Here is a 53,849-nt window from a genome sequence, read left to right as displayed (position 1 = left end):
ACAGCATACGGAAGCCGATAAAGGCGACGATCAGCCCGCCCGCAATTCGCAGACCGGGTATCGAAATACCAAAGGTGTTCATCACCAGCTGCCCGGCGTAGTACGCCACCATCATGATGATAAAGACATACAACGAGGCCATGCGCGCCTGTTCGTTGCGCTGGGCGTTGTTCATGTTCCCGGCAAGGCCGAGAAAGAGCGCAACCGTGGTTAAGGGATTCGCCAGCGGCAGTAAAACCACCAGTCCGAGGCCAATCGCCCGAATAAGATCCAGCATGAAAATTTCACTCCTGTGATGAGGTAAATACCCGTCAAGTATATCTGTAAAGGGGGGCGAGGAGCAGAAAAGTGACAGGACGTGAAACGTTTTAGCAATTCGTGGCATTCGGCGATTCATTCAGTTGACTTATACTTGCCCCGGCAATAATATCCGCCGTGATTACTTACTTGCCGGGGCAACCATCGTGAATAACACAAGTGACTTGTTTAACGAAATCATCCCACTTGGCCGTCTTATTCATATGGTTAACCAGAAAAAAGATCGCCTGCTTAACGATTACCTGTCGCCGCTGGATATTACCGCGACGCAGTTTAAAGTGCTTTGTTCAATTCGCTGCGCCGGCTGCATTACGCCGGTGGAACTGAAAAAAGTGCTTTCTGTCGATCTGGGCGCCCTGACCCGCATGCTGGATCGTCTGGTATGCAAAGACTGGATCGAACGTACGCCAAACCCGCACGATAAGCGCGGCGTACTGATTCGGTTGACCACCGATGGCGCGGCGCTGTGCGAGCGCGGCCATCAGTTATTAGGACAAGACCTGCATCAGGAACTAACAAAAAACTTAACGGCAGACGAAGTGGCAACTCTTGAGTATTTACTCAAAAAAGTACTGCCGTAAAACAACGAGGTATGACGATGTCCAGACGCAATAATGACGCGATCACTATTCATAGCATTTTGGACTGGATTGAAGATAACCTGGAATCCCCGCTGTCGCTGGAGAAGGTTTCCGAGCGTTCAGGTTACTCGAAGTGGCACCTGCAACGGATGTTCAAAAAAGAAACTGGCCATTCATTAGGTCAATACATCCGCAGCCGCAAACTTACTGAAATTGCGCAAAAGCTCAAGCAGAGCAACGAGCCAATCCTCTATCTGGCCGAGCGTTATGGCTTTGAGTCACAGCAGACGCTGACGCGCACTTTCAAGAACTACTTTGACGTGCCGCCGCACAAATACCGTACCACCGGTATGCACGGCGAAACCCGGTATCTGCTGCCTATTAATCACTGTAATTGAGAAACGCCTGTTTTAGACGTATCGAGGAAATCATGAAAATTATCGTCTCCGCCGCCCTCACCGCTCTGATGCTGGTAAGCGCCCAGAGCTATGCGGAGCAGTCCCGTCATCCTGCCGCGCCCAGTGACCGCGACGCGATGATCATGCCGTCGGCCCACGACCAGTCGCCTTTCGACTTTAATCATATGGGAACCGGCAGCGACAAATCCGACGAATTAGGCGTGCCTTATTACAACCGGCACGGCTAATTTCGCTTTGCCCCGCTCCGGCGGGGCTTTTTTTTATCTGACCGGCAGCGCTTTACGGAAACGCACGCCAAAGATATTGATATACAGCCCCGCCATAATCAGCGCCGCCCCGACCAGCTGTAACAGCGTCAGGGTTTCACCCAGCAATAACGCCGCGCTGCCCATACCGAACACCGGCACCAGCAAAGACAGCGGCGCAACACGCCAGGTTTCATAGCGCCCGAGCAGCGTACCCCAGATGCCGTAGCCGATAATGGTCGCCACAAAGGCCAGATAGAGCAGCGAAAAGACGGTGACGAGATCGATATTCACCAGGCTTTGTACCATCACAGCCGGACCGTCGAAAATCAGCGACGCCACCATAAAGGGCACGATGGGGATCAGCGCGCTCCACACCACCAGCGACATCACCGACGGGCGCACCGGCAGCTGCATGATCATCTTGTTGAAAATATTGCCGCAGGCCCAGCTCAGCGCCGCCGCCAGCGTCAGCAGAAAGCCAAGCAGCGCCACATGCTGACCGTTGAGGCTCGCCTGCGCCAGCACCAGCACGCCGAACACCGCCAGCGTAATGCCGATCACCTGCTTCGCCTGTAAGCGCTCGCCGAACACGCAGGCGCCGAGAATGATGGTAAAGAACGCCTGCGCCTGCAGCACCAGCGACGCCAGCCCGGCGGGCATCCCGAAGTTAATGGCGCAGAACAGAAAGGCAAACTGCCCGAAGCTGATGGTCAGCCCGTAGCCGAACAGCAGACGCATCGGGATTTTTGGCCGTGACACCACCAGCAACGCCGGAAAGGCCACCAGCACGAATCGTAATCCCGCCAGCATCAGCGGGGGCATATTGTGCAGTCCAAGTTTGATGACGACGAAATTCAGTCCCCACACCACCACGACCAGCAACGCCAGCAGACTATCTTTACGCGTCATCATTGCCCCGATGTTTTTAAATTTATGTAAAAAAGTAACGTTAACGTAAAAGAATGTACAGAGGCAGATCCCAAATTATGGCAGGTCAGTTTTCGCATTCCAGAACAAACCGGTAGCTATACAAGCCCGGATCTGCATGTTATTGCTGTAAGTCATAGCAAATAACGATAATTAATGTGATGTCAGGCAAGCATATGATCCCAACACAAACCCGTTCCACCCTCGCACTACTCGCCTCCTCGTTACTGCTGACCATTGGTCGCGGTGCCACGTTGCCCTTTATGACGATCTATCTCAGCCGTCAGTACGGCATGACGGTGGATGCAGTAGGTTATGCCCTGAGTATTGCCCTCACCATCGGCGTCTTTTTCAGCCTCGGTTTTGGTATTCTGGCGGATAAATTCGACAAAAAGCGCTATATGGTGATCGCCATCGCCTGCTTCATTATCGGCTTCTCGGCGATCCCGCTCAGTAATAACGTCATCGTGGTGGTGGCGCTGTTTGCGCTGATCAACTGCGCCTATTCGGTGTTCTCCACCGTGCTGAAGGCCTATTTCTCGGACACCCTGACGCCGTCGGCGAAAGCGAAGATATTCTCCCTCAACTATACGGTGCTGAATATCGGCTGGACCGTGGGGCCGCCCCTCGGCACGCTGCTGGTGATGCAGAGCGTCAACCTGCCGTTCTGGCTGGCGGCAGCCTGCGCCGCCTTCCCGCTGGTGTTTATTCAGCTGTTTGTGCAGCGCATTCCCATCACTATGCGCGGCGAGGAGAGCGTTGCCTGGTCGCCGTCGGTGCTGCTGCGGGATAAGGCGCTGCTGTGGTTCACCCTTTCCGGTTTTCTGGCCTCATTTGTCGCCGGTTCCTTCGCCACCTGTATTTCCCAGTACGTGATGAGCGTGGCGGATAACAATTTCGCCGAGAAAGTGGTGGCGGTGGTGCTGTCGGTGAATGCCGCGATGGTGGTCAGCCTGCAATATGCGCTGGGCCGCAGTATCAACGCCCGCAATATCCAGCCGTTAATGGCCGCCGGGACGCTGTTTTTTGTGGTGGGGCTGGCGGGCTTTATGCTCGCGGGCAGCAATTTGTGGTTCTGGGGCGTAGCCTCGGCGATTTTTACCGTCGGCGAGATTATCTATGCGCCGGGGGAATACCTGTTGATCGATAACATCGCGCCTGCGGGTATGAAATCCAGCTACTTCTCTGCCCAGGCGTTAGGCTGGCTGGGCGCGGCGTTAAACCCACTGGCCACCGGGGTGATCCTGACGAATCTGCCGGGCTGGTCGCTGTTTGTGATCCTGATGGTGGTGATTGTGCTGGCCTGGCTGATGATGCTGCTGGGGATGCGGGTCAGCCCATGGCAGGACGTGAAGGAAAAGGTGGCGGTGTAAAGCGTGATGCCGGGTGGGGTTAAATGCCGGGTGGCGGCTTCGCCTTACCCGGCCTACGGTGATAATGATTATCCCCCTGTAGGCCCGGCAAGCAACGCGCCGCCGGGCAACTAATACGTTACACTGTCACTTACCACACTTCATCGGCAATGGCGGTGACAAGACGGACTTTATCCCACTGCTGCGCTTCCGTGAGAGAGTTGCCCTCTTCGGTTGACGCAAAGCCGCACTGCGGGCTTAAGCAGATCTGATTGATATCCACATACTGCGCCGCTTCCTGCAAACGCGCCTTAATACCTTCCGGGTTTTCCAGCTCGCCATTCTTGGTGGTGATCAGCCCCAGCACCACCTGCTGTTTGCCAGGACGCACATGGCGCAGCGGGGCAAAATCGCCGGAGCGGTCGTTATCGTATTCGAGGAAGAACGCATCGACATTCACCGTGCCGAACAGCACTTCCGCCACCGGCTCGTAGCCGCCTTCCGAAATCCATGTCGAGCGGAAATTGCCGCGGCAGACATGCAGGCCGATGGTCAGATCGTCCGGCTTGCCTTCCAGCGCCTTATTCAGCACGCGGGCATAAATCTGCGCCAGTTCGTCCGGATCGTCGCCGCGCTCGCGGATCTGCTGACGCTGCTCGTCAGAGCACAGGTAGGCCCAGACGGTGTCATCCAGTTGCAGATAACGGCAGCCCGCGTCATAAAACGCGCGGATGGCATCGCGCCAGGTGGTCGCCAGATCGTCAAAGTAGCGGTCCAGCGTCGGGTATACCGTCGCGTCTATGGCTTTACGCCCGCCGCGGAAGTGCAGCACGCTCGGGCTGGGAATGGTCATTTTCGGCTGCGCATTGCCGCTGATGCTTTGCAGATAGCGGAAGTCTTCCAGCATGGGGTGATCGCCGAAGCTCAGCTTGCCGGTCACGCGCACGCTGTGGGCTTTGGTCTGCACGCCATTGAACTGAATGCCCTGCTCAGAATCGTAACGCTCCACGCCGTTCAGACCATCAAAGAAGTCGAAATGCCACCAGGCGCGACGGAACTCGCCGTCGGTCACCACATGCAGGCCACAGGCGCACTGCTGTTCCACCACCTGGCGGATAGCGTCGTCTTCCACGGCGCGCAGCTGCACGGCGTCGATTTCACCGCGCGCAAACTGGATTCGCGCCTGTTTAATGGCGTCCGGGCGTAAAAAACTGCCGACGACATCGGCGCGGTACGGGGCGTGTTGTTGCATGCTTATCTCCTTGCCGCCAGTGAAAAGTAATACCCTGGCGTGATAGTTCATTATTTGAATTTATAGCCTTCTGGACGGCTAAACATCCAAAAAAGATGTCATATCCTGTTCGGGATAGCAAATGAGAAAAGCTCACGCATGATGAAAAAAATTCATCTTTCTTCCGTTAACGCCGCCGTCGCCGTCCTGTCGGCCATGTTTTCCCGGTTACGGGTGCCCCACTCACACAGCGGCTGCAACGCCTGCGCCAGCGAACGGCCAAAATCGGTGATGCTGTACTCCACCCGCGGCGGTACCTCGCGGAAATCGTGACGCGTGATGATGCCGTCTTCCGTCATCGCTTTGAGCTGCTGGATCAGAACTTTCTCGCTGATGCCCTCCACCAGCCGTTTAAATTCCCCGAAACGACGCGGGCTGTACTGCACGTAAAACAGCAACAGCGGTTTCCACTTGCCGCCAATGTAATGCAGGGCCACATCAAGGCCGCAGACCGGCTCCATAATTTTCTCCATACATACCTTTTGGTAGGTACTAGTATACAGGAAAGTCTGTGCTTACACTGCTTTCTCACACAGAGTTGCGGAGAAACATCATGGGTAAGCTTGCAGATAAAGTCGTCGTTATTACGGGTGCGAACAGCGGGATCGGTCTGGCCTCGGCGAAACGCTTTGCACAGGAAGGCGCGCGTTTATTCCTGACCGGGCGTCGGGTCAGCGAACTGGAGAGTGCGGTTGCGGAGATTGGGCATGGCGCGGTGGGTATTCCGTGTGATATCTCAAAGATGGCGGATCTCGACAACCTGTTTGACCAGGTCCGTCAGCAGGCGGGGCAGATCGACGTGCTGTTCGCCAACGCAGGCGGCGGGGATTTCGCGCCGCTGGGGGAAATCACCGAAGAGCATTACGCCCGCATTTTTGACACCAACGTCAAAGGCACGCTGTTCACCGTGCAGAAAGCGCTGCCGCTGCTGAAAGACGGCGGGTCGATTATCCTCACCGGCTCCACCAGCGCCACCACCGGCATTCCGGCATTTAGCGTGTACAGCGCCAGCAAAGCCGCGCTGCGCACCTTTGCCCGCGGCTGGATCCTCGAACTGGCGCCGCGCAAAATCCGCGTCAATGTGCTGGTGCCCGGCTCCACCTCCACGCCAGGCTGGCATAACCTGTCGCCGGATGATGCCGCGAATCAGCAGATGATTAATGAGGTTGAGGCCACTACGCCGCTGGGTCGTCTGGCGGAACCATCCGAAGTGGCCGCCGCCGCCCTGTTCCTCGCCTCGGACGACAGCAGCTTCGTCAACGGCAGCGAGCTGTTCGTGGACGGCGGCGCGGCGCAGATTTAATCCTTCATCGCAGGGATTCAGTCATCCCCCTGCGCAAAGGCATAGCCCTCATCCTCCCAGCCGGTAATGCCGCCAATCATGATTTTTACCGGCAGGCCAAGGGTGGCGAGTTTTAACGCGGCGCGATCGGCTCCGTTGCAGTGTGGCCCGGCACAGTACACCACAAACAGGGTGCCGTCGGGCCACGCCTGCATCCGTTCGGCGGTCATTTGCGCATGAGGTAAATGGATCGCGCCGGGCAGATGACGGCGGGCGAACGTTGCCGCGCTCCCCACCACGTGCAGCAGCACAAAATCCTGATCGCCAGTGGTGATGGCGTGATGGACATCGGCGCAGTCGGTTTCCACGCTCAGGCGATGCAGAAAATGCAGGCGGGTTTCTTCCGGCGTGGCGGCAGGGAATTCGGTTACATAGCTCATCGTGTTTTCTCCGGGTTTGTGATAACACTACTGTATCCATTAATTCGCCGCGCCACTGCCTGCCGGTCTGCCAGAAAACGCCAGGATCATGACAAAATTACCTCCCGCATCGCCCCGTCCGTTCGTCGTCGCCCTCGCCTACGATGGTTTATGCACCTTTGAATTCGGCGTGGCGGTGGAAATTTTTGGTCTGCCGCGCCCGGAGCTGGGGGATAACTGGTACCGCTTTGCCGTGGCGGCGGTGGACGAGGGTGAACTGCGCGCCACCGGCGGCATTCGCATCATGGCCGATGGCGGGCTGGATCTGCTGGCGCAGGCGGATACCATCGTCATTCCCGGCTGGCGCGGCGCGGACACGCCGGTGCCGGAAGCGCTGTGCGATGCCCTGCGCGCGGCCAGTACGCGCGGCTGCCGCATTATGACCATCTGTTCCGGGGTGTTTGTGCTTGCCGCCACCGGCTTGCTGAACGGGCGCAGGGCCACCACCCACTGGCGCTACACCCCGCTGTTACGCAGCCGTTATCCCGCCATTCAGGTGCTGGATGACGCGCTCTATTATGATGAAGGCACGCTGCTGACCTCGGCGGGCAGCGCGGCGGGGATCGATTTATGTCTGCACGTGGTGCGCGAAGATTTTGGCGCGGAGATCGCCAACAACGTCGCCCGCAGGCTGGTGGTGCAGCCGCACCGCGACGGGGCGCAAACCCAGCAGGTGGTGCGTCCGGTAGCGCGGGCGCGGGAGAGTAAATCCCTGGGAATGATCTTTGATTTTCTGCATCAGTCGCTGGCGGAGAATCACAGCGTGGCTGCCCTTGCCCGTCAGGCAGGCATGAGTCCGCGCACCTTTTTACGGCGCTTCGCCGATGCCACCGGCACCACGCCCGCGCGCTGGATCCTCAACGAGCGGCTGCTGCGCGCCCGGGAGTCTCTGGCGAACTCCAGGTTACGCATTGACGAGATCGCGCAGCAGACCGGTTTTGGCAGCGCGGCCTCCCTGCGCCATCATTTCCGCGCGCAGTTTGCCATTTCCCCCGGCGATTACCGCAAAGCCATTCTGACCCGCAGCGCCGGGTGATTTACAGGCAAAAAAAATCCGCCAGTTACGCTGGCGGAAATGCTTGCATGGATAGGATCGTTATTTTATTTATGCGCACCCCCGCCATTTAGCTGTCGGGTCACGGATCGATAAGACCTTAACAGTACCTGATTCAACAAAGCGTAAACGAGGAAGATCTGTTTAAAAATTCACGCTTGTTTTTTATACAAAAATGAAGATATATCCTTCAGGATGAGGAATTTATGTTAGCGTTTGTCTTCCACCTGACTGGCGTGAGGGATTATTTACAATCTCAAATTTCTTTGCCCAATATGTCATGGAAATAGCTTTATTTTCACGACCTTCGACCCGGAAAAACTCCATCCACACGGCGCAATTTGTTCAACTTGTGGTACACGTTTAACCGCAAGCTCCTGCATACCACGAAAGCGCAAAGCGCGTAAGATGGCGAGCTGATGAAATACTGACAATGCCCTTGTTTTTCAACAAGGGCTTCTTATCACCGTCAGCCGCTACTGACTCAGTCCGCGATTTTTAAGCATCGGTTCCGGCAGCGGATCATGTCCGCGCCATTCACGATAGAGCGCCGCTAAATCACTGCTGTTCCCCCGCGACAGGATCGCCGCCCGGAAGCGTCGCCCGTTCTCCGGGCGTAATCCGCCCTGCTCCACAAACCACTGATAGCCATCATCGGCCAGCATCTGCGTCCACAGATAGGCGTAATAGCCAGCGGCATAGCCGCCGCCAAAAATATGCGCGAAATAGCTGCTGCGATAACGCGGCGGCACCGCCTCCAGATCGAGGTTTTCCTGTTTAATGGCCTCAGTTTCAAAGGTGTCGACGTCGCTGATGTCGGCATCCGCGCTGATGCGGTGCCAGTTCATATCCAGCAGCGCGGCGCTTAACAGCTCCGTCATGTCGTAGCCTTTATTAAACAGCGTGGCGCTGAACATTTTTTCGCGCAGCGCCTCCGGCATTGGCTCGCCGGTCTGATAATGACGGGCGTAACGGGCGAACACCTCCGGGTGGCTGGCCCAGTGCTCGTTGATCTGCGACGGGAATTCGACAAAATCCCGCGGCGTGTTGGTGCCCGATAGCGTGGCGTAGCGCTGGCTGGCAAACAGGCCGTGCAGCGTATGGCCGAACTCATGGAACAGGGTGATCACATCGTCCCAGGAGATGAGCGCGGGCTGCCCGGCAGCAGGCTTCTGGTAGTTACAGACGTTGTAGATCACCGGGCGGGTGCCGTTTAAGGTCGACTGCTCCACAAAGTTGCCCATCCACGCGCCGCCGCTTTTCGAATCGCGGGCGAAGAAATCGCCGTAAAACAGCGCCAGTCCGGTGCCGTCCTCATCGAAAATCTCCCAGACCCGTACGTCCGGATGATAGACCGGAATATCAGCGCGCTCGGTAAAGGTGAGACCAAACAGCTGGCTCGCCGTCCAGAACACGCCGTCCACCAGCACGTTATTCAGCGCAAAGTAGGGTTTGATCTGGCTTTCATCGATGGCGTATTTCGCCTGGCGCACCTGTTCGCCATAGAAGGCCCAGTCCCAGGCGCGGGCGGTAAAGCCGCCCTGCTGCCCGTCGATCGCCTGCTGAATATCCGCCAGTTCCTTTTCGGCACGGGCGCGCGCGGCGGGTGCAATATCCCGCATAAAGCGCAGCGCGGCAGCCGGGGTATGTGCCATCTGATCGGCGATCTTCCAGGAAGCGTAATCCTCAAAGCCCAGCAGCTGCGCCTGGCGGGCGCGGATCTGCGTTAAACGCAGCACAATCTGCCGGGTGTCGTTTTCATCGCCGCGCTGGGTACGCAGCCAGCCTGCGGTAAAGAGTTTTTCACGGGTCTGGCGGTTACGCAGCGCCGCAAGGGCGGGTTGCTGGGTGGTGTTCAGCAGCGGGATCAGCCAGCGGTCGTGCAGGCCTCTCTCCTCTGCTGCTGCCCGCGCCCGGGCGATTTCATCCTCTGTCAGACCGTCGAGCTCTCCGGCGCTCTCCACCACCAGCGCTGCGGCTTTTCCGGCGGCCAGCAGATGCTGATTAAAGCGGCTGGTGAGCTGCGCCGCTTCGGTGTTGAGCGCTTTCAGCGTCTGCTTATCGACAGCAGGCAGTTTTGCGCCCGCGAGAATAAAGCGCTGGTACGTGACCTCCAGCAGGCGGCGGGACTCGTCGTCCAGCCCGGCGGTGTCCCGCGCGTTATACACCGCTTCCACCCGCGCAAAGAGCGCGTCATCAAGGTAGATGTCATTCGCCAGCCCGGCGAGTTCCGCCGAGAAGGCTTCATCCAGCAGTTGCAGTTCGTCGTTGGTATGCGCCGAGGTCATGGCGAAAAAGATGCTGGTGACGCGCGACAGCAACTCCCCGCTCTGCTCCAGCGCCAGGACGGTATTGGCAAAGTCCGGCGCGTCGCTCTGACCGGCAATGGCGGCTATTTCCGCGCGTTTCTGGCGCATCCCCTCGTCAAAGGCGGGCCGGTAATGGCTGTCGTGCAGCGCATCGAAACGCGGGGCCTGATACGGCAGCGTGCTCTGTTCAAACAGTGGATTGGTGACGGACATGTTTACTCCCCTGAACCGTTGATCGGTTTCTACAGTACCAAATCCCCCCGTCACGGGACCAGATTATTTGCCACACTACTAACTCGCCCGGTATGCGTTGCCACCGGGCCGCTGCGCAACTATGCTAAGGCAACACAAAAAGCGTTAAGGAACAGAGAGATGATTATTTTAGTAACCGGGGCAACTGCGGGTTTTGGTGAAGGTATTACACGTCGCTTTGTGAAGAACGGCCATAAAGTGATCGCCACTGGCCGTCGCCAGGAGCGCTTACAGGCGCTGAAAGACGAACTGGGCGACAACGTGCTGACGCTGCAACTGGACGTGCGCAACCGCGCCGCCATCGAGCAGGCGATGGGGAATTTACCGGCTGAATGGCGCGACATCGACGTGCTGGTGAATAACGCCGGTCTGGCGCTGGGCATGGAGCCGGCGCACAAGGCGAGCGTCGAGGACTGGGAAACCATGATCGACACCAATAACAAAGGCCTGGTGTACATGACCCGCGCCGTGCTGCCGGGCATGGTGGCGCGCAATCGCGGTCATGTGATCAACATCGGTTCAACGGCGGGCAGCTGGCCGTACGCGGGCGGCAACGTCTATGGCGCGACCAAAGCCTTTGTACAGCAGTTCAGCCTGAACCTGCGTACCGATCTGCACGGCACCGGCGTGCGCGTCACCAATATCGAGCCGGGGCTGGTGGGCGGCACCGAATTCTCTAACGTGCGTTTCAAAGGCGACGACGACAAAGCCGGAAAAACCTACGAGAACACCACCGCCCTGACGCCGGAAGATGTTACCGAAGCGGTCTGGTGGGTGGCGACGCTGCCGAAGCACGTCAACATCAACACACTGGAAATGATGCCGGTAAGCCAGACCTTTGCAGGCCTGAGCGTGCACCGCGGCTGATATGAAGACCCCGGCGCCAGCCGGGGCTATTTTCTCTGTGCTAAGGAGCCAGACTGCGCAGGATGAGGGACGACAGCAGTACCGCCGCCGTCGGGGCATCCTCAAGGTTGTACTGTAACTGCACGGGACTGATATACGGCTTCATCACCAGATAGATCGCCTGCGCGGTTTCATCCAGCGGCGTTTTGCGCTCAAACTCCCCTGACTTACGCCCTTCCACCAGCACTTCCTGAATCAACTGTTTAAGCTGTTCTTCATAGGCGCGGGTGGATGCCCACTGATCGCGCGTGGCGACGGCGGCGATGTCGTAAAGTTTGCGGTCATGGAAAAAGAGATCGCTGCCCGCTTCCGCTAACGCCCGGAACAGACGGCGAAACTTTTCCGACGCCGTGGGCGCGTCGGCAATGGCGGCAGTGACGATCTCCATGATCATCGCCAGCCGGTTGCGGCAGATCACTTCCCCGATGGCCTGTTTGGAATCGAAGAATTTATAGATGTAGGCTTTGGAAAAGCCGATGGCGCGGGCGAGATCGGACACCGTGGTTTTCTCATAACCATAGTGGCTGAAATGTTCGGTGGCGGCATCCACCACCTGATCGCGGACGCTGTGGTCCGCCGTGCCGCGCGTGGCGTGGTCGTTTTCTTTTTTCGTCATCCGGTAAGCTTAACTCAGCAGTGCCGGGTTAACAACGAGTGACCAGATGGTAATAGCGTCACAGGCGGCTTTCCCATCAGGTATCTATACTGCGTTTAGTCCCCTGAAAAAGAAGAGATCCTCTATGAGAAAACCTGATTACCCATCACGTGATTTGGCCACCTACGTCAAATACGAAAAGAGGTGAATTATTTGATTGAGTTTTAGCTATAGAATTGAAATGGAAAATGTTTGGATGCAATATAACTGGCAATACACTGATGAAAGCCATTATACATTTAAAAAGAGGAATTTATGCGCTCACCTCACAGAATGCATGAACGCTCAACATTTTATAAGTACATGACGTTGAATACTGCAAAGATTGTACTTGATTCATGTAGCCTTAGATGGAGTTCTCCGGTCATATTTAATGATCCTTTTGATGTTCCAAGAGAAGTCATGCTAGGAGTTGATGAGATAAATATTGGTAAAGCTTTAGTTCGCAAGGTGATCGAGGAGTTGATTAATCCTAGGGAAGACATCCAAAATTTAAATCCAAGAATTAGAACGCTGTTAGATGTTTACCAAAAACTCTTTCCTTTAGGCATACCAGCAGAACTGATTAATAAGTTTCAAGAATTAGTAGATGCTCCACCAGTCGGACTTGGCGCCCCTGCGGCAATACAAGAAATGAAAGATGTGTGGAAAGGAATGCTCAATGAAAGAAGAATTTTGTGCTTATCTGAGAGTCCTATAATCACTCCGATGTGGAACCATTATGCTGATGGATATAAAGGCATAGTTATCGAATTTGATTGCCTAGACGTTCTTGGCAGCGCCTGGCTAATTGCAAAACCTATTAAGTATACTAATAAAATACCTCTAACTTACACGCCTGAAGGTATGGCTGAGTTGCTTTTCAAGCCAGACAACAAAGCACTTGAATATATTAATACTGAGATAACATTCATAAAAACAGAAGATTGGGCATACGAAAAGGAGTGGAGGATTTCTACTTATGCCAGACCGATGAGCATGGGGCACTATAGCGACCTGAAGTTTCATCCTTATGAAGTGAAATCAGTGATACTTGGCCCTTTATTTGAACCCGCTGAACTCGATGAAGTCATGTCACTAATTAAAAGATATCCACGAGCACAATTATTAAAAAGTTCATTTGGGGGCGATAGAAAGATATCCATAGAACCACTAGCTTAAAAATATTGATTAAAAAAACATAATCCATCGCCAGTTTTTACTGGCGACTTATTTTGATGCCGCAAGTGATGAACCGTCGGTCAAGGGTCAAGAACCTTTATTCAGATGATTGCAGCAGACGAGCGACTGGACGAGACCGGCATCCAGGCCGTTGGTGAAAAAGGATGGGATGGCTTTCTTTAGGGGATTGTTAAGGCCGTTTAAGCGCTCAACCTTTCAGACCACTTTCATATTGCTGCGAGCCGGTATGCATTTTATTCATTCGAACCGCCTCCATCACGCCGCCGTCTTGCCGTTTTCCGCTGAAAACGGTATCTTTCGCCCGCACCTGCAAAATCAGGTGCCGGGATTGGAACCCTGCGAAATGTTACAGGCGACATACGACGCGTTAGCGTCTTTCATATGTCGTGCGCTCAGTTACACCTCAATGGTGGGCTGGACGGGGGCACCGTAAGGTGCGCCGGTTGCCTGTAACGCCGGTAGTTCCAACCCCGTTCAGTCCATCACCATGAGATTGGAACCTCAGGTGGTGGGTTTTAAACCCGTTACAGGAGGCTGCCCTTATGGCTACGACCCTCAACCAGACTCACCCGTTACTTACCATCCCGTTTGATGCCGACACCGATTTCACTATTCTTGCCGACCACTGCCACCAGCTCGCCGAAGCCCAGGCGGAAAGCCTCGATCCGGCGCTGCGAATGGCGTTGTGCGGACGCTTTTCTGCCGTGTTTGCCCTGCTCAAACCCCAGCTGAACGAGCCGATCCCGCCGGAACAGCAGGCGCGTTTTACTGTGGACAGCCTGCCCACTCACGTACCTCAGTTTGCTCCCGATTCCGATACGCTCGGCGAATACTGCGCAGCGCTGGCTCAGGTATTACTTTGCCGCAGCGTGCCGCCACAACAGGAAGAACCGCTGCGCTGGCTGCTGGCGGATGTGATGGCGTATCTGGCGGAGGAAATTAATGCGCCGCGCTGGATCCGCACAGAGGATGGCGTGAAAGTTATTGAGGAAGTGACAGGGTAACGTTTTCGCGCCCTGCTAAGCTGAGATCATGTCCGCTTTATGCCAGAGGCGGACATTTCATTAATCGCATTGCCTGAAGTTTAGTAAGATGCCAAAAGAAAATTCATCATGATGTCAGGTACAGGTAAAAGTATGGAAGCTCTGATCAAAACGTATATAGAAATCCTTAAAAGTCTTAACGCTCAATCATTTGCACTCATGGAGGATAAATATTCAGGTGTATTTCTTCCTGTTCCCTCTGAAGAGTACTGGCGCTCCCCGGTAAAAATCATGCTGGTTGGGCGTGAAACGGCAGGATGGAATACTGGAAATCATAAAAATAAAATTGCTCGGGTTCTGGGTCTGATGCCCAATATTAATGTCGAACATGTAGTTGAAGAAGCGGTAACTCGCTACAAAGAGCATCAGGATAAGTGCACTCCTAATACGAAATCACGAAGCCGTTTTATGCAGTATTATTTCTTGCTGGCGCGAAAACTAGAATTACCCCCTAAGGCAATAGTGTATGCAAATTTATTTGCATGGGATTATGACCGAAAGAGCCCACTGCTCCGCTCTGAAAACGAACTTCAGGAAATAGCGTCTGTTTCATTAAGACTTCTGGCTACCCAGATAGGGTATTTAAAACCTGATTTTGTAATATTTGCATGTGGTTCACGAACCGACCATTTTATAAAATGTTTATCGAATAAATATTTGGGCGGCTCTAAGACCCTATCTGTCACTCCTAAAAAAATATGGAAGTTTGAGGCTGGGAATGCGACCTGCTTCAGGATTGCTCATCCCAGAGCAACCTATGTGCATCAGGAGTTCAGGGCAGAGGTGATCGAACAGATTAAACAAGCGGCTGTACGCTTATCCTGTCATCGAAAGCAACATTGCGAGTCTGAATGAGCGTAGAGAAATGGAAAGCTGTCAGCCGTCATTTCTAATCGCGATGACATGCTCCCTTTTCTTTAATACACAGCAAAACTTATTATCCATGTGCCGACTCGATTGCAAACTTCCGCTCCTCGCTCTAAGCAGACCTTTAGCCCAGCCATCCTGTCCGCTTTGTGCCAGAAGCGGACACTGCACAGACTTAGCTATGTCAGGACATACAGCGTGCTGACCTGATGTTCAGGCCAGCTATGTTTGCTGGCCGGACTTAAGATACTGCTCCAGCGTCAACCTGATGTGCAGCAGCATCCTTTATTTGTTTAAAAATGACTCAACCGCATTGGAAAATCGTTCTGGCTGATCCAGCATGACAAAGTGAAAACTGTCATCGATCCGCGTGAAATGGATGTCGGAAGCAGAAGCGTAGGCTTGACGGTACATCGCATCCACGCAGGCTGCCGGGATCCCGTATAAGACATCATACGCGTATACGATCTCAATCGGTGCTTTGATGCGAGCGAGCTCGGGACGCAGGTCGGTAATCATCAATTCATAAACGGCATCCGCAACAGTTTTGCGATCAGAATTGATCGCCGCAGTCACCAAAGCAGGTTTCACCGCCCCGTTCTTCACTAAACGGTTTATGGATGCTTTCTGAAACTCTGTGAGTTGCTCCGGCGACTGCCGCAGTAGCAAATCCCGCATAGCTGCGGCATGCCGGGCAGCCGTTTCGGTGGTCGCCGCAGGGTCAATCATCAACGTATAGAACGGCAAGGCATCGACGATCATCAAACGACCGACCTGGTCAGGATGACGGGCCCCCAGCATCAATGCCATCTCGCCGCCAAGAGAATGGCCAATGATCGCTGGTGCCTGGATGTTCTGGCTTTGAATGTAATCAGCGATGGCGTCAACTGCCGAAACGATGACTTTTCCCCGTGGACTGGATATGGCAGGCGTACCTGCAAAGCCCGCAAGTTCTACAAGATGAACACGGTGGTTTTTACGTAAAGTTGCGACTAAACCGGCCCAAATGTCGCGAGAGGACGCCAGCCCCGGGATCAATATGACATCCGGCCCTGAGCCTTGCGTCTGTACAGAAATACGCTGCGGGTTCGGATGCTCTGAAGGTATGGACATAGTCTGCGTTGCGGACGCGGAGGCTAAAACTGACAATAATAAAAGAGCCCCACCGAGGATGGCGCGGATTTTTGCGGTACGCATGAGTGTAGTCCTTTTTATTTTACCCCTGACAAACCGGGCCAGGCTGAAAGAAGGGTTTAGCAAAAAATCATTGAGGGATTATCAGATGTGTAATTGAGATCTTTACTTAACGTAAGCTGTAGGTGCGAGCGTTCCAGTAACCATTGCCCTGTCGATGGCCCTCTTTCCAGCCCAACGAGATGAGTTCCTTTGCAATCAGTCGATTCATCACCCCATGCCCCATAAGCAGTACGGGCCCGTTTGATTCTTCTGCTGATGTTACGAGGATATGCGCAGCCTGAACGGCGCGCTGTTTAGCCAGGCTCAGGGTCTCTACATTACGGGAGAAGCCACAAAGCCACATGACGCGGAAAAGAGACGCCCACAAGATGGGGGATAACCTGAATGCTGGCATGCGTAATACGGGCAAGTCTGCTTCCCTGAAGACCTCATCAATGAGGTCCGGTTCACGCCCTAATGCCCTCACAGATGAAAGCGCTCTGGGAAGAGGACTACTTATGATGTGCAATGCGCTGGATGCTAATGATTTACTGGATTGCGGGGCCATATCGCTGCCCGTATCGGAGAGATCATATTGTGAAATCCATTTGTCCATCTCGAGACTCGTCACCCTCGAAGAACCTGTAAAAGACGGCTTTCCATGACGCATCAAAATAATTTCCATAAAGAGCTTCATTTTTGTGATCCTTATAATGCGGACAATCTAACGCAATGAAGCCAGGGTGCACTACCACCATATTTAGGGTTGACCCGGTCGACTGGAGCATGGCAAAAGAAGATCAGTGCGCGCAGAAGCAGATAAATTATACAGCCGTACAGATCTGATGACCGCTTATACATCCAGCTAAAGTGAGACTGCTACTGAACGGGTAATACAGAAATAGATATCAAGCTCAGCAAGGAAAAGTACGTATGCCAATACCAATACTCTATACAGAACGCTTGCTGTTAAAACCATTAGCCTCCGAAGATGCCTCACAAATTCAGTTGCTTTACCCGCGTTGGGAGATAGTTCGCTACATGGTCTCTTCAGTACCATGGCCCTACCCTGATAACGGTGCCGAGAGTTACGTCAATAACGTTGCTTTGCCTGATATGGCAAATGGGATAGCCTGGTTCTGGACTATCAGACACCTTGAAACACCAGACAAACTGATGGGTGTAATCTGTCTGTATGATGTTGAGGATAATAACCGTGGATTTTGGTTAGCTCCGGAGCATCAGGGCCAGGGCTTTATGCGAGAGGCCAGTAATGCAGCTACGGATCATTGGTTTAATTCGTTAAATAAGACAGTGTTGCGTGCACCTAAAGCGGCTCTAAATAGCCGTTCAAAAATTATTTCAGAAAGCAGTGGCATGCGGCTCATCAGGACTGAAAAGAAAGAGTATGTCAGCGGTCTGCTTGATTCCGAACTCTGGGAAATCACCCGTGAGGAATGGAATGCTCGTCAGGGCTCTCGCGCTCTACTTTCTGCCGTATCTTAATATTTGTCATAAGTCATTCACTGGATTTGGCTTATGGCTGATAATCTTCATATTCCCAGAAACTGAAACGGCTCAGTTTGATGGCGGCTTTTGACCAGTCCTTGTCATTACAGACAATGATCTTTTTTTCTATATAAGAAAGGATCTCATCATAATCATATTCTTCGACAATGATCATTCCTCTGCCAGACAGGGACTTATATGATGCAAGCTCTTGTTTAAGCCAGACTGGCGTACATACCAACATATCAAAAGCTTCAGCACCGTCACGGTCTTTAGGCCCTATCATTGCTCTGATCCAACAACCGAAACTGGCAGGGTCAGTTGGCCAATAGTTTATCAACCTATCTTCAAGTTCTAGCGATCTAAGCCCTTTTAATTCAATATTCATTTGCTGTATCCAGTTATCAATTACTAATTGATGTTAGGTTAAGGTCTGTTTTGCTCATTGTGACATAAATCGTTTATAGTTCGCTTTGTGCCAGAAGCAGTCATGATAAAGTCCAGTCCTGTAACCACTACCCCATAAAATTTTCTCCATCGAGGCTTCCACCATGACCACCTTTTACCAACTCACCGCCACCAGCCTGCGCGGCGAGCCTTTCTCAATGGCCGACTATGCGGGAAAGCTGGTGCTGGTGGTGAATACGGCCAGTAAGTGTGGTTTCACGCCGCAGTACGCTGGCCTTGAAATGCTCTACAAAAAGTACGGTGCGCAGGGGCTGGTAGTGCTGGGTTTCCCCTGCAACCAGTTCGGTAAACAGGAGCCAGGCGGGGCCGACGACATCGCTCAGACCTGCCACATCAACTACGGCGTGAGCTTCCCGATGTTTGAGAAAGTGGAAGTCAACGGTGCCGCCGCGCACCCGGTGTTTCGTTACCTGAAAGACGCACTGCCCGGCCTGCCGGGCAAGCGCATTAAATGGAACTTTACTAAATTCCTGATCGGGCGCGACGGCAAACCGCTTAAGCGTTTCGCCCCCTTCACCACGCCGCAGAAAATGGAAGCCGCCATCGTCGCCGCACTTAAGTTGTGAGCATTTGAACGGGTCACGTTCAGCGCGCTTCAGGACGCATTAGCCACATGCTGGCGTCGGAATTCCCCCGGCGGCAGGCCGGTGTAGCGGGTGAAGGCGACGTGGAAGGCGCTGGCAGACTGGTATCCTGTACGCAGGGCGATCTGTTCTATTTTATCCTTGCCGCCCATCAGCGCTTTCCTGGCTAACGACATTCGCCAGAACAGCAGATATTGCCCCGGAGACATGCCGACGGTCTCGCTGAATACGGCGAAAAAAGAGGAGCGGGACATCGCGCACTCCCGGGCGAGCTGCGCGATTTGCCAGTCCGCACCGGGGTTGGTATGGATGAGATGCAGCGCGGTGGCGATCTTATCGTGCTGTAACCCTTTCAGGATCCCTGCCGTCGTCGACAGTGCTGGATCGCTACGCAACGCTTCCACCAGCAACAGTTGCAAAAGATGCATCAGTACCGCATCCCGCCCCGGTCGCCGGGTGCGGCTCTCATCCAGCAGGAGATCGAACAGGGTGACGAAACGACGTTGCCCTTTGATCAGGATCTCGTTGGGAAGTAACGCGACGATAAGCTGTTTGTCCGGCGTATCGAATTCACAGTGCCCGACATTCATGAGAAATTCAGCATCCCCGGTTGCTGAACCGATCCTCACGTGCCCGTCCCCGAGCAGGGTCGGCAGCGTAATGTCTTCAGGAGGAGACGTTCCCGCACTGGTGTTCTCAAAGGTATAAGTTGCAGGGATCAGCACGAAATCACCGGCAACAAGCAATGTCGGCGCTTTACCGTTAATACTCATCAGGCATTCCCCCTGCAACACGGCGCAGTAAAACGCCTCTCCGGCAGACTCCCGGACAATACGCCACTTCCCTGCCCCCTCGACGAGTTTGGTATGGGTGGGCCTGGGGTTGAGTAAAGCAACAATATCGGTTAACGGATCTGACACTGGACTCTCTCTCAAGAAAAGTGGATTTCTGATTATATATTGTCCGGATGGCTACGACTATCATGGCTTCTCTGACCAACAGCGAGGATTTACCATGTCGACTGCACTGATTACCGGATGCTCTTCAGGTTTTGGGCTGGCAACAGCACAGCTGTTTTTAGCCAAAGGCTGGCACGTGATTGCCACCATGAGAACGCTGGATACGACGCTTTTTCCTGCCAGCGACCGGCTGCGGATATTGCCACTGGACATCACCTCTGCGGAAAGTATTACCGGGGTGGTGAAACAGGCAGGCGCGATTGACGTGCTGGTCAATAATGCCGGTCTTGGCGCGGCGGTTCCCGTTGAACTGACGTCCCTCTCCACCGCGCAGCAATTAATGAACATCAATGTGCTGGGCACGCTGGCATTAACGCAGGCGTTTCTGCCGTTGATGAGAGAGAAAAAATTAGGGACGATCATCAACGTGTCTTCGTCCGTGACCACCAAAGCGATGCCGCTGATTGGGGTTTATCGCGCCAGTAAAGCGGCGCTGAATGCCTGGAGCGAGTCATTAGCCGTCGAAGTGAAGCCTTTTGGGATCCGCGTTCACGTTGTATTACCGGGGCGCTCGCCGGAAACGAAGTTTGGTGAAAATGCGCGGGCTTACTCTGGCGGGCGGGACGATGCGGTCTATGGAAGCCTGGTGAATGAATTTATCCAGCGGGCGGGCGATCCCCACGCGCCAGTGACGCACGCGGAAGATGTGGCGAACGCTATTTATGCCGTGGCTGAAAATCAAAACGCTCCGCTCTACACCGCGGCCGGTGAAGATGCGATGCAGCTTCTCTCCGCGGCGCAGCAGCGTTCCCCTTTTTGCGAGTGATTGCGGCGGGCAAAGGCGTGATACGGGAAAAGAGAGAGGGTCTTCCTCTCTCAGTTTCTGAGCCGCAGACAATAATAACGTTGTATTGAGGGAATCAATAACCCTCCGAACAGATACATCCCTTCATTTGTCAGTACAGGAAATGCGGTATCCATTACCCTCCCTGAGAACGTGTGCAAACCCTGCCTGACCTAAATGCATACCAGCAATGAGCAGTTTTTCGCTGACAGCCTTTTCAAGAATCATCTTCCTTGTTTGCTCTGCCTGGATGGGATCAGTGTCGAATAAAATAGAAACAGCCGGTTGTGCTGATTGAATATGCGGATAATGGACAATGTCTCCCCATATTAATAAGCATTTATCATCCGTATCGATGCGAAAACCTGTATGTCCCGGTGTATGGCCTGGTAGCCAAACGGGCAGAATACTTCCTGCAATTTTATCCCCGTTAAAAAAATGCACGTTATGGGCATAAGCGTCTAATGTCTGGCGGACCAGCCGGATATTACGTTGCCCGCGCTCATTCGCTATTTCGAGTTTCTTATCATCCAGCCAGTGCTGTGCTTCGAGAGGATGAAGCATAATTTCGGCATGTTTAAAAACCGGCTTTTTTTCAGGATCCAGCAGGCCGCCAATATGATCCGGATGGCAATGTGTCAGCAACACGGTATCAATGTCGTCAGGGCTGACACCTGCTGCGGCGAGGTTTGCTGTGAGTTGCATATTGCCAGGCATCCCGGCGCCAGCGTCAACCAAAATGATGCGTCCCCGACCACGGATTAGGTAACAGTTTATATGAATATCGCCGGGCTCATTGATACCCGCATTGCGTTGAATAAGGTCTGCCTCCGCTTTTTCTATGCCTGAGAGCAAATCCAGACTGGCTGACATAATGCCGTCGCTTAGCGCCGTAATTTGAAAATCTCCAGTCTCACGGCTCGGAAAGGGTTGGTTCATTTTTACCTCGGGATCAGTTGCGTGCAAATATCTGTTCTGCTGGGGAACCAAAACAACGAATACGGGGCGTCAGACCAGAGGCCTGTTGAATGGCAGCGTCCAGTTCCCTCATAAAGTTCTCCATCACGTCCTGGGTTCGTAATGTTGTCAGGCGATAAAAGAGCTGGGCATAGACCGGTTGTCCGCATCCAGGCTTTACGGCAATAAAAATGATATGCACGTTTTGAGGCTCTGCGCGCAGGATGTCACAGCAAAGGGCGCGGCATTTATGCGTAAAATCATCATCACGTTGCAACACGTCAGCCTGATTTTCAGCAATATAAAAAGTCAGATTGGGCATGATGTTTTAGCCTCCCTTATTCCGTATCCTGCAATTGCATGGTCAAAGGTTCATAGAGGTACATGCCTGGGATTTCAGTAAATAACGAGGCAATGCTAACCGGCAGAACATACGCAACGCGATGTTCAGGAGTTTTATCCAGCCCTACCGCATGCATTTCCAGCCCACGATATCCCAACTCTTTATCTAAAACGCCTGATGGCGTTGCGCTCAATAGCAGAATTTCACCGGCAGATACGGCCGGGATAATGCCCTTTCCTTCGTACAGGTTACGGTGCCAGTCAGTAATACAGACCTGCCATCGAGAGAAATTGCCGCCTCCTTTTAAACGGTAATCATCACTGTTGAGAATATCCGCATCTTTAATGGTATGAATGGCAAGGTAAACAGGGCAGCCGGAATTGATAGCACGAAAGCGTTGCGACGTCGTGAAGCCAGCAACAGATATCAACGCGGGTAATTTTTGCTGACTATAAAAGGCATTCCATTCTGCCTCGCTGTCAGGATCGTTATATGAACATTCCACGGTATAAAACATCTGTTTATCTCCATATGAGCCACAGGCGTAAGCAGATTCATTTGCTTAATGATTTTTCATCATGCTACAAGATGGTTCAGCCCCGTAAAATCGATAAAACGTCACGGATTAGTGACATTTAGTCAATGAAGGCAGAATACTGGGCCTGAAAAAGGAAACGATGTTATGCGCAGAAAAATACCCAGTAGTGCGTCCCTGCAGGCTTTTGATGCCGCTGCAAGGCACGGCAGTTTTGCCCGTGCTGCAGAAGAGTTGTCGTTGACGGAAGGGGCGATTAGCCGTCAGATTGCACGTCTTGAAGCGTTACTGAATGGTAAATTGTTTGACCGTATGGGCAGTCGTGTAAAGCTTAACCCCGTCGGTACGCGCTATGCGCATCACGTACGGGAAACGCTCGATCGGCTCGAACGGGATACGCAGTACATAATGGGAATGCCTGAAGGTAGTCAGAGTCTGGACATTGCCGTCCTGCCCACCTTTTCCTGTCGCTGGCTTATTCCGCGCCTGAACAGTTTCAACGCTGTATCTCCGGATATAACGTTAAATATTGCGGCCAGAACGGATCCGTTTATTTTGCCTGGAAGTGGATTTGACGCGGTTATTCATTTTGAACATTCCGCATGGGCAGGAATGCGTATGCAATTTCTGTTTCAGGAAAATCTGCTGCCGGTATGCCATCCTGCACTGATAACAAAAAATAATGTCAATCAACTGTTAAATGAACTGCCGAGGATCCATCGTCGACAGAATCCTGATGCATGGCATCACTATGCCGTCGAAAGCGGAATACGCCTCGATAATCCGGCTCACGGTGTGCGATATGATCTGCATGAAATGGCCATCGCTGCCGTGATGGCACGACAGGGCGTTGCTTTGCTCCCGCGGATGTATATCGAGAATGAATTGCGTAGCGGCATGCTTGTTTCTCCATGGCCTGCATCAAATAGTCTGAGCAAAAGATTCTGTTTAGTCAAAACAACGGAAACGGGAATAAATGAGGCAGCGCTGGAGCGCTTTGAAAGCTGGCTGTTGGCTGAGATTAATCCACTCACAAGTAGTGCCTGATGCAAGACGATCACCCTATGTCCGCCTCTCGCTCAACGCTGCCACCCTATTTTGCGTGGCAGCGCCGAACCAGAAGCGGAACGTGTTTACCATTTTACAACCAGCCGGACCCGGATTTCATTAAACCTGCGTCAGCCCGCCATCCACACAGATTTCGGCGCCAGCGATATAACTGCTTTCATCACTCGCCAGGAACAATGCCGCGCTGGCCACTTCGTCAGGCTTCGCCATTCTGGATAACGGAATGGCGCTGATTATTCCATTGCGCAGCTCTTCGGAGGCGGCCTGCATCATTTCGGTATCCACCGGGCCCGGGGCGACCACATTGATACGTATCCCCCGGGCGGCGAGCTCATTTGTCCAGGTGCGGGCGAAAGAGCGTAATGCCGCTTTGCTGGCGCCGTAGACGCCATAGCCTTTGGTGCCGATGACATCGGCAATCGAACCTATCAGCACCACACTCGCCCCCTCTTTCAGCAGGGGAAGCGCGGCCTGAAGCGCAAACAATGGGGAACGCACATTGAGACCGAAAATAGTATCAAAGTGCGCCGGGCTGACGTCATCAATGGTCGCGTGTTCCGCCATTCCGGCGTTGATCACCAGCACATCTATCCGGCCGGACTCCGCGTTAATCAGGTCAGCGATGCGTGTCAGTTCGCTAAGTTCGCTGACATCAGCACGCAGCGGCCTGGCGTCGCCTTCTATGCCAGCAACGGCGATGTCTAACTCCTCACTCCGGCGTGAAGTGAACCAGGTGGTTGCCCCTTCACGGGCAAATCGCTGGCTGATGGCAAGACCAATGCCTTTTGCGCCGCCCAGGATCAGGGCCACTTTGTTCTCTAATTGTTGCATCTGCTTACTCCTTTTGGGGTGGAAAGCAGATGATATAATTTTTATACTTAATAACAATTACGCACTTTGTTTATACCAGGTATCGCGGAGTATATCGCCATGTGTCAGATTGAAGGTCATAACCTGAAAGAAGTTGGAAAAACCCGGCCGGTGCTGGAGAACATCACCAATAAATGGTCGATTTTAATTCTCACCGTGCTGTGCAGTGAACCCGCACGCTTTAATGAACTCCGCCGTCGGCTGGATGGCATTACTCATAAGGCCTTGTCTGACGCACTGAAGCGGCTGGAGCGCAACGGGCTGGTGTACCGGAAGGTGCTGCCCACGTCGCCGGTGAGCGTGGAATACAGTCTTACCCCATTGGCAAAAACGTTACAGGAACCCTTCAGTGCGCTGTACGACTGGGCACTGAAACATGGGCCGGAAGTGGTACGGGCTCAGCAGGAATACGATGCCCGGCATACGGAAGAGATTTGCTGAATTTTTCATATACTAATGGGCGTCTGTCAGCACACAGGTGCATGACAAGCGTGACTCATTTGTTGGCAAAGATAAGGGGAAAACATGCCTTTTTTAGTTGGTGAGTTATCTGGCGCTCCGGCATGGGTGCCTGCTGTATTGCTCGTCACTGTATCTCTTGCGGTGGGTTTTCTCGCGAGATTTATCCTTTTGCAGTTTATCCGTTTCTGGCAAAACCATGACAGAAAACTCTTCAAGTCGCTTGAGAAACACCTTCGTGGATCGATGTTTCTCTTTATTCCCCTGCTGTTTATTCGTGTAGGGATTAATTATGTCCATATCCAGCCCGAGTCACTGAACTTCATCAGAACGACAACCAACATATTTATTATCATGTCATTTTGTTCGGTGCTGATTCGACTGATTAATGTTGCGCAGGATATGCTTTTTATACGCTATGACATTAATATTTCGAACAATCTTCGCGCCCGCAAAATTCGCACGCAGATCATGTATGTGAAGAAGGTCGCGATTGTCTTACTGGTCACAATTTGTTTATCCCTGATTTTACTGAGTTTCCCTGGCGTCCGACAATTCGGTACCACTATCCTGGCCGGTGCCGGGGTGGCGGGCATCATCATTGGTTTTGCGCTCCAGAAGTCGCTGGTCAATTTATTTGCCGGTATCCAGATAGCCTTTACGCAACCGATAAAAATCGATGACGCCGTGGTGGTGGAAAAAGAGTGGGGCTGGATTGAGGAGATAAACCTGACCTATGTGGTGGTGCGTCTGTGGGATCTGCGCCGGTTGGTATTACCGATCACCTACTTTACCGAAAATCCCTTCCAGAACTGGACGCGTAATAACGCGCAAATTTTAGGCACGGTTTTTCTTTATGTGGATTACTCCATGCCCCTACAGCCGCTCCGCGAACACTTTGAAAAAGTGCTCAGTGAAACCCGACTCTGGGATCAGGAAACTCAGGTGCTTCAGGTAACCGACACCACGGAAAAAACCATGACCATCAGACTGTTGATGACGGCGCAGAATTCCCCTATGGCCTTTGATTTACGCTGTTACGTGCGGGAAAAAATGATTGAATTTATCCAGCAGAATTATCCGCAGAGCCTGCCGCAGGTCAGGGCGACACTGACCCGTTCCGATTTACCAGAGAGTGAATGATGATTTTACAGGGCGGCACATCCGCCCTGTCTCATCACAGCTCTCAGTCGAAATAAGGTTTTAAAACCCCTTCCGTCCATTCCATAAAAGCTCTGACACGCGGCGACAGATTGCGGCGGTGTGCGACGACAAAAGCAGCGCTGAGAGGCTCAGGACGCAGATCGGGAAGCACCTCCATCAGCGCACCGCGTTCGATATGCGTGACAAGTGACGAGTATCCTCCCTGAATCAGCCCCAGACCGGCCAGTCCCGCGTCATGATAGGCCGGAACACTGTTTACCCTGACGGCGCCAGGCAGCAGGATCGTTTTATAGCCATCGCCGGACGGGTACTCCCACCCTTCGGGTTTCGCGCCAAAGTTCCGGATGTAATGAACCATTCGGTGTTTCTGGCTAAGAAGATCCTCTATCGTCTCCGGGACACCACAGCGCGCCAGATAGGCCGGGCTTGCTGCATTGATCATGCGCAACTGTCCCAGAGGCCTGGCAATCAGCGTGTCATCCACAACGGGCCCCAGACGGACCACGCAGTCAAATCCCTCCTGCACCAGATCGACCCGCCGATCGGTACTTGAAAGCTCTATTTCCAGTTCAGGGTGAGCGTCAAGTAACTGTGGCAGGGCCGGGATAATAAGGCTTTGTGCCAGCACAGCAGGCATATCCACGCGCAACCGACCCCGTAATGGCATTCCGGGATCGGTGAACATTGACCGCAGAGCGTCCGCCTCAGACAGCAGATCACGGGCGCGGGAATAAAAAGCCCGCCCGTCTTCCGTCAGCTGTACGGTCCGTGTCGTCCGGTGCAGCAGCGAAGCGCCGATTTCATGTTCCAGCTCGCGAACCACCATTGAGACACGCCCTTTCTGGATCCCCAGGCTTTCAGCGGCCTGAGTGAAGCTTTTAAGCTCTGCCACGCGCGCAAAAATCACCAACGGCTCAAGGTTCTTCATTGTTCACTCTCAGGGTAACAGTGCGTCATTATTTGGGGTGTTTATGAAGATATTAATACTCAATAGACTCTTTTCACACCGCGTATTTCGCGTAACGCTTTTTTGCCGAGGAACAGAAGAAATGAATAAAGGCTATCTCATCGCTCACGTGACCGTAACCGATCCTGTCGCTTATGCGGAATATGCCCGGGCGGCCGGAGAGGTAATGCAGGGGTTCAGTCCAAAAATTATTGCCTGGTCCGGGCAGTATGAAAACCTTGAGGGAGAGTCGCACGAAAAGCATGTTGTTTTTGAGTTCGACTCTTTTGACGAGGCTAAACGTTTTTATGACAGCCCGGGGTATCAGGCCGCACGCTTACTACGAGCCGGTGCTGCAACCGGCACCTTTGTGCTGGTTGAAGGACAGGAGGGCTAATTCAGGAAATTCACATGCCCGCTTCGCGCGGCTAAGAGTGTCAGGCCTTAACAGCACAGGCTGAATGGAAACCCCCTGCCATTCAGCCTGTGCGTATCGAAAACAAAATCCGTCAGGCCTGAATACTTTCCCGCGTCACCGACGCCCCGCCGCAGACGATAACCAGCACCTTATCCGCAGGGTTAAACTGAACTTTGCGGTCATACAGCAGGGACAATGAAACGCCGCACGCCGGTTCCGTCAGTACGCGATGATCATCAAGGAAGTGACGACAGGCGTTTACCGCTTCTTCATCGGAAACCTCCATGCCGGTGACATTCAGGCGACGCGCCACGGTAAAGGCATTTTCGCACACCTGGCTGGCCGCCAGCGTAGTGGCAATACCGCTGACCTTATCAAGACGCACAAGCTTACCGGCATTCAGCGAGGCGTTGAGGGAAGCCGTGCCGTGGGTTTCGACGGCATACACCGGGATATGATCCAGGTGATGTTTTTCCAGTCCCTGTGCGATGCCGGACAGCAGACTGCCGCCGCCGACGGACAGGATCACCGCGTCAGGCCGCAATCCATCATTCACCACTTCATCCACAATGGTGCTGATGCCTTCCCACAACAGCGGATTATCAAAGGGATGGATATAAAAAATGTCATCCGTTACCAGCGATAAAGCGTGCTCATTCGCTTCACTCCACACCTTTCCGTGCACAATGAGCCTCGCGCCCTCCAGCTCAATAAGCTCTCTGGCGCGCGCCGACGTGGTTTCCGGGACAACGACCGTTACCGGCAAACCCAGTTTACGACCGCTGTGCGCTACGGCGATCCCGGCATTGCCGCCCGATGAACTGATAAAACCCTTAGCGCCCTTTTGGGCGTAATACTGACAGATATGCCCTGCGCTTCTGAGCTTAAAAGAACCGGTCGGCTGGGAGGATTCCATTTTCAGCCAGACCTCACATCCGCTGTGCTGACTTAACGGCAAAGAATGGATGAGCGGCGTGCGGATACTTATTTCCATGATCTTGATCCTTATGAACATCTTTCCATAACAACTGGATAGCCGTTGCGGGATGGGGTTAAAATTTCATCATCGATGTTAAAAGAACCCGCCCGGGGATACAACGCTCAATTAAAGCAGTTATTACAATTGCATAACTGATGTTTTACGTATCCGTACACCGGTGCGGATTAGGCGTTATCCGGCTTTTACTGACAGGGCGACATCCTTCACTGCCGTCTCGACCCCGGCGGCATTCTTCTGAATGCTGGCGATCACCTCACCCGCTTCACGCATCAGCGTCACCCCTTCCCGGGTATTCATCAGGTTGTTTTCGATGCCGCTGAGCACCTCTTTGGCCAGGTGATTATTGCTGGCGACGACCCGCTCAATGTCTTCTGTCGCCTGGCTGACGCTCGCCGCAAGCGTTCGCACTTCTGCGGCAACAACAGCAAAACTTCGACCGGACGCGCCCGCCCGCGCCGCTTCAATGGCGGCATTCAGGGCGATAAGCCGGGTCTGCATGGCAAAGCTGCGGATGGTTTCAACCATCCCGTCGATGCTGTCAGACTGATCGTTCAGCCGGGAAACATCGCTGGAGACATCGCCCATACCCTGCGCAATGCGGTCAATCATTCGGATACTGTTTTCGATAACCCCGGCGCCAGCCTGCGCACTGCCGCGGGTCTGCACCGCCATATCCCATGCATGTACCGCCGCCTCCTGCTCTCGCTGGTTGCGCAGAACATCTGCCGTGACATCGGTGGCGAATTTCACAATTTTATAAAGCTGCCCGTCATGGTTGAACACAGGGTTGTACGTTGCCCGCAACCACAGCGGCTCGCCACGACGATTCAGGCGCGGGAACTGACCGGAAAAGAATTCCCCCTGATTTAACCGCTCCCAGAACTGGCGGTATTCATCACTTTTATACAGGCTCTGAGAACAGAACAGACGATGATGCTTACCAATCACTTCATCGCGTTTATAACCGGTGGTGGCGAGAAAATTCTCGTTGGCTTCCAGCACCATCCCTTCAGGGCTGAAGGCGATGATAGCCATAGACCGGCTGATGGCATTGACGACAGATTCCTGCTCAAGCGCCGCCTGCACGCGGGCGGAAATATCGGCCGCGATTTTGATGACACGGGTCACCTGGCCGCGCCGGTCAGTGACGGGGATATAACTGGCTTCAAGCCATACCGGACGTTCCCCCTTTGCCAGACGCAGATATTTGCCGCTGAAGCTTTCCCCCCTGGCAAGGCGTTGCCAGAACTGGTCGTACTCCGGCGAATTGACCAGCGAGGGCGGGCAGAATAACCGATGATGTTGACCAATAATTTCGTCAGCCCGGTATCCCATCGCGGAGAGAAAAAGCGGACTCGCTTTATGGATCACCCCTTGCGGACTGAATTCAATGACAGGTTTATTCTGGCAAAGTGCGTTATAAGAAACGGCTGAACGCAGACGGTTCAGGGAAAATAAACGTTTAAGTGCAGGGATACGCATCAGATTTACCAGGTAATGTAAGGAGTAATCGGTTATCGGCAGCCCCGGCGGAAGCGTTATGTATTGCTGCGATAGTTACAGATTATGAGTGAGGCCCGCCTCAGCCTGCTTCAGGCCGGAGGCGGACAGTATTTTTGAAATTATGGCGTGACGTCGGCGACGGGCGATACCTTTGAGAATATTTCCAGGTAGTCATGTGAGCCGTAACCGGGGAAAACCAGAAACAGCAGCACAGCACTACCATTTTCATAATGCACCGCCATGTCTCCGTTGCGTGTGATAAAAAGCCTGTGGTTCCACCACTGACAACCCACACTCATGTCAGGCGTGCAGTTGCGGTTTTTATGCACCAGCTGGCCGTCTTTTGTCAGATAAAAATAGTTCGTTTCAGGGCTGGAAGGTTTGGGTGCAGACTCATCGAGTAAGATAAAGGTTTCTTTGCTTAGCGTTCTGTTTGCTGCATCCAGCGACACGGCTTCCAGTGATTTTGCCGGATAGTTGAAGCGAAGCTGAACGGTGGAAGCGTCTTTATCATTGACCCTGAAAAGTTGCGTTAACTCACCCGCGCCCCAGTAACGCTCGCCGCTGGCCTTAATCGGCGTCGTTTTAAACTGGTAAACATTTTGCTGACGAATATCCTGGCGGTGCGGGTATTCCGCTTTATACAGCGCTCTTTGCGGTGATGAGGTGATGCATCCGGCAAGTAACGATGACAATAAAAGGGCGAACAAAACGCGCACTGGCGTACTCCTGGCTTCCGCTGTCGCGGCTAAGGTTGTGATATTGTAACCGTAATACAACAACGCCAGCCGTGCCAGCACGATGCCGACGCTCATGATGGCCCAGGCGCTGTCCAGCGAGGCGGCGCGATGGCGTAATCGAGCGTGACGATCAGCGATAGCGGAAACAGCGCGCCAATCCCCAGCCCCAGCAGCAGGGCACGCTTAATGAAACTCAGCAGCAGCAACTGCGGCAGCTGCTGAGTCTGTTACTTATTGATGAAACGTAACGCTTTCGCCCAGCGGCGCTTTTTCGATGCGGTACTGGTTGGCAGGATGCTCCAGGTCCGGGTAACCCCGTTCACGCGTAACATCCCGAAACGGCATTACATCAGACATGGTTTACCTCTTTAATTAAAAGTCCTGCATGAGATCGGCAACAATGTCTGCGGCCGGACGAATGGATTTGATGACCGAAATACCCGTACCGGTGGATACCACGCCCTGATCAAAATTACCGAGGCGCATGGCCTGCCACAGGGAGTGGTAGCCGTTCATAGCCTTAAACAGGGTTTCACGATCGGCACCCTGCGCGTCCAGTTCTGCCAGCGTCGGACTCAGATCGGTAGGTAAGGTGCGGTAATACGCAGGTAGCGTGCGAAACAGCAGCAAATCTTCCGCCGTGGAATCGACAATCAGGCGTTTTACTTTGTCCGCCGCGGGGTTTTCCACCGCCGTTAAGAACAGGCTGCCCGCAAATACCCCTTCCGCCCCCAGCGCCAGGGCGGCACGCACACCGCGCACGTCACCGATGCCACCGGCAGCGATAACCGGCACTTTCACGCTGTCGACGATCATCGGCACGATACTGAAGGTGCCAATCACCCGTGACGGCACGGTGCCGCCTTCGTCAAAGCCGGTAGCAATGATGATGTCCGCGCCCAGTTTTTCGGCTTTTTTCGAATTGGCGATCGTCGGCGTCAGGGCGCGGTAGAGAATTTTGATGCCGCGGCTTTTAAAAAAGTCGTAGATCTCTGCGTCCAGCACTTCATTGATAAGCACCACTTCGACGCCTTCTTCAGCCAGCATCTCGGCAGTAGGCCGCCAGAAGCCCATATCCGGGCCGTTGATCAGGGTTGCCGCAAAGGGTTTTGTGGTGAGTTTTTTGACTTTACGGATCTCTTCGCGCATCCGATCCAGCGCCACCCAGCGTGAGCCTGGCAGGCTTTCCTGACCGGCGTGCGGCCCCAGCGTACCCAGGCCGCCCGCATTTGACACCGCAGCGACCAGTTCGGCATTGGTCAGGAAATATAACGGGGCCTGAATAAGTGGATAGCGAATATTTAAAATTTGAGTGACACGATTATTCATTTTTACATCCCCTGAAAATGACACAGTCCGAATTTTACCCTTTGCAAAATGGAATGGAATCACCAAAAATAAACAGATAATGCCCAAATATGGAAACAAGAATGGATTACAACGCAGCAAAATTATTCATTACGGTAGTGAATGCCGGGAGCTTTTCAGCGGCCAGCGACAGAATGGGCATGCCCATTTCCACCCTGAGCCGCAAGATCAATGAGCTTGAGGAGGCGCTGAACGTGCAGCTTCTGGAACGCTCGCGCCACGGCGTTAAACCCACTTACAAAGGGCAGCAATTCTATGAACAGGCGCGACCCGGTGTCGAACTGCTGGAAGACGCGCAAAAGGCGGTCACCTCTGCCCATACGTTGCAGGGCAAATTACGCCTGTCCGTGCCGCCTGATTTTTCACTGTGGTGGGATTTACTGATCGCTTTTCAGCAACGCTATCCGGATATCAACGTTTTTTGTCATTCCAGCGAACGGGTCGTGGATTTATTTGAGGATGGCGTGGATGTGGCGCTGCGCATGGGCGAAATAAATACAGACGATGTGATCGCTAAACCTGTTATGTACGTGGAAGCGGTGTTTGTGGCAAGCCCGACATTCCTGGCGCGTCACGGCACGCCACAGACCCTGGCAGAAATGGCCCGCCTGCCGGTGATGGCCTGGGAAAGTCTGAACCATGGTGTTTTTGAATGGGATTCGGGAGCGGAAAAAGTGAAATACGATCCGTTCTTTTCCACCAATAATTCCCGGGGTTTGCTTCATTACGCCCTGGGCGGCATGGGCATCGCCCAGCTGCTGGATTTTTCTGCCCGCCCCTGGCTGGAAAGCGGAGAGCTGATACGGCTTGTACCTGACATCAACAAATATTGTCTGCCGTTACACCTTGTTTATGCCCGTCATAAACACCCTTCCGCTATCGTGCGAGCCTATCTGGATTTTTGTGTGGAATGGATAAGCAGGATGAAATAGCAGACATATTAATAATCAGTTTTTTAATAATCAGTTTTTAAAAATATAACCTACAGAGGCTGATCCGCCGACGAGGATTTGAACCACGGACTCACTGCTAATAAAGCAGTTGCTCTTTCCTGCTGAGCTATCGGCGGTATAATTCAGGCTCAGGCAAGCATTCTAAGACAAGCATCTGCGCACTGGCGGCAGGCTTCTGCGCAATGTTTGCAGTGTTCATGCTCATGTCTTGCGCACTCCTCTGCACAGGCCCGACAAATATCCACACAGAGCCTGCATTGTTGTTTGTGATATTCGCTGTTCATGCCCATAAGTTGGGCCGCAAGCCGACAAATCGCGGAACACTCAATATCTGTTTTAATGCAGTTTCTCATCATGTCGATATCAGGTTCATTAAGGCACGAAGATGCGCAGTAATCACAGGCGGCAGCACATTTATAACATGCGGCTATACATTCCTGCAGAGTAGTATTCATATCCCGTCTCCTTATTTCTTTATATTGAAACATTAAGTCTGCACATATTACCTGTAAATGCATTATTTATAAGCGCCTGTATCCTTCACCCTGAAAATTACTGACATGGGCGAGGCGCCCCCTGATGAATTATAGTGTAATATTACACTCGGTTATTCATCCCGTCATGCTCACTGAAAGCATGTAGTTCCTTAGCGTCATGGCTGCAGAAGAAAGTAATTTCCTGGTTATAACGTTTGAATACTTCCCGCAGTTGCTGTTGGGTACGATGCCGGGTCTGGTTATCCATCGCCATCATCCACTGATAAAAACGCAGGCCGGGCGTACAGTGCGGGCTTTGCAGATCCATTTCACCGCGATAGAACCATGCATCGCCGCCATGCAACAACCATCCCTGCGGCTGGCTGACGGCAATGCCCGCATGCCCCTGCGTGTGGCCCGGCAGCGGAACCAGTAAAATTTCCGGCGGCAGCCCTTTCAGCGCCATAACAGCCTCGAAGCCATACCATTTTTCGCCCTGAGGTTGATACCCGTTCCAGCCAGAGATACCGCCCCACTGCCCTGGACGATAGCGCTCACGGGCCAGCCAGCTGTGCCGCTGCTGCGCCGTGTTGATTTCGGTTTGCAGCAGATGGATCTGCGCACCCGGGAAGTCGGTAAGCCCACCCGCATGATCGAAATCAAGATGCGTAAGAATGATGTGCCGGACATCCGCAGCGCTGAATCCCAGCGCTTCAATGCGCGAACGCGCCGTCAAGGTTTCCCGTCGCTGAATATTATTCATCACCCGAAAAAAGCCTGGTAAAGTTTTACCTGGCTGGCGAATGTCATTTTGCCCGAACCCGGTATCGACCAGGACCAGCCCGTCCCGCTCCGTTTCGATAAGCAGACAGTGGCAGACCAAATGGGCGAAGATACCCTTACTAAAACCGTCAAATAACGCGCCGCCTGCCGGACACATGCACCCACAATTAAGATGATGAACTTTCATATTTTTTCCTGTTTAACCCCTTTTCGCTTAGCCCCGATGTAGCGGAATACAATTGCAGTGAAAATATGCCTGCCAGTATCCTGCTAAACGAAACGGGAAGCCTCACAATTCTGTGAACAAATATAGAATATATAATTTATACGCGGCGCAAGAATTTCTTCTCTTTTTCCAGCCACATCAATGGTTTTGATAGCGAACCGCCGCTTCGTAATAATAAAAAAATACGGCCGCCAAACCTCAACGGGCAAAATGGCTCTTTTACCTTACCACCAGCGTGTATAAACCAGATATTCATGCGTCACCTGTAAATTCACTGTAATGTAATTTTAGCCAGACGATAACACCCTGTTTTACAGCTCTTTATGTAACTATAAACCGCATCTGCAATTATCGTCCAGGGAGAATATATCTTTATAGGAATTGTCTTAGTGTGATATTTCTGGCGGACTTCTCGCTTGTTATTTTATGAGGCTGAGCTACATTTAATAGCGTTGTCATGGCGCAGTGTGCTTTTTCCCACTGCAAATTATTTTATCTAAAGAGGAAATATATATGACTGAACATCGTGGCGGTTCTGGTAATTTCGCGGAAGATAAAGAAAAGGCATCAGAAGCAGGTCGCAAAGGCGGCCAGCATAGCGGCGGGAATTTCAAAAACGATCAGCAAAAAGCTTCCGAAGCAGGTAAAAAAGGCGGACAAAACAGCCATGGCGGCGGAAGAAAATCCGAATAGCGTTTCAGACATGATATAATGTAAAAATTAAAAATGTGAAAATGCATTTTTAATGAGTTACATATTATCCTGAAACAGCCAGTAGCGGCGACCCTGATTTAATCATTAGGGTTGCCGTTTTGGCGTATGTATTATTTACTCCTCCCTACTCACCTCGCCTGATCCCTTGAATTTTATATGAAATATCCTCACACAAAGTAAATATAAGGCTTTTATATTTAAAGGGATTTTTCCTGGTCACTGCATCGTTGTACATGGCATATAATTAATCACACAGTAATTGATGCTATATCAGCGAGGATGAGTGATGAGTAACGATAAAAGTAAACAGCCACAAATTGATCATGCTGAAGATAATGCCTTTTTCCCCTCAGAATATTCTCTGGGCGAGTTTACCAGCGAGGTTTCCGATTTAAGTGATGCCGATTATCCCACTCGTCATAAGGGTGGCAAAAAGATCCTGGTGATTGCTGCCGATGAGCGTTATCTAAAGACGGACACGGGCGCTTTGTTTTCTACGGGCAATCATCCAGTTGAAACGCTGGTGCCGCTCTGGCACCTTCACGCCGCCGGGTTCGAATTTGACGTGGCGACGGTTTCAGGCCAGATGGCTAAGTTTGAATACTGGGCGATGCCGCGTCAGGATACGTGCATTATGCCCTTTTTCCGCAAGCATCAGGCGAGATTCCAGTCCCCTGCAAAACTGTCCGATGTGGTTAAAGGACTTAACGGGAGCAGCGACTATGCTGCAGTGTTTATCCCTGGAGGTCATGGCGCGTTGATCGGGCTGCCAGAAAGCGACGCGGTGGCCGATACCCTGCGCTGGGCCATCGGCAACGATCGCTTCGTGATTTCGCTGTGTCATGGCCCGGCGGCTTTCCTGTCGCTGCGCAACGGCGATAATCCGCTGCAAGGCTATTCTATCTGCGCCTTCCCGGATGCCACCGATAAACAGACGCCGGATATGGGCTATATGCCCGGCCATCTGACCTGGTATTTTGGCGAGGAATTAAAAGCGATGGGGATGAATATCATCAATGATGATATTAAGGGCAGCGTAAATAAAGATCGTCATCTGCTGACCGGCGACAGCCCGTTCGCGGCCAATCCACTCGGCCAGCTGGCGGCCAGAGAGCTGCTCGCGGTTTACGGCAACTGATCCTGCCGGGCGTTCCGGAGGCGTTCGCCTTCTGGGATGCCCGCAAAAAAAATGGTATGGTAGCCGGGTTAACTGTCTGAGAACTCACAACGAATGGCCGCTGAAACGCAATTAAATCCAACCCAGCCTGTAAACCAGCAAATCTACCGCATTCTGCGCCGGGATATTGTGCATTGTCTTATCGCCCCCGGAACGCCGCTGTCTGAAAAAGACGTCTCGGTGCGTTTTGATGTTTCACGTCAGCCGGTGCGCGAAGCTTTTATTAAGCTGGCGGAAAACGGTCTTATTCAGATCCGCCCGCAGCGCGGCAGCTATGTGAATAAAATATCCATGCAGCAAGTGCGCAATGGCTGTTTTGTGCGTCAGGCCATTGAGTGCGCCGTCGCCCGCCGCGCGGCCACGATGATCAACGACAGCCAGAGCTATCAGCTTGAGCAGAATCTGCATCAGCAGCGCATCGCTATAGATCGCAAGCAGCTTAATGATTTCTTTCAGCTGGATGACGAGTTTCATCAGAAACTGGCGCAGATCGCCGACTGCCAGCTGGCTTGGGACACCATCGAAAATATTAAAGCGACCATGGATCGGGTGCGCTACATGAGCCTTGATCACGTCTCGCCGCCTGAAAAACTCCTCAGCCAGCATCTGGATATTTTTGCCGCGCTGGAGAAAAAGGATGTGGAGGGCGTGGATCGGGCGATGACGCGTCATTTGCAGGAGATCGGCGAAACCGTACAGTTGATCCGCCAGGAAAACCGCGAGTGGTTTACGGAAGAGTAAAGGGTTGACGTGGTGCCCGGCGGCGCTTCGCTTGCCGGGCCTACAGAAATGTGGACGTGGTCAGAACCCAGGCCGGGTAAGGCACAGCCGCCACCCGGCATGTGAGCGATAAAATCGTAATAAGTAGGTCGGGTAAGGCATCGCCGCCACCCGGCTTTTTACGTTATGCCGCGTACTGCGCCACCGTGGCTTTCGCCCCCTGGCGTAACAGCAACTGGTACGCGCGATTCACTTCACTGACAAACGCATGTTCATGGGGCAGTTCGTTGCCGAAAATCGCCTCTATGCCCAGCAGCGCTTTCACCCGTTCTTCCCCTTCTGCACTGCCCTTCACCGCCTGCTGAATGACCGAAAGCAGCGGATCGCAGACTTCAATCGGCTGCCCCTGCTCGTCCACACCGCCGACGTAACGCATCCAGCCCGCCACACCCAGCGCCAGCAGCCGGAAGTCACTGTTATGCACCAGATGCCAGCGTACCGAGTCCAGCATACGCTGCGGCAGTTTCTGGCTGCCGTCCATGGCGATCTGCCAGGTACGGTGACGCAGCGCGGTGTTGCTGTAGCGGGCGATCAGCATGTCGGCATAATGCGCCAGATCCACACCCTGCACGCTCAGCGTCGGGGCCTGCTCCTGTAACATCAGCTTGTGCGCAGCCCGGCGATAATTATCATCTTCCATACACTCGTTGATATGCTGATAACCCGCCAGATAACCCAGCCAGGCGAGGAAGGAGTGGCTGCCGTTCAGCATACGCAGTTTCATCTCCTCAAACGGCAGCACATCCGCCACCAGCTCGGCTCCGGCTTTTTCCCACGCCGGACGTCCGGCCACAAAGTTATCTTCCACCACCCACTGACGGAACGGCTCGCAGGCCACGCCAGCCGGATCGCGCACACCGGTGAGCTGCCCGATTTTATCCAGGGTTTCGGCGGTTACCGCCGGAACAATGCGGTCCACCATGGTGGACGGGAAAGTGACGTGAGTGTCGATCCAGTCGGCGAGATTTGCATCCACCGCGCGGGCATAGGCGGTGATCACATTGCGCATCACATGGCCGTTTTCCGGCATGTTGTCGCAGGACATTACGGTGAAGCCATTGAGACCGGCGGCTTTGCGGCGCGCCAGCGCTTCGACAATCACCCCGGGCGCGGACTTCGGCTGCTGCGGGTTTTGCAGATCGGCGACAATAAATGGGTGATCGAGCATCAGTTGCCCGGTCGCCGGGGAGTGGCAGTAGCCTTTTTCGGTGATGGTCAGGGAGACAATCGCCACCTGCGGCTCACACAGTGCCGCCAGCACGGCTTCCAGACCATCGACCTGCGCATGCAGCGCGCGTTTCACCACGCCGACGACGCGGGCGGTCCAGGCGTCAGCGGACATTTCCGCCACGGTATAAAGCTTGTCCTGCGCGTTAAGGTCGGCGATCTGCTGCTCGCCGCCAATCAGATTCACCTCGCAGTAGCCCCAGTCGCTGTGGTGTTCTGCGGCCAGAATATCGGTATACACCGCCTGGTGTGCGCGATGGAACGCGCCAAAACCGAGGTGCACAATGCGCGGCACCAGCGCATTACGATCGTAAGCCGGTAACGTGGCTTTCGCGTTTAACAGTCTGTTTTCCATGGATGAGACTCGTCTTATTAAATGAAACACTGGTCCATAAGATGACGGATGCCCGTCAGCGGAATGTTGACCTGAAACAGGATTTGCTGACTACACCAACTAGAATGGTAACTAAATGTATCAAAATGCAGGCGCTTTAATCATTCAGCGCCTGCATGGTTATGCGATGCTTAGTCAGACCGGACGACGTACACCCGCCACGCTCTGCTGCGCCCTTTTCTCTGCGGCATCTTCACGAATGCTCAGGTCACGGTCGCGCACTTCCGGCATCAGGATGGCGGAGACCAGACCAATCACCGAGTAGACCATCATCATCGCGACGATGGGCCACCAGGAACCGGTCATGTTACAGAAGATCCCCGCCAGCACCGGGCCGAAGCCTACCGCCACCAGACCGCCAGCCTCTTTGGAGATCGCCATCCGGGTAAAGCGGTTACGCGAGCCGAACATCTCGGCCATAGTGATGTTTTCCAGGGCGAACAGACCGAGCACCGCGAAATTATGGATGACAATAATCGACGCCATGATCACGCCCGGTGTATAGCTGTTATCCACGATGATTGAAATCATCGGGTACGCCAGCACAATAGCCGAGATATTCAGCAGGATATACGGCAGGCGGCGGCCAATCTTGTCCGACAGCCAGCCCAGCAGCGGGATGGTGAGAAAGCCCAGAATCGAGCTGATCATCAGCGCGTCCGTCGGGATGCTCTTATTAAACAGCAGGGTCTGCACCAGATAACCGGCAAGGAAGGTCTGGATCAGCCCGGAATTACCTGCCTGACCAAAACGCAGGCCGGTCGCCAGCCAAAAGGTTTTACTGCTGAACATCGCCCCGAGGGTGGTTTCAGATGCCTGCACTTTCGCAGGAATACTTTCCCCTTCGTTAACCTGCTCAAACACCGGACTTTCTTTCAAATTCATGCGCAGCCAGATGGCGAAAATCATCACCACCACGCTGGCGAGGAACGGGATACGCCAGCCCCAGGCTACCAGTTCTTCCCGATCCAGCACGAAGAACATAAAGGCCCAGATCGCGGTGGCGCTCAGCGTGCCGCAGTTGGTGCCCATCGCCACCAGCGAGGAGATGATCCCGCGTTTGCCCTTCGGCGCATACTCCGCCAGCATGGTACCCGCGCCGGAGATCTCCGCCCCCGCGCCCAGCCCCTGAATGATACGCAGCGTCACCAGCAGCACCGGCGCGAAAATACCAATCTGCGCGTAGGTCGGCAGCACGCCGATAAGCGTGGTACAGATCCCCATCATGGTGATGGTGATGAACAGCACTTTTTTACGCCCGATGCGGTCGCCCATTTTGCCGAAGAAAAATGCGCCGACAATACGCGCGACGTAGCCTGCGCCATAGGTTCCCATCGCCAGGATCAGCGCCATCGCCGCCGACTGCTCCGGGAAGAAGATTTCATGAAACACCAGCGCCGCCCCGAGGGAGTAGAGCTGGAAATCCATAAACTCAAGCGCGGTACCCAGCCAGCCAGAAACGGCGGCTTTCACCAGGTCGGACGTCGTTCTTTCATTGTTTACTTGGGTCATAATGGCTATCTCTGAAATAGTAAGATGCGTACCACTCACTCGCATTTATTGTTGTTATTGCGGGAACGTCAGTAAGACCTTGCAGCACTGCCGCTGGTCTTTCTCGAACACGTCAATGGCGTCGGTAACCTGCTGATAGTCAAAGGTATGAGTGACAAGCTTGTCAGGATCGATAAGCCCCCTGCGTATCCAGTCGATCACCACCGGGAATTTGTGCGCGTTCAGGCGCGATGAAAATATCGACAGCTCTTTGCCGGTAATGCCCTGCTGCACGATTTGTGAAGGTTCGCTGGAAAAGCCCATAATCACGATTCGCGCCGCGGGGGATGCCAGACCGATGGCTTCCTGCAATATCGACGGATGACAGGCGGCGTCAATAATGATGGTCGGCTTAATGCCCTGTGCATCCAGCGCATCCTGCAATGAGGCGTTGCCGTTGTTGATCACCAGATCCGCGCCGCTGCGTTTCGCCATCTCCAGCCGTTCTTCGATGCGGTCGGTAACGATAACCTGCTTCACCCGGTAGACGCCTTTCAGCGCCTGTACGGTGGTCAGCCCCATCGGGCCTGCGCCGTAGATCAGGGCGATGTCGTTCTCGCCGGGATTAATCTGGCCGGTAACGTTCGCCGCAATGGTGAACGGTTCAACCATCACCGCCTGTTTATCGGCGATGGTATCCGGGATCGGCCAGGCGTTTTTCGCAGGGACTGCCGCATATTCACTGAAACCGCCGTCGCGGTGCACGCCCAGCACCACCAGCGAGGTACAGACATTCGGCTTGCCGACCGAGCACGGATAGCAGTGCCCGCAGCTGATCACCGGGTCGACCGACACGCGCTCGCACAGCCGTCCGGCGTCAACGCCCTCGCCCACGGCATCGATGACGCCGAAGAATTCATGGCCAATCACCCGCGGGTATTTCGCAAAGGGGTTATGACCACGGTAAATATGGCTGTCGGAGCCGCAAATACCGGCCAGTTTTATTTTGACGCGCACTTCACCCGCTGCGGGTTCTGGTAACGGGCGTTCGTCAATCAGCAGCTTATTGGGTGTTTCAATCACGATACTTTTCATGGTCATTACTCTCTGAATAATTCGTCAGCAAATGCGCTATAAATGACTTGCCGGAATATTAATGTTGCTGCCATTCGTGGTATTCAGCGTCTCGCCTGGAAGGTGCTGTCTCGGGCATTAACAAAAGGCCAATAATGGACACAATACCAAGCACAATGACGTAGGCTGCCAGGCCGTAATAATGCCCACCAGTAACCTGTAATATTTTCACTGCCACCAGACCTAATACTCCGCTACCGATTAATGAACCTATTTGCCAGATTAACGCGATGCCGCTACAACGAATATGTGTCGGGAATAACTCCGGGAAATAAGAGGCTTGTGGCGCATAACACATACTGTGACCGACGCTGAGTACAATGATCATCACTAACTGCGTGAGCCAGAAACTGTCCTGATTAATAGCCAGAAAGAACGGCACAATCATAATGACCTGGAGTAATGCACCAGTAATATAAACCGGCTTGCGTCCTATTTTGTCGCACAGCGCGCCCATCAGTGGAATGGCGATCACTTCCAGAATAACGGCGACAATCATCGTTTCCATCAGGATATTGGCGTCGAGATTATTCGCCTTGCCATAGGCCAGCACGATAACGGTAAACATGGCAAAGGTGCAGGCTTCGATCAATTTGGCGCAGACGCCTTTTGTCACAATGCCGGGGTAATCGCGGATCACCTCAACCAACGGACGTGACTCCTCGGCCTTCGTTTGGCGGATTTGGGCAAATACCGGCGACTCATCAATACGGAGTCGAATAAACAGTCCCACGATCACCAACAGTAAGCTAAGCAGGAATGGAATACGCCAGCCGTAATCCATCATGGCTTCTGCAGTGAGCGTGGCGTTCAGGATAGCAAATAATGCCAGCGGCAATAAAAAACCGACCGGCGCGCCGATCTGCACCCAACTGGCGAAGAATCCGCGCCGCTCTGGAGCAGAATATTCTGCCGTCATCAGTACCGCCCCGGCCTGTTCACCTCCGACGCCAAAGCCCTGAAGGATACGGATTAAAATTAACAGCACAGGTGCCCAGATACCGATTTTCTCGTAGGTCGGGAGCAGCCCAATACAGAATGTCCCTAACCCCACAATAAGGATGGTGATGACAAGCGCCTTTTTGCGTCCAACTTTATCGCCAATATGACCAAATACAATGCCGCCCAATGGACGCGCCAGAAATCCCACAGCATAGGTAGCAAAAGCCGCCAGGGTACTGATTAAAGGATCATCGCTTGGAAAAAATAAGTGTCCAAAAAAGAGCACCGCCGCCGTGCCGTAGGCAAAGAAATCATAATATTCTGCTGCGGTGCCAATGGCAGACGCAGACGCAACACGCCGAATTAATGGGGTATTATCACCATCGCTTTTTATATCGACTGAACTGACCATCACATAATTACCTTTCGTGTAGGGTGGATATTATGGCCTTCCCTGGCTGACGATTATCTGTTTATTACCAGTTCCAGAGCGTGCCATCTTCCAGTCGCGCGACAGGTAAATAAGCGGGATCGTAGGGATATTTCGCCGCCAGTTTTTCATCAAACTCAATGCCAAGGCCCGGTTTATCTCCCGGATGCATATAGCCGTTATCAAACGTCCAGTTATGCGGGAAGACTTCCAGCATTTGCTCCGAATAACCCATATATTCCTGTACGCCAAAGTTCGGTACCCACAAATCGAAATGCAGCGCGGCAGCGTGGCAAATGGGCGACAGATCCGACGGGCCGTGGGAGCCGGTGCGCACCTGATATAAAGAGGCAAAATCAGCGATACGACGCATACCGGTAATGCCGCCCGCATGGGTAATGGTGGTGCGGATATAGTCGATCAGCTGCTCTTCAATCAGCTGTTTGCAGTCCCAGATGCTGTTAAATACTTCACCCACGGCAATGGGCGTCACGGTATGCTGGCGGATCAGGCGGAAGCACTCCTGATTTTCTGCCGGGGTCGGATCTTCCATCCAGAACAGACGGTACTCTTCGATGCTCTTGCCAAAGCGCGCCGCTTCGATGGGCGTCAGACGGTGGTGCATGTCATGCAGCAGATGCTCGTTAAAGCCGAATTTTTCGCGCACGGCGGCAAACAGCGACGGCGTGAAATCGAGGTATTTTTCCGTCGACCACAACTGCTCTTCCGGCCACTGCCCTTTGGTGGCTGGTTCGTAGGCCAGGCCCTTGCCCTTCGACATGCCATAGGTGGTTTTCATCCCCGGCACGCCGCACTGTACGCGTATTGCCTTAAAGCCCATCTCCTTGTGACGGGCATAGTCTTCCAGCACATCATCAACGGAATGGCCGGTGGTATGACAGTAAACCATCACCCCATCGCGGGATGCGCCGCCCAGCAACTGATACAGCGGCATACCAGCGGCTTTGGCTTTGATGTCCCACAGCGCTGTATCAACGGCTGAAATCGCCGACATGGTGACCGGGCCACGACGCCAGTACGCGCCTTTATAGAAGAACTGCCAGATGTCTTCGATACGGTGCGCGTCTCGTCCCACCAGCTGCGGACAGACATGATCTTTCAGATAAGAGGCCACAGAAAGCTCGCGCCCGTTAAGCGTCGCATCCCCCAGCCCGGTAATGCCGTCATCGGTGGTGATTTTCAGCGTGACAAAATTTCGCCCTGGACAGGTAACAAATACTTCAGCACTAACAATCTTCATGAGAATTCCTGCTTCTTTTGTTGTGATGCATGAAATCTAACCATCCGCACTACTACCATACAAGTATGAAGATCTGTTTTTTCGCGCTGGCTCACAAAATGACGCCTCTGTCGGTAGAATGAAGATCCCCATGAGTGAACAGGAATGCCGCGATGCGCCATGCTGATGAACTGCGTCGCCTGCTATTGCAGGATGCGCTACGTATGGAAGCCCTCAAAACTGTGGCGTCGCTGGGCCTGGAGAATGGCTGGATCGGCGCCGGGCTGGTGCGTGATGCGGTGTGGGATCGCCTGCACCAGCGACCGGCGCGGCCGCCATGCGGTGATGTGGATGTGGTGTGGTTTGATGCCCGCCAAACCGGTGAAGAGATTGATAATCTTCTGGAACAGCGCCTGAGAAAGATGCGCCCGGACTTTGACTGGTCGGTAAAAAATCAGGCGCGGATGCATGAACGTAATCACGACCGGCCTTATCACAGCGTGGAAGATGCCCTGCGCTACTGGCCGGAAACCGCCACCGCCGTGGCCGTGCGGCTTTGCGGATCCGATCAAATTGATATTATCGCGCCCTTTGGCCTGGACGATCTGTTCGCCCTGCGGCTGCGCCCCACGCCGCGTTTTCAGCAGGAGAAACGCGCCATCTTTGATGAACGGATCAGGCGCAAACGCTGGCTGGAACGCTATCCGCAGCTCGTTCTGAGCGTGGATTAACCGGCGCGGCCCCATCCGGCGACGATAATCAACATCCCGCACAGCGCCACCGCCGCCCCCAGCCAGTCATACAGGCTGAGCTTTACGCCATCCACCAGCCGCAGCCAGATCAGCGCGGTGAATACATACACGCCGCCATAGGCCGCATAAACCCGCCCGCTGGCCGCCGGATGGAGCGTCAGCAGCCAGACAAACAGGCACAGCGATACCGCCGCGGGCAGCAGTAACAATGCGCTGCCACCGCGTTTCAGCCACAGCCAGGGCAGAAAACAGCCAATAATTTCACAGAGCGCGGTGATAAAAAAAAGCAGTGAGGTCCGGATCATAGGGCGTAGTCAGTCTGTTTACGTTCAGTATCGCATCATAACGGGAGTTGCGGGCGGAACGCCAGGCGCAGCCGGGGTGATTGCGTATTTTGATAAAGTTGTTATGATCCGCTCATAAGTACAGGGAGTGTTTATGGATACAAAAGATTATGGACTCAGCACTTTACTCGATATGGATGGTTATCAGTTTCGTTATGACAATGGCTACTGGTGGAAAATAGAAGCACGCCGGGTTGAAGCCTCGATTTTCAGGCCTCATGGTATCCGCTACAACCTTACACTGCATAACGCTCATAACCACCGGATTTTTGGCATGGACAATGCGCATGGCATTACATCCCCGCGTAGCGGGGGGTTCCGGTCACGAATGGTGATTTATGACCATGTCCATACAACCGCAATCGATCCGGGACAGGTTTACTGTTTTCAGTCGGCAACGCAGTTGCTGAATGATTTTTTTGCCGCTGTAGATAGCGTTATGAAAGACATAGAGGGTTCATTATGAAAGCACTTATAGGCATCATTTCGGAGGAAAACCTTCGTAAAAGAATGCTCGCTATCGCTGCCGGTAAATACACGCCGGAACCGGACGAGCCGAAAGTCTGGTTTGCCTCGCTTAATGCTATCGGGCAAATTTTGAGCAATGAAAATATCACCCTGCTACGGATGATGGCAGCACATAAACCCGAAACAATCAGCGAACTGGCGCGGCTGGCGGGCCGTCAGGTCAGTAACCTGTCGACCACCCTCAAAACCCTTGAGAGTCATGGTTTTGTGCATTTGCAGCGCAAGGGAAATACGGTTAAACCCACGGCGCTATTTACCGATTTCGTGATCCGCGTGGAAAGTGAACTTCTGGTCAACGGTAATGCGGCATAACCCCTCACGCCGGTATGTCGCCGACTTGTGATGGTGTAGAATATAAGCAATATGCCCCTGCAATAGTTAAAAGGAATGCCTGATGAAAAACTCTCTTCGCAAACGCCTGTGCCTGATGGCGATGCTGACGCTGGGCGCGGTGATGGTCACCCCCGGCGCAATGGCTGAAACCAGCAAACTGATCATTGAATCCGGCGACAGCGCCCAGAGCCGCCAGCAGGCGTTGATGGAAAAAGAGCAGTGGAATGACACCCGTTCATTGCGTAACAAAGTGAACAAGCGCGTGGAAAAAGAGTGGGATAAAGACGACGCGGCTTTTGATGCCCGCGATAAGTGCCAGCAAAGCGCCAATCTCAATGCCTACTGGGAAAACAACACCCTGCGCTGTCTTGACCGTCGTACCGGCCGCGTGGTTGCGCCGTAAATTTTCGTCATAAGGATTTGACCATGAGTGAGATTAACGGCGTGAAGCTGCGCCCGCTGGAGCGTGAAGATCTGCGTTATGTGCATCAAATGGACAATAACGCCAGCGTCATGCGCTACTGGTTCGAAGAGCCGTACGAGGCCTTTGTTGAACTGTCCGATCTGTATGACAAGCATATTCACGATCAGAGCGAGCGCCGTTTTGTGGTGGAATGCGACGGTGAAAAAGTGGGGCTGGTGGAGCTTGTGGAGATTAACCACGTCCACCGCCGCGCGGAGTTTCAGATCATTATCTCCCCGGAACATCAGGGCAGAGGCCTGGCCAGCAAAGCGGCGAAGCTGGCGATGGATTACGGCTTTACGGTATTAAATCTGTATAAGCTCTATCTCATCGTCGATAAAGAAAACGAGAAAGCCATCCATATTTATCGCAAGCTCGGATTTATGGTGGAAGGCGAACTGATCCATGAGTTCTTCATTAACGGCGAGTATCGCAACACCATCCGCATGTGTATTTTCCAGCATCAGTATCTTGCCGAGCATAAAGCGCCCGGCAGGACGCTGTTAAAGCCTACAGCACAGTAGGCGGCGGGATCAGTAATAAGCGATGGTATTTTTGATGGTGAACTGACGTTCGACCGCCGGGGTGACGCTTTCATCGACGATCAGCAACTTACAGCTGACCGGGTTATCGTGGCGGTCGTAGTCGCAGCTTTGCTTCACATGGCCAAGCGGTTTGTCGTTCAGCACGCTGACGGCGGTATAATCGAGTTTCTTACGCTTATCCGCTGACGGCGTGGCATCCACCTGTAAGTGCATCTCTTTCGAGGTGGTGGATTTCCCCAATGGATAGCCTTCGGCGTCATAACGATAATCCACCTGCAAATCCTTACCGCGCGCCGTCACCACAAAACCTTTTTCATCCGTGTCCCAGGTCACCCCTGCCGCCGGGAACGCCGCCAGCTGGCATTTCCCCTGTAAACGCAGTCTTTTCTCGTTGGTTTGTCCGTCGAGATAATAATTAGCGTCCAGCAGCAGCGAAACGCCGGTATTATTTTCGATGTCGTGCAGCTCCAGCGAATCAAAACAGCCTTCCGTCGACAGCGTACCGGTGACGCGTTTCGCCACTTCCCCTTTATCATTCAGCAGGGTCTGACTGAAATCCTTCACCGGACCACGCAGCGGATCAAAATCAAATTCGTTTGAGAAGCTCGCCATCTCCGGCGTAAAAGAAGCCGGGCCCTGCGCATTATTATCACAGCCAGCAAGCGCTACCGTTAGCGCGGCCAGAATGATTGTTTTTTTCATGTAGATTACCAGAGGTGCAAAATATTCCCTCATAGTAGCAAATACAGCGGTTTGCCGCCTCACCCGTCTCGCCTGTTATGCGGAAGGTTCTGAGATTTCCCGCAACGGCGATGCTTCCCGGGCGGACTGCTAAACTGTAGATAAATTCATGAGATAAGGGATCGTTTATGAAAGCTACATACTGGTTATGCGCAGGATTAATGCTGGCAGCGGCTCCGGTTATGGCCGCCCCGGAGTCCTGTGAAAACGTCAAAAGCGATATTGCGCAGCGTATCGTGAATAATGGCGTACCGGAATCCGGCTTTACGCTGGATATTGTCCCCGGCGATCAGGCGGATAAACCTGACGCGCAGGTGGTCGGCCATTGCGCCAATGATACCTGGAAGATCCTCTATACCCGCACCGGGGGGATGAGCGCCGCCTCGGGCAGCACCGCAACCAGCGACGGCGCCCGCACCGAACCCCAGTAAACTTATTCCCCCTGTCTTTACAGGGGGAATTTCTTAAACATTGACCTCTGATAATACCTTTCTACTCCCTTATTAGTACCCTCACACTTCCTCAGGCTGATAACTATTTCAGCTGTAATGCTATTCATTATAAAAACAGGGAGTGAGCGATGTCCGATGTCGATAATACCGGCGGTATCAGCCGGCGTACCCTCGTTAAATCCTCTGCAGCTGGTGCGCTTGTCATGGCGGCCGGTGGTTTCACATTACCTTTTGGTCTGCGCCAGGCCGCCGCCGCGGTGCAGCAGGCTGTGAAAGAAAGTGCCGATAAAACCGTCTGGGGCGCATGTTCAGTAAACTGCGGCAGCCGCTGCGCCCTGCGTCTGCATGTGCGTGATGACGAAGTGATCTGGGTAGAAACCGATAATACTGGCGACGATGTCTATGGTAATCATCAGGTACGCGCCTGCCTGCGCGGGCGATCTATCCGGCGACGTATTAATCACCCTGATCGGCTTAATTATCCGATGAAGCGCGTGGGCAAACGCGGCGAAGGGAAATTTGAACGTATCTCCTGGGATGAGGCATTAAACACCATTGCGATGAATCTCAAAGGCGTGGTGGAAAAATACGGCAACGAGGCGGTGTATATTAATTACTCCTCCGGCATTGTCGGCGGCAATATTACCCGCTCATCCCCTTCCGCTTCGCTGGTGGCGCGTCTGATGAACTGCTACGGCGGCTTTCTGGGTCAGTACGGCACTTACAGCACCGCGCAGATCGCCCGCGCCATGCCCTTCACCTATGGCAGTAATGAAGGCAACAGTACCTCGGACATTGAAAACACGAAGCTGGTGGTGATGTTCGGTAACAACCCGGCCGAAACCCGTATGAGCGGCGGCGGCATTACGTATTTCCTTGAACAGGCGCGGGATCGTTCGAATGCGCGCATGATCGTCATCGATCCCCGTTACACCGATACTGCTGCCGGGCGTGAAGATGAGTGGATCCCCATTCGCCCCGGCACAGATGCGGCGCTGGTGGCAGGGCTTGCCCATGTGTTGATCAGCGAAAACCTTGTCGACCAGCCTTTCCTGGATAACTACTGCGTTGGCTACGATGAAAGCACGCTGCCGGAAGGCGCGCCCGCCAACGGGCATTATAAGGCGTATATTCTGGGCGACGGCAACGACGGTATCGCCAAAACCCCGCAGTGGGCCGCCGCCATCACCGGCATTCCCGCCGATCGCATTATTAAACTGGCGCGGGAAATTGGCACCGCAAAACCCGCGTATATCTGCCAGGGCTGGGGACCGCAGCGTCAGGCTAACGGCGAGCTGACCGCGCGCGCTATCGCCATGCTGCCGATCCTCACCGGCAACGTCGGCATTAACGGCGGCAACAGCGGCGCGCGTGAATCCACTTACACCCTCACCATTGAACGCATGCCGGTACTGGAAAACCCGGTGAAAACGAAAATTTCCTGTTTTACCTGGACCGATGCCATTGCCCGTGGGCCGGAGATGACCGCCACCGGGGATGGGGTGCAGGGTAAAGACAAGCTGGACGTGCCGATCAAGTTCATCTGGAATTACGCGGGAAACGCGCTGATTAATCAGCATTCAGACATCAATAAAACCCACGAGATTTTGCAGGACGAGTCAAAATGCGAAACGATCGTGGTGATCGAGAACTTCATGACCTCGTCGGCAAAATATGCCGATATTCTGCTGCCGGATCTGATGACCGTCGAACAGGAAGATATTATTCCCAACGATTACGCAGGAAATATGGGTTATCTGATCTTCATCCAGCCCGCCACCTCCGCGAAATTCGAGCGTAAGCCGATTTACTGGATCTTAAGCGAAGTGGCAAAACGCCTGGGGCCGGACGTCTTTCAGCGCTTTACCGAAGGCCGCACTCAGGAAGAATGGCTGCATTATTTATACGCGAAGATGCGGGCGAAAGATCCGCTGCTGCCGGCGTATGACGAGCTCAAAGCGATGGGTATTTATAAGCGCAAGGATCCGCAGGGGCATTTTGTTGCCTATAAAAAGTTTCGTGAAGATCCGCAGGCGAATCCGCTGGAAACGCCGTCCGGCAAAATTGAAATTTACTCCGCGCAGCTGGCGGAGATCGCCGCAAGCTGGCAGCTGGCAAAAGATGAAGTGATAAGCCCCCTGCCGGTGTATGCCGCCACCTTTGAAGGCTGGGATTCGCCGGAACGCAAAACCTTCCCGCTTCAGCTGTTTGGTTTCCACTATAAATCCCGTACCCACTCCAGCTACGGCAACGTCGATGTGTTGCAGGCCGCCTGCCGTCAGGAAGTGTGGATCAATCCCCTCGACGCGAAACAGCGTGGCATTTCACATGGCGATATCGTGCGGGTATTTAACGGGCGTGGCGAAGTGCGCCTTGCCGCCAAAGTGACGCCGCGCATCATGCCGGGGGTCAGCGCCATGGGCCAGGGCGCATGGCATCAGGCCAATATGACGGGCGACCGCATCGATCATGGCGCCTGCATCAATACTCTGACCACGCACCGTCCTTCTCCGCTGGCGAAGGGAAACCCGCAGCACACCAACCTGGTGGAAATTGAGAAGGTTTAAGGAGTAACCCATGACAACTCAGTACGGCTTTTATATTGATTCCAGCCGCTGCACCGGGTGCAAAACCTGCGAGCTGGCCTGCAAAGATTACAAAGACCTGACCCCGGAGGTCAGTTTCCGTCGCATCTATGAATACGCGGGCGGAGACTGGCAGGAAGACAACGGCGTCTGGCAGCAGAACGTCTTTGCGTATTACCTGTCGATTGCCTGCAACCACTGCGCCGATCCGGCCTGCACCAAAGTCTGCCCCAGCGGGGCGATGCACAAGCGCGACGACGGTTTTGTGGTGGTGAATGAAGAAGTGTGCATAGGCTGCCGCTACTGCCATATGGCCTGCCCGTACGGCGCGCCGCAGTACAACGCCGCTAAAGGCCATATGACCAAGTGCGACGGCTGCCATTCGCGGGTGGCGGAGGGCAAAAAGCCGATCTGCGTCGAGTCCTGCCCGCTGCGCGCGCTGGACTTTGCGCCCGTTGACGAGCTGCGTGAAAAATACGGCAGCCTTGATGCCGTCGCCCCGCTGCCGTCCGGGCATTTTACAAAGCCTAATATCGTGATCAAACCCAACGCCAACAGCCGCCCCACCGGGGACAAAACCGGCTTTCTGGCTAACCCGCAGGAGGTGTGAGATGGGCAACGGATGGCATGAATGGCCGCTGGTGTTATTTACCGTCATCGGCCAGTGCGTCACCGGCGCGCTTATCGTCGGCGGGCTCGGCTGGATGGCGTGCGCCGATAACAGCGAAAACCGCGCCCGGCTTACCCGCAGCCTGTTTTTCCTCTGGCTGCTGATGGGCGTGGGCTTTATCGCCTCGATGATGCATCTGGGATCGCCCCTGCGGGCATTTAATTCCCTGAACCGCATCGGCGCGTCGGCGCTGAGCAACGAGATCGCCGCCGGATCGCTGTTTTTCGCCGTCGGCGGCCTGTGGTGGCTGGTGGCGGTAATCGGCAAAATGCCTGAAGCCCTGGGCAGGATCTGGCTTGTCGTCAGCATGGCCCTCGGCGTCGTGTTTGTGTATGCCATGAGCCGGGTGTATCAGATCGACACCGTGCCGACCTGGCATAACGGTTACACCACCGCCGCGTTTTTCCTCACCGTGCTGCTGAGCGGCCCGTTACTGGCGGCGCTGTTGCTGCGTCTGGCGCGTATCCCCTTTAACGGCGGCGTGTTTGCCTTTATCAGCGTGCTGGCGCTGCTGGCAAGCGTGGCGGTGGTGATCATGCAGACTGCGGATCTCGCCACGATCTCGTCGTCAGTACAGCAGGCAGCCGCCCTGGTGCCGGATTATGCCGCGCTCCAGGTCTGGCGTCTGGCGCTGCTCGCCGCCGGGCTGGGCTGCTGGATCTGCCCGCTGCTGTGGCGTCGTGAGCCACAGGTGTTCAGTTTGCTGGCCGGGCTGCTGTTGGTGCTGGCGGGCGAGCTGCTGGGCCGTGGCCTGTTTTACGGATTACATATGACCGTCGGTATGGCGGTTGGTGGATAAATCAGGAGTGTTTTATGGATGACGCACAGCGTCAGGCGTTTGCCGTTGCCGCCCGGGTTCTGGGCGCGTTATTTTACTACCCGCCGCAGAGCGAACAGGCCGCCCCGCTGGTGGCGGCGCTTCAGGATCCTGCCTGGCAGGAACAGTGGCCGCTACTGCCCGATGCGCTGACGCCGCTGGCGGCGCGCTTTACCGCCTCTGCCGATGAACCGCTGCCGGACGCCTGGCAGCGCCTGTTCCTCGGCCCCTGGGCGTTACCCGCCCCGCCATGGGGATCGGTGTGGCTGGATCGCGAAAATGTCCTGTTCGGCGACTCGACGCTGGCGCTGCGCCAGTGGATGCGTGACAACAACATTGTTTTTGCGCCGGGGCAAAATGAACCGGAAGATCATATCGGCACGCTGCTGATGATGACGGCCTGGCTGATGGAAGAAAAGCGGGAAGCTGAATGCGAACAGCTGCTGGCCTGGCATCTGCTGCCGTGGGCCGGGCGCTGGCTCGCCGTGTTCGCGGAACATGCCGCCCATCCGTTTTATCAGGCGCTCGGTGAACTGACGCGCTTAACCCTCGCGGCCTGGCAAACGCATCTGCTGATCCCGGTGGCGGAAAAGCCGCTGTATAAATAAGCCACACCTCTGTGAGCCGCGCGGCGTCGTCCGTGCGGCTTTTTTGTTCAGCTGCGTGATAATCCCAAACGCAAACTGTTACAACGTCACTTTTACCGTCGCAATTTAAGATAATTCCCGACCCGCAAATCGCGCTATACGCCGCAAGGCATGGCAGCTGTTCGTATAAATATTCGCCCGATCAGAAACTTGCCGCACACTGGCATCCTTTCCGGCAGCTTGCTATAGCTCATTCACCCTGCCGATACATGGCATAACAACACGCAACAGACTGTTGCAATAACGCATGCACCCAGGGAGACACACTGCAATGCAAAGATCCCCCCTTGTTCGCGCGCTGCTTTTTGTGGCCGCGCTGCTTATTGTCATCGCCCTGCTGGTCTGGAGTATCGGCCTGCAAACTATCCGCGAGCGGCAGGTTGATCTGCTGTATCTCGGGCAACAGCACATGATCCTCGTCTTCAGTTCGATGTTCTTCGCGCTGCTGGTCGGCATTCCCAGCGGGATCCTGCTCAGCCGCCCGGCATGCCGCCGTTTTGCGGAGTACATCATGCAGATCTTCAACGTCGGCAACACCCTGCCGCCGCTGGCAGTGCTGGCGCTGGCGATGGTGATTTTCGGGATTGGCGATACGCCGGCGATCATCGCGCTGTTCCTCGCCTCGCTGCTGCCGATTGTGCGTAACACCTATGCCGGTCTGTGCGGCGTGCAACCTTCGCTGCTGGAAGCCGCCAGAGGCATTGGCATGACCAAATGGCAGAGCCTGCGCCAGGTGGAACTGCCGAACGCCTGGCCGGTGATGCTGTCAGGCATCCGCATCGCCACCGCCATCAACGTGGGCACTGCGCCGCTGGCGTTTTTGATTGGCGCCAGCAGTTATGGCGAGCTGATTTTCCCCGGCATCTACCTGAACGATTTCCCGACGCTGATCCTCGGCGCTGCGGCGACCGCGCTCTTTGCGCTGATCC

Annotated in this window: 64 protein-coding genes and 1 tRNA gene (2 of these 65 only partly in view); 32 read left to right on the top strand and 33 right to left on the bottom strand. The window is 53.9% G+C overall.

Going from position 1 to position 53,849, the window contains the following annotated elements; genetic code table 11:
- Positions 1-277, bottom strand: the beginning of a protein-coding gene (locus BMF08_RS15445) for a MarC family NAAT transporter (RefSeq protein WP_072568430.1). Its footprint begins 389 nt before the window's first position; only the first 277 of its 666 coding nucleotides appear in the window; its start codon is at positions 275-277; the stop codon falls past the left edge of the window.
- Between the two features lie 187 nt (positions 278-464).
- Between BMF08_RS15445 and marR the strand changes: the two genes are divergently transcribed.
- From marR to marB, 3 genes are read left to right on the top strand one after another with little or no spacing between them, the layout of a single operon-like run.
- A complete protein-coding gene (gene marR / locus BMF08_RS15440) occupies positions 465-899 on the top strand; it encodes a multiple antibiotic resistance transcriptional regulator MarR (RefSeq protein ID WP_072568429.1) in 435 nt (144 codons plus the stop codon).
- A 17-nt stretch (positions 900-916) separates the two neighbouring features.
- Positions 917-1,297 carry an MDR efflux pump AcrAB transcriptional activator MarA gene (gene marA, locus BMF08_RS15435; RefSeq protein ID WP_140419632.1) on the top strand — a complete coding sequence of 127 codons (381 nt, stop codon included), beginning with the start codon at positions 917-919 and terminating at the stop codon, positions 1,295-1,297.
- Positions 1,298-1,329: 32 nt separating this feature from the next.
- Entirely contained in the window at positions 1,330-1,545 is a 216-nt protein-coding gene (marB, locus tag BMF08_RS15430) for a multiple antibiotic resistance protein MarB (RefSeq protein WP_072568427.1), read from the top strand.
- A 33-nt stretch (positions 1,546-1,578) separates the two neighbouring features.
- Here the strand turns inward: marB and eamA are convergent, their stop codons facing one another.
- Positions 1,579-2,475, bottom strand: a complete 897-nt coding sequence (eamA, locus tag BMF08_RS15425; RefSeq protein WP_072569442.1) for an O-acetylserine/cysteine exporter — start codon at positions 2,473-2,475, stop codon at positions 1,579-1,581.
- A 194-nt stretch (positions 2,476-2,669) separates the two neighbouring features.
- On the opposite strand from eamA, the gene ydeE reads away from it, so the two are divergent.
- On the top strand, positions 2,670-3,866 hold the full coding sequence (ydeE, locus tag BMF08_RS15420) for an efflux MFS transporter YdeE (protein ID WP_072568426.1): 1,197 nt from the start codon (positions 2,670-2,672) through the stop codon (positions 3,864-3,866).
- 130 nt (positions 3,867-3,996) lie between these two features.
- Here the strand turns inward: ydeE and BMF08_RS15415 are convergent, their stop codons facing one another.
- Positions 3,997-5,097, bottom strand: coding sequence for a cobalamin-independent methionine synthase II family protein (locus BMF08_RS15415; protein ID WP_072568425.1), 1,101 nt, complete (start codon positions 5,095-5,097; stop codon positions 3,997-3,999).
- Between the two features lie 152 nt (positions 5,098-5,249).
- Positions 5,250-5,609 (bottom strand): winged helix-turn-helix transcriptional regulator, encoded by a 360-nt coding sequence (locus BMF08_RS15410; RefSeq protein ID WP_234007185.1) that lies wholly within the window; start codon positions 5,607-5,609, stop codon positions 5,250-5,252.
- An 80-nt stretch (positions 5,610-5,689) separates the two neighbouring features.
- Between BMF08_RS15410 and BMF08_RS15405 the strand changes: the two genes are divergently transcribed.
- Positions 5,690-6,439, top strand: a complete 750-nt coding sequence (locus BMF08_RS15405) for an SDR family NAD(P)-dependent oxidoreductase (RefSeq protein WP_072568423.1) — start codon at positions 5,690-5,692, stop codon at positions 6,437-6,439.
- A 17-nt stretch (positions 6,440-6,456) separates the two neighbouring features.
- On the opposite strand, the gene BMF08_RS15400 is transcribed toward BMF08_RS15405, so the two are convergent.
- Positions 6,457-6,858 (bottom strand): rhodanese-like domain-containing protein, encoded by a 402-nt coding sequence (locus tag BMF08_RS15400; RefSeq protein WP_072568422.1) that lies wholly within the window; start codon positions 6,856-6,858, stop codon positions 6,457-6,459.
- 88 nt (positions 6,859-6,946) lie between these two features.
- Between BMF08_RS15400 and ftrA the strand changes: the two genes are divergently transcribed.
- Positions 6,947-7,933: a transcriptional regulator FtrA gene (gene ftrA / locus BMF08_RS15395; RefSeq protein WP_072568421.1), complete on the top strand. Its 987-nt coding sequence runs from the start codon at positions 6,947-6,949 to the stop codon at positions 7,931-7,933.
- Positions 7,934-8,427: 494 nt separating this feature from the next.
- Here the strand turns inward: ftrA and dcp are convergent, their stop codons facing one another.
- Positions 8,428-10,473 carry a peptidyl-dipeptidase Dcp gene (dcp, locus tag BMF08_RS15390; protein WP_072568420.1) on the bottom strand — a complete coding sequence of 682 codons (2,046 nt, stop codon included), beginning with the start codon at positions 10,471-10,473 and terminating at the stop codon, positions 8,428-8,430.
- 159 nt (positions 10,474-10,632) lie between these two features.
- On the opposite strand from dcp, the gene ydfG reads away from it, so the two are divergent.
- Entirely contained in the window at positions 10,633-11,379 is a 747-nt protein-coding gene (ydfG, locus tag BMF08_RS15385; RefSeq protein ID WP_072568419.1) for a bifunctional NADP-dependent 3-hydroxy acid dehydrogenase/3-hydroxypropionate dehydrogenase YdfG, read from the top strand.
- Between the two features lie 40 nt (positions 11,380-11,419).
- On the opposite strand, the gene BMF08_RS15380 is transcribed toward ydfG, so the two are convergent.
- The gene (locus BMF08_RS15380) at positions 11,420-12,034 is read right to left on the bottom strand and encodes a TetR/AcrR family transcriptional regulator (RefSeq protein WP_072568418.1); all 615 of its coding nucleotides are present in this window, start codon (positions 12,032-12,034) and stop codon (positions 11,420-11,422) included.
- Positions 12,035-12,328: 294 nt separating this feature from the next.
- On the opposite strand from BMF08_RS15380, the gene BMF08_RS15375 reads away from it, so the two are divergent.
- The 3 genes from BMF08_RS15375 to BMF08_RS15360 all read left to right on the top strand — a co-directional run bounded on the left by BMF08_RS15375 (position 12,329) and on the right by BMF08_RS15360 (position 15,153).
- The gene (locus BMF08_RS15375; protein WP_072568417.1) at positions 12,329-13,234 is read left to right on the top strand and encodes a DUF2971 domain-containing protein; all 906 of its coding nucleotides are present in this window, start codon (positions 12,329-12,331) and stop codon (positions 13,232-13,234) included.
- 563 nt (positions 13,235-13,797) lie between these two features.
- Positions 13,798-14,259: a hypothetical protein gene (locus tag BMF08_RS15365; RefSeq protein WP_072568416.1), complete on the top strand. Its 462-nt coding sequence runs from the start codon at positions 13,798-13,800 to the stop codon at positions 14,257-14,259.
- A gap of 132 nt (positions 14,260-14,391) precedes the next feature.
- Complete coding sequence (locus tag BMF08_RS15360) at positions 14,392-15,153, top strand: hypothetical protein (RefSeq protein WP_072568415.1); 762 nt, start codon at positions 14,392-14,394, stop codon at positions 15,151-15,153.
- Between the two features lie 297 nt (positions 15,154-15,450).
- On the opposite strand, the gene BMF08_RS15355 is transcribed toward BMF08_RS15360, so the two are convergent.
- Both BMF08_RS15355 and BMF08_RS15350 read right to left on the bottom strand, forming a co-directional pair.
- Positions 15,451-16,362: an alpha/beta fold hydrolase gene (locus tag BMF08_RS15355; protein WP_072568414.1), complete on the bottom strand. Its 912-nt coding sequence runs from the start codon at positions 16,360-16,362 to the stop codon at positions 15,451-15,453.
- Positions 16,363-16,468: 106 nt separating this feature from the next.
- The gene (locus BMF08_RS15350) at positions 16,469-17,038 is read right to left on the bottom strand and encodes a histidine phosphatase family protein (protein ID WP_234007184.1); all 570 of its coding nucleotides are present in this window, start codon (positions 17,036-17,038) and stop codon (positions 16,469-16,471) included.
- Positions 17,039-17,274: 236 nt separating this feature from the next.
- Here BMF08_RS15350 and BMF08_RS15345 point away from each other — a divergent pair, with 236 nt between their 5' ends.
- Complete coding sequence (locus BMF08_RS15345; RefSeq protein ID WP_072568413.1) at positions 17,275-17,847, top strand: GNAT family N-acetyltransferase; 573 nt, start codon at positions 17,275-17,277, stop codon at positions 17,845-17,847.
- Positions 17,848-17,878: 31 nt separating this feature from the next.
- Here the strand turns inward: BMF08_RS15345 and BMF08_RS15340 are convergent, their stop codons facing one another.
- Positions 17,879-18,238 (bottom strand): immunity 8 family protein, encoded by a 360-nt coding sequence (locus BMF08_RS15340; RefSeq protein WP_072568412.1) that lies wholly within the window; start codon positions 18,236-18,238, stop codon positions 17,879-17,881.
- Between the two features lie 163 nt (positions 18,239-18,401).
- Here BMF08_RS15340 and BMF08_RS15335 point away from each other — a divergent pair, with 163 nt between their 5' ends.
- A complete protein-coding gene (locus BMF08_RS15335) occupies positions 18,402-18,884 on the top strand; it encodes a glutathione peroxidase (protein WP_072568411.1) in 483 nt (160 codons plus the stop codon).
- Between the two features lie 29 nt (positions 18,885-18,913).
- Here BMF08_RS15335 and BMF08_RS15330 read toward each other — a convergent pair whose 3' ends face one another.
- Positions 18,914-19,822, bottom strand: coding sequence for an AraC family transcriptional regulator (locus BMF08_RS15330; protein WP_072568410.1), 909 nt, complete (start codon positions 19,820-19,822; stop codon positions 18,914-18,916).
- Positions 19,823-19,916: 94 nt separating this feature from the next.
- On the opposite strand from BMF08_RS15330, the gene BMF08_RS15325 reads away from it, so the two are divergent.
- Positions 19,917-20,687 (top strand): SDR family oxidoreductase, encoded by a 771-nt coding sequence (locus BMF08_RS15325; RefSeq protein WP_072568409.1) that lies wholly within the window; start codon positions 19,917-19,919, stop codon positions 20,685-20,687.
- 123 nt (positions 20,688-20,810) lie between these two features.
- Here BMF08_RS15325 and BMF08_RS15320 read toward each other — a convergent pair whose 3' ends face one another.
- The 3 genes from BMF08_RS15320 to BMF08_RS15310 are packed head-to-tail and all read right to left on the bottom strand — an operon-like array spanning position 20,811 to position 22,522.
- Complete coding sequence (locus BMF08_RS15320) at positions 20,811-21,644, bottom strand: MBL fold metallo-hydrolase (RefSeq protein ID WP_072568408.1); 834 nt, start codon at positions 21,642-21,644, stop codon at positions 20,811-20,813.
- Positions 21,645-21,657: 13 nt separating this feature from the next.
- On the bottom strand, positions 21,658-21,984 hold the full coding sequence (locus BMF08_RS15315) for a hypothetical protein (protein WP_072568407.1): 327 nt from the start codon (positions 21,982-21,984) through the stop codon (positions 21,658-21,660).
- A gap of 16 nt (positions 21,985-22,000) precedes the next feature.
- The gene (locus tag BMF08_RS15310) at positions 22,001-22,522 is read right to left on the bottom strand and encodes a sugar ABC transporter (protein ID WP_072568406.1); all 522 of its coding nucleotides are present in this window, start codon (positions 22,520-22,522) and stop codon (positions 22,001-22,003) included.
- A 165-nt stretch (positions 22,523-22,687) separates the two neighbouring features.
- Here BMF08_RS15310 and BMF08_RS15305 point away from each other — a divergent pair, with 165 nt between their 5' ends.
- Positions 22,688-23,587, top strand: coding sequence for a LysR substrate-binding domain-containing protein (locus BMF08_RS15305; RefSeq protein WP_072568405.1), 900 nt, complete (start codon positions 22,688-22,690; stop codon positions 23,585-23,587).
- Between the two features lie 120 nt (positions 23,588-23,707).
- Here BMF08_RS15305 and BMF08_RS15300 read toward each other — a convergent pair whose 3' ends face one another.
- Positions 23,708-24,439 (bottom strand): SDR family NAD(P)-dependent oxidoreductase, encoded by a 732-nt coding sequence (locus BMF08_RS15300; protein ID WP_072568404.1) that lies wholly within the window; start codon positions 24,437-24,439, stop codon positions 23,708-23,710.
- A gap of 99 nt (positions 24,440-24,538) precedes the next feature.
- Here BMF08_RS15300 and BMF08_RS15295 point away from each other — a divergent pair, with 99 nt between their 5' ends.
- Together BMF08_RS15295 and BMF08_RS15290 are read left to right on the top strand one after the other, a co-directional pair.
- Positions 24,539-24,919: a winged helix-turn-helix transcriptional regulator gene (locus tag BMF08_RS15295; RefSeq protein WP_072568403.1), complete on the top strand. Its 381-nt coding sequence runs from the start codon at positions 24,539-24,541 to the stop codon at positions 24,917-24,919.
- Positions 24,920-25,003: 84 nt separating this feature from the next.
- On the top strand, positions 25,004-26,080 hold the full coding sequence (locus BMF08_RS15290) for a mechanosensitive ion channel family protein (RefSeq protein ID WP_072568402.1): 1,077 nt from the start codon (positions 25,004-25,006) through the stop codon (positions 26,078-26,080).
- A gap of 43 nt (positions 26,081-26,123) precedes the next feature.
- Here BMF08_RS15290 and BMF08_RS15285 read toward each other — a convergent pair whose 3' ends face one another.
- Entirely contained in the window at positions 26,124-27,029 is a 906-nt protein-coding gene (locus BMF08_RS15285) for a LysR family transcriptional regulator (RefSeq protein ID WP_072568401.1), read from the bottom strand.
- A 121-nt stretch (positions 27,030-27,150) separates the two neighbouring features.
- On the opposite strand from BMF08_RS15285, the gene BMF08_RS15280 reads away from it, so the two are divergent.
- A complete protein-coding gene (locus BMF08_RS15280) occupies positions 27,151-27,444 on the top strand; it encodes a DUF1330 domain-containing protein (protein WP_072568400.1) in 294 nt (97 codons plus the stop codon).
- Between the two features lie 112 nt (positions 27,445-27,556).
- Here the strand turns inward: BMF08_RS15280 and BMF08_RS15275 are convergent, their stop codons facing one another.
- The 6 genes from BMF08_RS15275 to BMF08_RS15260 all read right to left on the bottom strand — a co-directional run bounded on the left by BMF08_RS15275 (position 27,557) and on the right by BMF08_RS15260 (position 32,037).
- A complete protein-coding gene (locus BMF08_RS15275; protein WP_072568399.1) occupies positions 27,557-28,459 on the bottom strand; it encodes a pyridoxal-phosphate dependent enzyme in 903 nt (300 codons plus the stop codon).
- A 177-nt stretch (positions 28,460-28,636) separates the two neighbouring features.
- Entirely contained in the window at positions 28,637-29,947 is a 1,311-nt protein-coding gene (locus BMF08_RS15270) for a methyl-accepting chemotaxis protein (protein WP_072568398.1), read from the bottom strand.
- Positions 29,948-30,087: 140 nt separating this feature from the next.
- Entirely contained in the window at positions 30,088-30,783 is a 696-nt protein-coding gene (locus BMF08_RS15265) for a hypothetical protein (protein ID WP_234007230.1), read from the bottom strand.
- On the bottom strand, positions 30,780-30,914 hold the full coding sequence (locus BMF08_RS21255) for a hypothetical protein (RefSeq protein ID WP_442778385.1): 135 nt from the start codon (positions 30,912-30,914) through the stop codon (positions 30,780-30,782). Before BMF08_RS21255 ends, BMF08_RS15265 begins: the two co-directional genes overlap by 4 nt.
- Before the next feature lie 25 nt (positions 30,915-30,939).
- Positions 30,940-31,065 carry a hypothetical protein gene (locus BMF08_RS21415; RefSeq protein ID WP_267895189.1) on the bottom strand — a complete coding sequence of 42 codons (126 nt, stop codon included), beginning with the start codon at positions 31,063-31,065 and terminating at the stop codon, positions 30,940-30,942.
- A gap of 15 nt (positions 31,066-31,080) precedes the next feature.
- Complete coding sequence (locus BMF08_RS15260; protein ID WP_072568396.1) at positions 31,081-32,037, bottom strand: NAD(P)H-dependent flavin oxidoreductase; 957 nt, start codon at positions 32,035-32,037, stop codon at positions 31,081-31,083.
- A 101-nt stretch (positions 32,038-32,138) separates the two neighbouring features.
- On the opposite strand from BMF08_RS15260, the gene BMF08_RS15255 reads away from it, so the two are divergent.
- A complete protein-coding gene (locus BMF08_RS15255) occupies positions 32,139-33,008 on the top strand; it encodes a LysR family transcriptional regulator (protein ID WP_072568395.1) in 870 nt (289 codons plus the stop codon).
- A 63-nt stretch (positions 33,009-33,071) separates the two neighbouring features.
- On the opposite strand, the gene BMF08_RS15250 is transcribed toward BMF08_RS15255, so the two are convergent.
- The 4 genes from BMF08_RS15250 to BMF08_RS21180 all read right to left on the bottom strand — a co-directional run bounded on the left by BMF08_RS15250 (position 33,072) and on the right by BMF08_RS21180 (position 34,770).
- Positions 33,072-33,145: transfer RNA gene (locus tag BMF08_RS15250), tRNA-Ile, on the bottom strand.
- A gap of 12 nt (positions 33,146-33,157) precedes the next feature.
- Positions 33,158-33,484, bottom strand: a complete 327-nt coding sequence (locus BMF08_RS15245; RefSeq protein WP_072568394.1) for a four-helix bundle copper-binding protein — start codon at positions 33,482-33,484, stop codon at positions 33,158-33,160.
- A gap of 142 nt (positions 33,485-33,626) precedes the next feature.
- Complete coding sequence (locus BMF08_RS15240; RefSeq protein ID WP_072568393.1) at positions 33,627-34,475, bottom strand: MBL fold metallo-hydrolase; 849 nt, start codon at positions 34,473-34,475, stop codon at positions 33,627-33,629.
- Positions 34,476-34,611: 136 nt separating this feature from the next.
- Positions 34,612-34,770: a hypothetical protein gene (locus tag BMF08_RS21180; protein ID WP_158684894.1), complete on the bottom strand. Its 159-nt coding sequence runs from the start codon at positions 34,768-34,770 to the stop codon at positions 34,612-34,614.
- 257 nt (positions 34,771-35,027) lie between these two features.
- On the opposite strand from BMF08_RS21180, the gene BMF08_RS15235 reads away from it, so the two are divergent.
- The 3 genes from BMF08_RS15235 to BMF08_RS15225 all read left to right on the top strand — a co-directional run bounded on the left by BMF08_RS15235 (position 35,028) and on the right by BMF08_RS15225 (position 37,146).
- Complete coding sequence (locus BMF08_RS15235) at positions 35,028-35,207, top strand: general stress protein (protein ID WP_072568392.1); 180 nt, start codon at positions 35,028-35,030, stop codon at positions 35,205-35,207.
- Positions 35,208-35,514: 307 nt separating this feature from the next.
- Positions 35,515-36,366, top strand: a complete 852-nt coding sequence (gene hchA, locus BMF08_RS15230; protein ID WP_072568391.1) for a glyoxalase III HchA — start codon at positions 35,515-35,517, stop codon at positions 36,364-36,366.
- Positions 36,367-36,459: 93 nt separating this feature from the next.
- A complete protein-coding gene (locus BMF08_RS15225; RefSeq protein WP_072568390.1) occupies positions 36,460-37,146 on the top strand; it encodes a GntR family transcriptional regulator in 687 nt (228 codons plus the stop codon).
- 163 nt (positions 37,147-37,309) lie between these two features.
- Here the strand turns inward: BMF08_RS15225 and BMF08_RS15220 are convergent, their stop codons facing one another.
- The 5 genes from BMF08_RS15220 to manD all read right to left on the bottom strand — a co-directional run bounded on the left by BMF08_RS15220 (position 37,310) and on the right by manD (position 44,064).
- Complete coding sequence (locus tag BMF08_RS15220; RefSeq protein WP_072568389.1) at positions 37,310-38,767, bottom strand: mannitol dehydrogenase family protein; 1,458 nt, start codon at positions 38,765-38,767, stop codon at positions 37,310-37,312.
- A gap of 174 nt (positions 38,768-38,941) precedes the next feature.
- A complete protein-coding gene (locus tag BMF08_RS15215; protein WP_072568388.1) occupies positions 38,942-40,318 on the bottom strand; it encodes an MFS transporter in 1,377 nt (458 codons plus the stop codon).
- Positions 40,319-40,372: 54 nt separating this feature from the next.
- Positions 40,373-41,392, bottom strand: a complete 1,020-nt coding sequence (locus BMF08_RS15210) for a Zn-dependent oxidoreductase (RefSeq protein WP_072569440.1) — start codon at positions 41,390-41,392, stop codon at positions 40,373-40,375.
- A 58-nt stretch (positions 41,393-41,450) separates the two neighbouring features.
- Positions 41,451-42,785 (bottom strand): MFS transporter, encoded by a 1,335-nt coding sequence (locus BMF08_RS15205; RefSeq protein WP_072568387.1) that lies wholly within the window; start codon positions 42,783-42,785, stop codon positions 41,451-41,453.
- 64 nt (positions 42,786-42,849) lie between these two features.
- Positions 42,850-44,064, bottom strand: coding sequence for a D-mannonate dehydratase ManD (gene manD, locus BMF08_RS15200; protein WP_072568386.1), 1,215 nt, complete (start codon positions 44,062-44,064; stop codon positions 42,850-42,852).
- Between the two features lie 152 nt (positions 44,065-44,216).
- Between manD and BMF08_RS15195 the strand changes: the two genes are divergently transcribed.
- Positions 44,217-44,774 (top strand): nucleotidyltransferase family protein, encoded by a 558-nt coding sequence (locus BMF08_RS15195; protein WP_072568385.1) that lies wholly within the window; start codon positions 44,217-44,219, stop codon positions 44,772-44,774.
- Here the strand turns inward: BMF08_RS15195 and BMF08_RS15190 are convergent.
- Positions 44,771-45,100, bottom strand: a complete 330-nt coding sequence (locus tag BMF08_RS15190) for a YnfA family protein (RefSeq protein ID WP_072568384.1) — start codon at positions 45,098-45,100, stop codon at positions 44,771-44,773. The genes BMF08_RS15195 and BMF08_RS15190 overlap by 4 nt on opposite strands.
- 133 nt (positions 45,101-45,233) lie before the next feature.
- Between BMF08_RS15190 and BMF08_RS15185 the strand changes: the two genes are divergently transcribed.
- The 4 genes from BMF08_RS15185 (at position 45,234) to speG (ending at position 46,987) form a co-directional block, all read left to right on the top strand.
- A complete protein-coding gene (locus tag BMF08_RS15185) occupies positions 45,234-45,605 on the top strand; it encodes a DUF6516 family protein (RefSeq protein WP_072568383.1) in 372 nt (123 codons plus the stop codon).
- A complete protein-coding gene (locus BMF08_RS15180) occupies positions 45,602-45,979 on the top strand; it encodes an HVO_A0114 family putative DNA-binding protein (protein WP_072568382.1) in 378 nt (125 codons plus the stop codon). Before BMF08_RS15185 ends, BMF08_RS15180 begins: the two co-directional genes overlap by 4 nt.
- Positions 45,980-46,061: 82 nt before the next feature.
- Positions 46,062-46,403, top strand: a complete 342-nt coding sequence (locus tag BMF08_RS15175) for a DUF1283 family protein (RefSeq protein WP_072568381.1) — start codon at positions 46,062-46,064, stop codon at positions 46,401-46,403.
- A 23-nt stretch (positions 46,404-46,426) separates the two neighbouring features.
- Positions 46,427-46,987, top strand: coding sequence for a spermidine N1-acetyltransferase (speG, locus tag BMF08_RS15170; RefSeq protein WP_072568380.1), 561 nt, complete (start codon positions 46,427-46,429; stop codon positions 46,985-46,987).
- Positions 46,988-46,996: 9 nt separating this feature from the next.
- On the opposite strand, the gene BMF08_RS15165 is transcribed toward speG, so the two are convergent.
- A complete protein-coding gene (locus BMF08_RS15165; protein WP_072568379.1) occupies positions 46,997-47,710 on the bottom strand; it encodes a YnfC family lipoprotein in 714 nt (237 codons plus the stop codon).
- Between the two features lie 167 nt (positions 47,711-47,877).
- Between BMF08_RS15165 and BMF08_RS15160 the strand changes: the two genes are divergently transcribed.
- From BMF08_RS15160 to osmY, 6 genes are all read left to right on the top strand, one after another.
- Complete coding sequence (locus tag BMF08_RS15160) at positions 47,878-48,180, top strand: DUF1161 domain-containing protein (RefSeq protein ID WP_072568378.1); 303 nt, start codon at positions 47,878-47,880, stop codon at positions 48,178-48,180.
- Positions 48,181-48,329: 149 nt separating this feature from the next.
- The gene (ynfE, locus tag BMF08_RS15155) at positions 48,330-50,768 is read left to right on the top strand and encodes a selenate/tellurate reductase subunit YnfE (protein WP_072568377.1); all 2,439 of its coding nucleotides are present in this window, start codon (positions 48,330-48,332) and stop codon (positions 50,766-50,768) included.
- 10 nt (positions 50,769-50,778) lie between these two features.
- Entirely contained in the window at positions 50,779-51,396 is a 618-nt protein-coding gene (locus BMF08_RS15150; protein ID WP_072568376.1) for a DMSO/selenate family reductase complex B subunit, read from the top strand.
- 1 nt (position 51,397) lies between these two features.
- Positions 51,398-52,255 carry a dimethyl sulfoxide reductase anchor subunit family protein gene (locus BMF08_RS15145; protein WP_072568375.1) on the top strand — a complete coding sequence of 286 codons (858 nt, stop codon included), beginning with the start codon at positions 51,398-51,400 and terminating at the stop codon, positions 52,253-52,255.
- 14 nt (positions 52,256-52,269) lie between these two features.
- Entirely contained in the window at positions 52,270-52,881 is a 612-nt protein-coding gene (gene dmsD, locus BMF08_RS15140) for a Tat proofreading chaperone DmsD (RefSeq protein ID WP_072568374.1), read from the top strand.
- 310 nt (positions 52,882-53,191) lie between these two features.
- On the top strand, positions 53,192-53,849 hold the 5' portion of the coding sequence (osmY, locus tag BMF08_RS15135; RefSeq protein WP_072568373.1) for an osmoprotectant ABC transporter permease OsmY. Its footprint extends 53 nt past the window's final position; the window shows 658 of its 711 coding nt (coding positions 1-658); the start codon lies at positions 53,192-53,194; the stop codon falls past the right edge of the window.

Origin of the sequence: Enterobacter sp. SA187 (assembly GCF_001888805.2) — a bacterium.
Classification (GTDB): Bacteria; Pseudomonadota; Gammaproteobacteria; order Enterobacterales; family Enterobacteriaceae; genus Enterobacter_D.
This window is presented reverse-complemented; position numbering and strand designations above follow the sequence as displayed.

What these genes read in the sequence shown, in the direction of transcription:
- BMF08_RS15145 (WP_072568375.1), top strand. Translation starts at nt 51,398, where the DNA reads ATGGGCAACGGATGGCATGAATGGCCGCTGGTGTTATTTACCGTCATC.
- BMF08_RS15300 (WP_072568404.1), bottom strand. Translation starts at nt 24,439, where the DNA reads ATGCAACAATTAGAGAACAAAGTGGCCCTGATCCTGGGCGGCGCAAAA.
- BMF08_RS15410 (WP_234007185.1), bottom strand. Translation starts at nt 5,609, where the DNA reads ATGGAGAAAATTATGGAGCCGGTCTGCGGCCTTGATGTGGCCCTGCAT.
- BMF08_RS15345 (WP_072568413.1), top strand. Translation starts at nt 17,275, where the DNA reads ATGCCAATACCAATACTCTATACAGAACGCTTGCTGTTAAAACCATTA.
- BMF08_RS15260 (WP_072568396.1), bottom strand. Translation starts at nt 32,037, where the DNA reads ATGAATAATCGTGTCACTCAAATTTTAAATATTCGCTATCCACTTATT.
- BMF08_RS15285 (WP_072568401.1), bottom strand. Translation starts at nt 27,029, where the DNA reads ATGAAGAACCTTGAGCCGTTGGTGATTTTTGCGCGCGTGGCAGAGCTT.
- BMF08_RS15225 (WP_072568390.1), top strand. Translation starts at nt 36,460, where the DNA reads ATGGCCGCTGAAACGCAATTAAATCCAACCCAGCCTGTAAACCAGCAA.
- BMF08_RS15215 (WP_072568388.1), bottom strand. Translation starts at nt 40,318, where the DNA reads ATGACCCAAGTAAACAATGAAAGAACGACGTCCGACCTGGTGAAAGCC.
- BMF08_RS15365 (WP_072568416.1), top strand. Translation starts at nt 13,798, where the DNA reads ATGGCTACGACCCTCAACCAGACTCACCCGTTACTTACCATCCCGTTT.
- BMF08_RS21180 (WP_158684894.1), bottom strand. Translation starts at nt 34,770, where the DNA reads ATGAATATCTGGTTTATACACGCTGGTGGTAAGGTAAAAGAGCCATTT.
- BMF08_RS15210 (WP_072569440.1), bottom strand. Translation starts at nt 41,392, where the DNA reads ATGAAAAGTATCGTGATTGAAACACCCAATAAGCTGCTGATTGACGAA.
- BMF08_RS15405 (WP_072568423.1), top strand. Translation starts at nt 5,690, where the DNA reads ATGGGTAAGCTTGCAGATAAAGTCGTCGTTATTACGGGTGCGAACAGC.
- BMF08_RS15185 (WP_072568383.1), top strand. Translation starts at nt 45,234, where the DNA reads ATGGATACAAAAGATTATGGACTCAGCACTTTACTCGATATGGATGGT.
- BMF08_RS21415 (WP_267895189.1), bottom strand. Translation starts at nt 31,065, where the DNA reads ATGTCTGATGTAATGCCGTTTCGGGATGTTACGCGTGAACGGGGTTAC.
- BMF08_RS15355 (WP_072568414.1), bottom strand. Translation starts at nt 16,362, where the DNA reads ATGCGTACCGCAAAAATCCGCGCCATCCTCGGTGGGGCTCTTTTATTA.
- BMF08_RS15320 (WP_072568408.1), bottom strand. Translation starts at nt 21,644, where the DNA reads ATGAACCAACCCTTTCCGAGCCGTGAGACTGGAGATTTTCAAATTACG.
- BMF08_RS15360 (WP_072568415.1), top strand. Translation starts at nt 14,392, where the DNA reads ATGGAAGCTCTGATCAAAACGTATATAGAAATCCTTAAAAGTCTTAAC.
- BMF08_RS15160 (WP_072568378.1), top strand. Translation starts at nt 47,878, where the DNA reads ATGAAAGCTACATACTGGTTATGCGCAGGATTAATGCTGGCAGCGGCT.
- BMF08_RS15205 (WP_072568387.1), bottom strand. Translation starts at nt 42,785, where the DNA reads ATGGTCAGTTCAGTCGATATAAAAAGCGATGGTGATAATACCCCATTA.
- BMF08_RS15255 (WP_072568395.1), top strand. Translation starts at nt 32,139, where the DNA reads ATGGATTACAACGCAGCAAAATTATTCATTACGGTAGTGAATGCCGGG.
- BMF08_RS15240 (WP_072568393.1), bottom strand. Translation starts at nt 34,475, where the DNA reads ATGAAAGTTCATCATCTTAATTGTGGGTGCATGTGTCCGGCAGGCGGC.
- BMF08_RS15265 (WP_234007230.1), bottom strand. Translation starts at nt 30,783, where the DNA reads ATGAGCGTCGGCATCGTGCTGGCACGGCTGGCGTTGTTGTATTACGGT.
- BMF08_RS15305 (WP_072568405.1), top strand. Translation starts at nt 22,688, where the DNA reads ATGCGCAGAAAAATACCCAGTAGTGCGTCCCTGCAGGCTTTTGATGCC.
- BMF08_RS15280 (WP_072568400.1), top strand. Translation starts at nt 27,151, where the DNA reads ATGAATAAAGGCTATCTCATCGCTCACGTGACCGTAACCGATCCTGTC.
- BMF08_RS15325 (WP_072568409.1), top strand. Translation starts at nt 19,917, where the DNA reads ATGTCGACTGCACTGATTACCGGATGCTCTTCAGGTTTTGGGCTGGCA.
- BMF08_RS15235 (WP_072568392.1), top strand. Translation starts at nt 35,028, where the DNA reads ATGACTGAACATCGTGGCGGTTCTGGTAATTTCGCGGAAGATAAAGAA.
- ydeE (WP_072568426.1), top strand. Translation starts at nt 2,670, where the DNA reads ATGATCCCAACACAAACCCGTTCCACCCTCGCACTACTCGCCTCCTCG.
- BMF08_RS15275 (WP_072568399.1), bottom strand. Translation starts at nt 28,459, where the DNA reads ATGGAAATAAGTATCCGCACGCCGCTCATCCATTCTTTGCCGTTAAGT.
- BMF08_RS15195 (WP_072568385.1), top strand. Translation starts at nt 44,217, where the DNA reads ATGCGCCATGCTGATGAACTGCGTCGCCTGCTATTGCAGGATGCGCTA.
- marA (WP_140419632.1), top strand. Translation starts at nt 917, where the DNA reads ATGTCCAGACGCAATAATGACGCGATCACTATTCATAGCATTTTGGAC.
- speG (WP_072568380.1), top strand. Translation starts at nt 46,427, where the DNA reads ATGAGTGAGATTAACGGCGTGAAGCTGCGCCCGCTGGAGCGTGAAGAT.
- BMF08_RS15335 (WP_072568411.1), top strand. Translation starts at nt 18,402, where the DNA reads ATGACCACCTTTTACCAACTCACCGCCACCAGCCTGCGCGGCGAGCCT.
- dcp (WP_072568420.1), bottom strand. Translation starts at nt 10,473, where the DNA reads ATGTCCGTCACCAATCCACTGTTTGAACAGAGCACGCTGCCGTATCAG.
- BMF08_RS15290 (WP_072568402.1), top strand. Translation starts at nt 25,004, where the DNA reads ATGCCTTTTTTAGTTGGTGAGTTATCTGGCGCTCCGGCATGGGTGCCT.
- BMF08_RS15310 (WP_072568406.1), bottom strand. Translation starts at nt 22,522, where the DNA reads ATGTTTTATACCGTGGAATGTTCATATAACGATCCTGACAGCGAGGCA.
- BMF08_RS15375 (WP_072568417.1), top strand. Translation starts at nt 12,329, where the DNA reads ATGCGCTCACCTCACAGAATGCATGAACGCTCAACATTTTATAAGTAC.
- ftrA (WP_072568421.1), top strand. Translation starts at nt 6,947, where the DNA reads ATGACAAAATTACCTCCCGCATCGCCCCGTCCGTTCGTCGTCGCCCTC.
- BMF08_RS15245 (WP_072568394.1), bottom strand. Translation starts at nt 33,484, where the DNA reads ATGAATACTACTCTGCAGGAATGTATAGCCGCATGTTATAAATGTGCT.
- BMF08_RS15340 (WP_072568412.1), bottom strand. Translation starts at nt 18,238, where the DNA reads ATGAATATTGAATTAAAAGGGCTTAGATCGCTAGAACTTGAAGATAGG.
- BMF08_RS15380 (WP_072568418.1), bottom strand. Translation starts at nt 12,034, where the DNA reads ATGACGAAAAAAGAAAACGACCACGCCACGCGCGGCACGGCGGACCAC.
- BMF08_RS15295 (WP_072568403.1), top strand. Translation starts at nt 24,539, where the DNA reads ATGTGTCAGATTGAAGGTCATAACCTGAAAGAAGTTGGAAAAACCCGG.
- BMF08_RS15175 (WP_072568381.1), top strand. Translation starts at nt 46,062, where the DNA reads ATGAAAAACTCTCTTCGCAAACGCCTGTGCCTGATGGCGATGCTGACG.
- BMF08_RS15180 (WP_072568382.1), top strand. Translation starts at nt 45,602, where the DNA reads ATGAAAGCACTTATAGGCATCATTTCGGAGGAAAACCTTCGTAAAAGA.
- manD (WP_072568386.1), bottom strand. Translation starts at nt 44,064, where the DNA reads ATGAAGATTGTTAGTGCTGAAGTATTTGTTACCTGTCCAGGGCGAAAT.
- dmsD (WP_072568374.1), top strand. Translation starts at nt 52,270, where the DNA reads ATGGATGACGCACAGCGTCAGGCGTTTGCCGTTGCCGCCCGGGTTCTG.
- hchA (WP_072568391.1), top strand. Translation starts at nt 35,515, where the DNA reads ATGAGTAACGATAAAAGTAAACAGCCACAAATTGATCATGCTGAAGAT.
- BMF08_RS15165 (WP_072568379.1), bottom strand. Translation starts at nt 47,710, where the DNA reads ATGAAAAAAACAATCATTCTGGCCGCGCTAACGGTAGCGCTTGCTGGC.
- BMF08_RS15190 (WP_072568384.1), bottom strand. Translation starts at nt 45,100, where the DNA reads ATGATCCGGACCTCACTGCTTTTTTTTATCACCGCGCTCTGTGAAATT.
- ynfE (WP_072568377.1), top strand. Translation starts at nt 48,330, where the DNA reads ATGTCCGATGTCGATAATACCGGCGGTATCAGCCGGCGTACCCTCGTT.
- BMF08_RS15350 (WP_234007184.1), bottom strand. Translation starts at nt 17,038, where the DNA reads ATGAAGCTCTTTATGGAAATTATTTTGATGCGTCATGGAAAGCCGTCT.
- BMF08_RS15315 (WP_072568407.1), bottom strand. Translation starts at nt 21,984, where the DNA reads ATGCCCAATCTGACTTTTTATATTGCTGAAAATCAGGCTGACGTGTTG.
- marB (WP_072568427.1), top strand. Translation starts at nt 1,330, where the DNA reads ATGAAAATTATCGTCTCCGCCGCCCTCACCGCTCTGATGCTGGTAAGC.
- ydfG (WP_072568419.1), top strand. Translation starts at nt 10,633, where the DNA reads ATGATTATTTTAGTAACCGGGGCAACTGCGGGTTTTGGTGAAGGTATT.
- eamA (WP_072569442.1), bottom strand. Translation starts at nt 2,475, where the DNA reads ATGACGCGTAAAGATAGTCTGCTGGCGTTGCTGGTCGTGGTGGTGTGG.
- BMF08_RS15400 (WP_072568422.1), bottom strand. Translation starts at nt 6,858, where the DNA reads ATGAGCTATGTAACCGAATTCCCTGCCGCCACGCCGGAAGAAACCCGC.
- BMF08_RS15150 (WP_072568376.1), top strand. Translation starts at nt 50,779, where the DNA reads ATGACAACTCAGTACGGCTTTTATATTGATTCCAGCCGCTGCACCGGG.
- BMF08_RS15415 (WP_072568425.1), bottom strand. Translation starts at nt 5,097, where the DNA reads ATGCAACAACACGCCCCGTACCGCGCCGATGTCGTCGGCAGTTTTTTA.
- BMF08_RS15220 (WP_072568389.1), bottom strand. Translation starts at nt 38,767, where the DNA reads ATGGAAAACAGACTGTTAAACGCGAAAGCCACGTTACCGGCTTACGAT.
- BMF08_RS15270 (WP_072568398.1), bottom strand. Translation starts at nt 29,947, where the DNA reads ATGCGTATCCCTGCACTTAAACGTTTATTTTCCCTGAACCGTCTGCGT.